The organism is Kribbella capetownensis, from assembly GCF_004331485.1.
GTDB lineage: Bacteria > Actinomycetota > Actinomycetes > Propionibacteriales > Kribbellaceae > Kribbella > Kribbella capetownensis.
In genome coordinates, this window is record NZ_SJKD01000013.1 from 54,639 (window position 1) to 111,319 (window position 56,681).

Genomic DNA, 56,681 nt, shown 5'->3' on the forward strand with positions numbered 1-56,681 from the left:
CATAGGCGAGCTGGACGCCTTGTGCCTGCAGACGCATGGCGGTTCCTACTTTCCGGTCTTCACGAGCAGGTAGAGGAAGTACGGGCCACCGACGACCGCTGTCACCAGGCCGGCCGGGATCTCGAGGGGAGGTGCGAGGCCGCGGCCGATCATGTCCGCGAACAGCATCAGCAGTACGCCGAACAACGCGGCAGACGGGATCGACGCCAGGTGCCGGCCACCGAACACGCGGCGAGCCATGTGCGGGGCGATCAGTCCGACGAAGCCGATCGTGCCGGACACCGCCACCGCGGCCGAGGCCAGCGCGACCGCGAACAGCAGCAGAACCCGCCGCGTCTTCTCGACCGGTTCGCCGAGTCCGGCGGCCAGGTCGTCGCCGAGACCGAGGACATCGAGCTTGCGGGCCCAGATCACGATCAGCGGCACCAGTACCAGCACCCACGGCAGGATCTGCAGCACCGAGCTCATCGACCGTCCGAACAAGCTGCCGGTCAACCAGATCAACGCGGCACTCACGTCCAGCGGGTTGCGCACCAGCAGGAACCGGATACCGGCCTCGAAGGCGGCGCTGACCGCGATACCGACCAGCGCGATCCGGACCGGCGTCGCTCCGCGGCGGTAAGCCAGCAGATACACCAAGGCGGCCGCGACCAGGCCGCCCACGAACGCGGCCGGGACGACTGCGAACACCGGGATGCCGGGAATCGCCAGCAGCAACAGCATGCCCGCGAATCCGGCTCCCTTGGTGACACCGACGACATCGGGTGCGGCGAGCGGGTTGCGAATGACACCTTGCATGACGCCGCCGGACACCGCCAGCGCGATGCCGACCAGCCACGCGAGCAGCACCCGCGGCAACTGGAACTGCACCACGATCTGCGCCGCCTGGTCGCTGGTGTTACCGATGACCGCGTTGAAGACATCACCCATCGAGACGTCGGTGGCACCGACGCTGAGGCTGTAGAAGCTCAGCACAATCGCGAGCACACCGAGCGATCCCATCAGGATGGCCGGATGCCGCTTGGCCAGCGAGGTACGGCGTACGTGCTGCGCCAGAATCGCCGTACTCGTCATGAGGTCACCTTCTGCCGACGGGCCAGGTACACGAAGATCGGTGCGCCGATCAGGGCGGTCACCACGCCGGCCGGTACTTCGAACGGCGGCTTGACGTAGCGGGACAGGATGTCGGCGTACAGGACCAGCACGCCGCCACCGACCGCACACAGCGGCAGCAGAACGGTGTAGCTGGAACCGACGATCCGGCGCATGATGTGCGGCACGATCAGACCGATGAACGCGACTGGACCGGCCACGGACACCGCCGCGCCACACAGCACGATCACGAGCGCCGACCCGATCATCCGGGTCCGCTCGACGTTCTGGCCGAGACCACGCGCCATGTCATCGCCCAGCGCCAGCAGGTTCAGCGGCCGTGCCATCGCGAACGCACCGATCAAGCCCAGCACCAACCACGGCAGCAGGTTGCGAACGTCCTGCCAGGTGCCGAAGTTGACTCCACCGACCAGCCAGAACAACACACTGTCGGTCGAGTTCTCGTCGAAGATGATCAGCACCTGTGTCAGCGAGATCAACAGGCTGCTGGCCGTGACACCTGCCAGCGCGAGCCGGACCGGACTGACCCGGCCGCTGCCTGAACCGGCCAGCAGCATCACCGACACACCGGCCACGGCCGCGCCGCCGAACGCCAGCAGGATCGTCGGCGCACCGCTCAGCGACGGCACCACAGTGATCGCCAGTACGACGACGAAGACCGCGCCGGCGTTGACGCCCATGATCTCCGGCGCCGCCAGCGGGTTCGCCGCGACGGCCTGCATCAGCGCGCCCGCCACCGCCAGGGCGGCGCCGACGCACAGCGCCAGCACCACCCGCGGCAGCCGGATCGACTGGAGGATCAGCTCATCGGGCTGGTCGGCCTTGATGAGCGCTCCCGGCAGCCGCGCCAGCGAGATGTGCTGACTGCCGATCGACAGTCCCCACGCGACGCCGGCCACGACCACCACCAGCAGCACCAGAGTCACCCAGGTGACCCGCTGCTTGTTGGTGACGATCTTCGGACGCTTGTGCGCGGCGTCCTCGGAAGATTTGGGCGCAGTGCCCACCGACAAGGACATGTCACTTCCCGTAGAGGAGTTTGACGGCTTCCTGAGCGACCACTTCAGAGGCGATCAGACCGCGCGACCGGGACCACTCGTTCGGGTCGACGTCGAAGGTCGCGTTGTTCTTCACCGCGGGGATCTCCTTCCACAGCGGGCTCTTGGTCCACTGGTCCCGCAGCGTCGGTCCGTCGTTGGGGGCGATGAACATCACGTCCGGCTTGTTGGCGACCAGCGTCTCGAGGGTCAGCGAGACCGACGCGTCGCCGGATTCGTCCGGCAGCGACGAGTTGATCCCGATCACCGACAAGACGCCCGGTGTGTAGCCCTTCGGCGGGAAGCCGGTGAAGCCCTTCTCCGACGCGCGGACGAACAGCGCCTTGCGGTTCTCACCCTCGGGCGCCTTGGCCTTCAGGTCGGTCATCAACTTGGCGTGCTCGGCGAGCCGGGTCTTCATCTCGTCACACTTGTTCACCGCGATGGCGGTCGACATCTCGCTGTCCAGCACCTGCTGGTAGTTGCCGTTGAGGCTGGCGTAGGCGATGGTCGGCGCGATCTTGGACAGCTGGGCGTAGATCGCCTTGTGCCGGCCGCTGTCGGCCACGATCAGGTCCGGCTTCAGCGCGGTGATCACCTGGATGTTCGGCGTCGCCCGCAGGCCGACCGACTTGTACTCGCCGACCTTGTCGCGCAGAGCGGGGATGATCCGCTTCGGCTGGTCGTCGTCGGCGACACCGACCGGCGACATCCCGACCGCGACCAGGGCGTCGACGAAGGAGTACTCCAGCGCCACCACCCTGACCGGGTTGCCCGTGATCGTGGTGGTGCCCAGGTCGTGCTTGACGGTACGGGTCGCCTTCCCGCACTGCTCCAGGTTGACATCCGGGCTGACGCCTTCGGCAGCCGCGGCGCGGTCGGCGTTCGGCGCCGCACCGGTGGAAGATGAGGCCGCGGCGCCGCAGCCGGTCAGGGCGACCGCGGCAGCTGCGGCGGTCAGAGTGACGGCGGCGAGAACGCGCCGCAAGCTCGAGGATCGGTGGACCATGGCATTCGCTCCTGATGTCGACAATGCCTTGCAGGGGTGGGTTTCATCCGGCCACGGCGAGGGACAGCGCCGGGTCGTCGACGTCCGGCCGGTCGGAGAGACCGGGTCCGTCGTAGAGGTTCCAGGGAGCCTGCTGGTAGCTGTTGCTGCAGGGCAGGCCGGGGGTCAGCCGGTAGGTGCCAGTGGTCAGATCGACCAGGCTGGACACGATCGTGGCGTAACGGTCGAGCTCGTGCCGGCGCGGATCGACGTGCTGGCAGACGGCGTTGGGGTGACTGAAATGGTCGCTCATCGTCGTTTGCACGATGGTCTCGACAGCCTTCTCGGTGGTGCCGTCGCGGCGGACCTGACGCAGGCCCTCCTCGACGCGCGGCACCCGGTAGAGCGAATCCACCGAGAACGGTTTGTAGGTCTCGTTGAGCTGGGGTGGGACGAAGGCCTGGAAGTGGTTGCCGTGCACCAGCAACCCGTCGGTCGGATACATCCAGCCGTGCCGGCCGGGCGTCGTCTCCACGTCGATGGCGAAGCCTTCGCGATGGGTGAGGAGCAGGTTGCTGGACAGACTCTGCCGGGCGTTGAAGACCACCTGCAGGGCGTCGTACATGTCCCAGCTCTCCAGCACCATCCGGCGCACGAACGTGCCGGGGACGCTGAGGCCTGAGCCGAACCCGGCGCCGAGGCCGTTGGCGTTCAGCGCGAGGCCGGCCGAGTTGGCACCGTGCCGAGCCAGCTGGCCGGCCTCGACGTGACCGATCACGGTCGGCTTGCCGGGCTGCGAGACCCGCAGGAGTACGACGGTGTCCGCCACTCCGGCCCACAGGTCCCAGTTCTGTCCGGCCCAGACATGTCCGAGCGGGTTGGCCTGCTGGAGGATCGCGAACGACGTACAGCCGTCGTCACGCTCTTCCTTCGCGGCGGTGTCCTCGAACGGGTTGCCCCGGGTCAGTTCGCCCCGGCTGTTCAGCGCGAGGATCTCCGCGAAGGTGCGTCCGGACCCCTCGGCGATGCCACGGACCTCGTCCAGCAGGCCGGGCGCGATCGGCTCGATCACCGGGACCCAGCGCGGCGCCCGCTCCAGCACCTCGGCCCAGGGCAGCCCGGTGGCACGGGGGACGGACTCGGCATAGAACGCCAGCGAGCGCTCGATCAGCGAACGCGCGCCCTCGCCGTACTGCCGGCCGCGGTCGCGGGCGTCGGCGCCGGAGATGTCGATCGTCGGAAGCTGTGACACGGAAGTCGCTCCAGGGAGTGGACGGGACTTGACTCGAACCGTTTGTTCGTTGTGTTCACTACGAATATTCGTCTGACGGTAGTGATTGCTACAATCGCTGTCAACGGGTCGCGTCATCGTTTACCTGGCGGTGACAAACCGATCCGGGTGACATGATCTGCGTACTGACAGGCACAACTGGGAGCCGGAGGACCACCGTGGCCAAGACCAAGGCACCCACCCTGCCGGAGCGGGTGGCGAGCCGAATCGACGCACTGACCGCGACCGAGCGCAGGATCGCCGAGTACCTGTCGGCCCACCCGCAGGAGGCCGCGTTCTCCTCGGCCGAGGAACTCGGGCGCGCCACCGGCACCAGCGACGCCAGCGTCGTCCGGACCGCCAAGGCGCTGGGTTTCGACGGCCTGCCGGGCCTGAAGCGATCGCTACAGGGCGAACTGCAGGCCCTGCTGACGCCCGCCAACCGGCTCAGCAACAGCCTCGAGTCGTTCGAAGACGGCGCCGAAGGGATCCTCACCGCGACCCTGCGCGACCACGTCGAGCGGCTCCAGCAAGCCGAACGCTCGATCGACCCGCAGGCGTTCGAGCACGCCGTCGAACTGATCGACCAGGCCCGCGAGACCGTGATCTGCGGCTTCGCCGGCCTGGACGGGATCTCGGCGTACACCGCGACCCACCTGACCCGCATCGGCCGCCGCGCGCGGACCGCGACCGACACCGGCTACCGGCTGGCCGACCGGCTGCTGATGCTCGGTCCCGAGGACGTGGTGATCGTGATCGCCCACAACCGGATCATCGTGGAGACCCGCGTCATCCTCGACCTGTGCGCCGAGGTCGGTGCCCGCGCAATCCTCATCACCGACACCCTCGGTGAGGCGTTGCGCGACCAGGTCGACTCGGTGCTGTCGGCGCCGATGAGCCGTCCGGGGACGTTCACCAGCCAGGCCACCGTGCTGATCCTGCTCGAGGCACTGGTGATCGCCGTGGCGGCACGGGACCAGAACCGTTCGCTGGAGACGACCGACCGGATGAACCAGTTGCGTGAGGAGCTGATGGGCTTCTCCCGCGCCGACGAGGTGGCCCTGAACCTGCCGGCCCAACGGCGCGCTCGCAAGCGCACCAACCGGACCGAGAGCGCCTGAGTGGGCTCTGGTCAGACCGTGCCCTCGGTGCGTTCGTAGACGTCCGCCTCGAACTCCTCCAGCAGACGCTCACAGTCGGCCACCTTGGCCCGGGCCAGGTCCTTGCCCTCGGCATCCATCCAGTCCCGGCCCTCCACCTTGGTCAGCCACCGGCGGAGCTTCTCCAGGTCCTGGCGGATCTCCTCGGCCTCCTCGAAGGTGTAGTTCTCCCGGAACCGCTCGAACTCGATCTCCTTGACGAACTTGGTCTCGCACTCCTCGACGATCTCGGCGTACTCCTTCGCGGACTGGCCGCGGAAGCCGTCCACGAACTGCTCGCGGGCGTCGTCGTCGACATCGGTCAGGGTGAGGAAGACACTCGAGCCACCCAGCTCGGTCACCTTCTCCCGCACCTTCTCCATGCCGGCACGCAGCTCGTCGCGGTCCGGCAGCACGCACACGGCCTGCTGCACATAGAACCCGCCGAGCCGCTTCAGCTCCCGCCACACCGCCACCCGCGCCCGCGAGGATTCGCTCGGCACCTTGTAGATGAGCAGCAGCCAGCTCTCCGCTGCGGGACTCTTGGGCTTGGTACGACGGGTTGCCATGCCGGACAGGTTATCCGCTGACACGACTCCGGATCCCCTCGACGAGAAACGGCATCACCTCCCGCCAGTCCGCGACCAGACCGACGTCGCAGTGCGCGAAGACCTCCGCCGCCGGATCGGTGTTGATGGCCACTACCGTCCCGGCCCGGCTTGCGCCGGCCAGGTGGTTCAGGTTCCCGGACAGTCCGACCGCGACGTACATCCGCGGTGCGACGCTGCGTCCGGTGATGCCGATCTGCCGGCCGTGCGCCATCCAGCCTTGGTCGGTGACCTTCCGGGTGGCGGCGAGCTCGGCGCCCAGGAGGACGCGCATCGGCTCGAGTTCGGCGTACGTGTCGGGTGAGACGCCTCGGCCGACGCTGATGACGACCTCGGCCCGGTCCAGCGCGTCACCTTCGTTGCCGGTACGGCGTTCTGCGCGTCGCAGCGCGGGGTCCTCGGCCACGGGGAGCGTGTGCTCCTTGAGCGTGCGGTCGGCTCTTGGCGTGCGCAGCGGGAGCAGGCCGGTCCGGAGGGTGGCGATCTGTGGTGAGCCGTGGCTGATGATCTCGGCGAGGGTGCCACCGCCTGACGGCTTCAGTCCGGCCAGGCGTGGCGTCGTACCATTGGTCACGCTCAGGCTGATGAGGTCTGACATCAACCCGGCACCGGAGGCGACTGCGACTCGGGCGAGCACTTCACGGTCCCAGGGGAGCGCGGCGCCGAGTACGGCCCACGGCTCACGGTCCGCGATCCATTCGGCGAGTGCTGCGGCGACGGGACGGGGCTCGTCAGCGGTGAGCATGACCACCGAGTCGGCTCCCCAGCGAGCGAGGTCGTCGGTGCTGTCGGCTGTTCTCACTGCGGTCACGGTTCCACCGACCTCGGCAGCGAGAGCCGCCGCCGCACCCAGCAACGCCCGAGTCCCTGCCTCCGGCCCCGGCCCGACCAACACCACCACCTCAGCTCCCGCCTGGTGGAGTGCGTCTGGGACGGGGGCGGAGGGGGCGGCGGGTTTGGGGGTGAAGGAGCCTCGGGAGAGGAGTTCTGTGATGGCTCGGGTGGCTTGGGTTTGGGGGTTGCCTCGGAAGATGACGGGGTCGCGGGTGAGGGGGGCCGGGTGGACCTGGGCGACCTTGGTCGGGCTGCCGGTGAGGCCCCAGTCGGCTGGGGCGAGGTCGGCGGTGGTGACTTCGCGGATGACGGCCGTCGGCGACCAGGTCTCGGGCGGCGCCTTGCACGGGTCGCACGAGCGTTCAGCGACCGCGACAACGGCAGGCAGATCTACTACGACGGACTCAGTGCCTGTGTCGTATTGGACGGTGGTCCGCAGCTGCTTCCCGCTGGAGTCCGGCTCTAGAGTCAGAACCGGACCAGTGAAGGGCAGACCAAGGATCTCCGCGAGCATCGCACCGACCGCGCCGGTGCTGCCGTCGACCGAGCTGGCTCCGACAAGGATGAGGTCCGGCGGCTCGTCCAGCAGCGCAACAGTCGACGCCAGAGCCCGAGCCGTGACAAGACAGTCCGATCCGGCCAACGCAGGATCCGTCAGGTGCACGGCGTCGTCGATTCCCCAGGCCAGAGCCTCACGCAGTACGTCGGCCGCCACGGGCGGACCCATGGTGACCGCCGTACTGCGACCGCCGGACTCCCGGGCCAGCCGGACCGCCTGCGCGACGGCCCGGCGGCACCAGGGGTTCATCTCGGTGACCGCGCCGGCCCGTTCGAGCCGGCCGTCGGCGTCGAGGCGCCCACTGTGATCACCCTTCGGCACCTGCTTCACCAGGGCCGTGACGAACAGGTTCATGACAATCCGGTCCCGACTGCCAGTCCGATCGCGAACGTGACCGCGGCCGACAAGCCACCCAGGAGCAGTTGCCGCCCACCGCCGTACCAGAACGGGCGGGCGGTGATCTTGCCGACGATCCCGCCGGTGACGACCAGACCGATCGCACTCAGCAGCAGCGCAGGCAGCACGGATCCGGCACCGAAGATGAACGGGATCAGCGGGACCAGCGCCCCCAGGGCGAACGCGGCGAACGAGGACCCGGCCGCCACCCACGGCGACGGCAGGTCGTTGGGGTCGACACCGAGTTCTTCGCGCACGTGGACTTCGAGCGCCACATCCGCGTTGACGGTCAGCTCACGAGCCACCTGGGCGGCGAGCTCCGGGCGCAGGCCCTTCGCCTCGTACATCATCGCGAGCTCGCGCTCTTCTTCCTCCGGGTGGATCCGCAACTCGCGCCGCTCCACCTCGATCTCGGCCTTCATCAGCTCGGTCTGCGACGAGACCGAGGTGAACTCGCCCGACGCCATCGAACAGGCCCCGGCGACCAGGCCGGCCAGCCCGGTCATGATCACGATCTTGCCGGTCGCCCCGCCGCCGACCACACCGGCGACCAGGGCGAAGTTCGACACCAGGCCGTCCATCACGCCGAATGTCGCCGGCCGCAGCCAGCCACCGGTCACGTCGCGGTGCGAGTGGTGGATCTCCGACTGTGTCTCCGCAACTTCCGCGGTCATCTCCATACGTCCTTCCGAGTGAGGTGAGCGCAACCTTAGTTAATCTGCATCACCTGTTACATAAGTCTATTCGTTACTTTCCTGAAGCGGCAACGGCTCCGCGGTCCGCTGCTGAGAGGTGCGCCACGGTCACGCCGGTCGCGGTCATCGTCCGGGTCACCGCGCGGCCGCCGTACACCCAGTAGATGGTCAGTTCGCCGTCGCCGCGGTTGATGAACTGGTGCGGTACGCCGGCCGGCACCCAGGTCGCGTCGCCGGCCTCGAGGTCGATCCGCTCGTCCCCGATCACCGCGGTCGCCTGACCCGCGAACACCAGCACCGACTCCTCGACGTTGTGCGAGTGCAGCGGGATCCGGGTGCCGACCGCGAAGACCGTCGTACCGGTGGTGATCTTGTTCGACTCGCTGTTCCAGGCGCCGACGTACGGCACAGTCCGTACGCCGCTGCCACGGTCGAAGACCTCGACGTCGTCCGGCTTGATCACCAGCCGCGGCGCCGGATCGGCCGACCAGACGGTCTTGAGGTTCATGAACTCGCGCATCCCGTGCGCACCGAGCTCCCTGCCGTACCCGGACCGCTTGATCCCGCCGAACGGCAGCCGCGGATCCGACGCGACCATCGCGTTCACGAACACAGCGCCGGCATCCAGCCGACGGACCAGCTCGGACGCCCGCTCCTGCGCGGTCCACAGCGACGCGCCCAGCCCGAACTCGGTCTGGTTCGCCAGCCGGATCGCTGCGTCGGCGTCGCGCACTCGCGTGATCGCCGCAACCGGCCCAAACGTCTCCTCGTCGAACGCCGCCATCCCCGGCAGCACGTGGTCGAGCACCGTCGGCTGGTAGTAGAAGCCGGCTCGATCGGCTACTTCCCCACCACGCACGAGGGTCGCTCCGGCGTCGACGGTACGGCGTACTTGATCGTGCAAGGTGTCGCGGAGACCGGCCCGGGCCAGCGGACCGATCGTCGTCCCGTCGTCGACCGGATCACCGACGACCAGCCGGCCGACGGCAGCAGAGAAGCGGGTGACGAACTCGTCGGCGACAGACTCCTCGACGATGAACCGCTTCGCGTTGACGCAGCTCTGCCCGGTGTTGAGGAAGCGTGCGGTGACCGCCGTGGTCGCGGCAACCTCCAGGTCGGCGTCGGCCAGGACAATGAACGGGTCCGAGCCGCCGAGTTCGAGCACCTGCTTCTTCAGCGCCCGACCGGCCTGCTCGGCAATAATGCTGCCGACCTCGGTCGAACCGGTGAAGGTCACCGCGGCGATCCGGTCGTCCGCGATCAGACCGGCCACCTGGTCGGTCTCGACCAGGAGCACTCCGACGAGACCGTCAGGTACTCCGGCATCCCGCAGTACCGACTCGATCGCCAGCGCACAGCGCGGCACCGAGTTGGCGTGCTTGAGGATCGCGCCGTTGCCCGCGGCCAGCGCCGGAGCGATGAACCGGAAGAACTGCCAGAACGGGTAGTTCCACGGCATCACCGCGAGCACGACGCCCAGCGGGTCGACCTCGACCCGGCCTTCCGCGGTGATCGTCTCCGCGGCCAGGAACCCGGGCGCGTTGGTCGCGTAGTACTCGCAGTTGATCGCACACTTCTCGATCTCGGCGGCCGCCTCGGCCAACGGCTTGCCCATCTCGCTGGTGATCAGCGCGGCCAGCTCGGCCTTGCGGTCCCGGAGCGTGGCGGCCAGGGACTCCAGCAGTTCGGTACGCCGCTGGACCTCCGACCACCGCCAGTTGCTCTGGGCAACCACCGCGGCGGTGACCATCCGGTCGACACGGTCCGCGTCGTACGAGTCGAAGGTGGCGAGTTGCTCGCCGCTGGCAGGGTTGATCGAGACGATCACTGGGCATGTCCTTCGCTCAGGCGGTGCAGCACGTACGGCAGCACACCGCCGTGGAGGTAGTAGTCGTGTTCGCGTGGCGTGTCGAGACGGATGCGCAGGCGATAGGTCTTGCCCGCGGAAGATGCGGTGGCGAAGCCGTCCTCGCCGAGGCGGATGTCGATCGGGTCATCGCCCGTGAGGTCGTCGCCCTCGCCCGGCAGGAACTCGAGCGGCAGGATGCCGAGGCCGACCAGATTCGACCGGTGGATGCGTTCGAACGACTGAGCCAGCACCGCCCGCACGCCCAGCAGAGCCGGACCCTTCGCCGCCCAGTCACGGGACGATCCGGTGCCGTACTCCTTGCCGGCGACAACGACGACCGGTACGCCGGCCGCACGGTAGGCCTCGGCGGCGTCGTGGATCGAGGTCAGCTCGCCGTCAGGTCCACGGGTGATCGGGCCTTCGGTGCCCTGGGCGAGCTGGTTGCGCAGCCGGACGTTGCCGAAGGCACCACGCATCATCACCAGGTGATTGCCGCGCCGCGACGCGTAGGTGTTCAGCTGACCGCGCGGCACGCCATCGTTGATCAAATATCGACCCGCAACGCTGTCGGGCGGGATCGCCCCGGCGGGTGAGATGTGGTCCGTCGTGACCGAATCGCCCAGCCGCACGAGTGCACGGGCACCGATCAGATCACCAGGGCTCGCCTCGATGCCGAAGTACGGCGGCTGCTGCAGGTAAGTCGAAGAGCCCCACGCGAAGGTCTCACCAGCCGGCGCATTCAGTCCCTGCCATCGCTCGTCGCCCGCGAACAGATCGTCGTACGCGTGGTCGAAGAGGTCGGGAGTGACGGTCGCGCCGATCACTTCGTCGATACCGGTCGGCCAGATGTCCTTCAGGAAGACAGGCTGTCCCGACGGGTCGGTGCCGAGCGGTTCGGTGAGCAGGTCGATGTCCATCCGGCCCGCGAGTGCGTAGGCGATCACGAGCGGCGGCGAGGCGAGGTAGTTCAACCGCACGTCGGACTGGATCCGGCCCTCGAAGTTGCGGTTCCCGGACAGCACGGCCGCAACGGTGAGGTCCTGCGAGCGAACCGCCTCGCCGGCCTCGTCGATCAGCGCACCCGACGCCCCGATGCAGGTCATGCACCCGAACCCGGCCAGGTGGAACCCCAGCTTCTCCAGGTACGGCGTGAGTCCGGCGGCGCCGAGGTAGTCCATCACGACCCGCGAGCCGGGCGACAAAGTCGTCTTCACCCAAGGCTTGCTGGTCAGACCACGCTCCACGGCGTTGCGGGCCAGCAGCCCGGCTGCCACCATCACCGAAGGGTTGGACGTGTTCGTGCAGGAGGTGATCGCCGCGACGACGACCGCGCCGTGTCCCGGGACGTCCGTCGTACGCGGACCGGCGGGGAGTTCCAAGGCCGCCGCCTGCTTGGCGGCGGTCAGGGCAACACGCTGCTGCGGGCGGCGCGGACCAGCGATCGACGGAACCACAGAGCCGAGGTCGATGTCGACGTACTCGTCGTAGCGAAGCTCAACCGACGGATCGTGCCAGAGGTGTTGCTCCTTGGCGTAGGACTCGACCAGTGCAACCTTCTCGGACGAGCGGCCGGTGAAGCGTAGGTACTCCAGCGTGCGATCGTCGATCGGGAAGTACGCCGCGGTCGAGCCGAACTCCGGGCTCATGTTCGCGATCGTCGCCCGATCCGGCACCGGCAGCCCAGCCAGCGCGGGACCGCCGAACTCGACCAGCTTGCCGACGACACCGTGCGCGCGCAGCGTCTCGGTGATCGTCAGCACCAGGTCGGTCGCGGTCGTCCCGACCGGCAGCGCACCGGACAACCGGACGCCGACAACCGGTGGCAGCATCATCGACACCGACTGCCCGAGCATCGCGGCCTCGGCCTCGATGCCGCCGATCCCCCAGCCGAGTACGCCGAGCCCGTTGACCATCGTCGTGTGCGAATCCGTGCCCAGGCAGAGATCCGGGAACACCCAGCCGTCGCGCTCCTCGACCACGCGGGCCAGGTGCTCGAGATTGATCTGGTGCATGATCCCCGCACCCGGCGGGACCACCTTCAACTGCTGGAACGTGCGCTGACCCCAGCGCAGGAAGCGATACCGCTCGGCGTTCCGCTCGTACTCCAGCGCGACGTTCAGCGACATGGCGTCCGCCCGGCCGAACGCATCCGCGATCACCGAATGGTCGACTACCAACTCGGCCGGGATCAACGGATCGACGAGCGCCGGATCATTGCCACGAGCCACCATCGCGTCGCGCATCGCAGCCAGGTCGGCCAGCACCGGCACGCCGTTCGTGTCGTGCAGGAACACCCGAGACGGGAACACCTCGAGCTCGCCGACCGCGCCCGGCTCCCAGTTCCGCAGTACGTCGCTCGCCGTGCCGTGCCGCAGTGCGTTCTCCAGCAGGATGCGCAGAGTCCGCGGCAGGTGATCCGGAGCGACGCCCCGCAGGGACTGGGTGCGAGTCATGCCGACTCGTTGATCGCAGCAACGACAGCGTCGGTGAACTCCGCCGTACCGGCCGTGCCGCCGAGATCCGCCGTACGAACCCCACTCGCGACCGCTGTCCGGAGTCCGCGATCGACCAGCGTCGCGGCCTGCTTGGCGTGCTCGCTGCCGAGCCAGTCCAGCAACATCGCGCCGGAGGCGATCATCGCGGTCGGGTTGGCCAGGCCGCGCCCGGCGATGTCGGGCGCCGAGCCGTGCGCGGCCTGCGCCATCGCGCGGTCGTACGAGGCGTTGATCGACGGCGCGATGCCGAGCGAGCCGGCCAGTTCACCGGTCAGGTCGGACAGGATGTCGCCGAACATGTTCTCGGTCACGAGTACGTCGAAGTCGGCGCCGTGCCGGACCAGGTGCACGGTCATCGCGTCGATGTGGAAGTCGTCCACCTCGACCTCGGGGTACCCGGCCGCGAGCTCGCGGCAGATCTCCAGGAAGAAGCCGGTGCTGGTGCGCAGCACGTTGGCCTTGTGCACGATCGTCAGGTGCCGGCGCCGGCGGCTGGCCAGTTCGAGGGCCTGCCGCGCGATCCGCTCGATCGCCGGCCGGGTGAAGATGCCCATCGCGATCGCCACGTCCGCGGTCGGCATGAACTCGCCGGTGCCGCGATAGGTACTGCGATCCGCGTAGAAACCCTCGGTGTTCTCCCGGACCACGACCAGGTCGAGGCCGGGCACCAGCGCGGGCGTCCCCTCGAAGGCCTTGGCCGGGCGGATGTTCGCGAACAGGTCGAAGTGCTTGCGCAGGAACCCGCTCGGGTTCAGCTTGGCCCGGTGCTCCGCCGGGTACGCCGCGCTGTCGTGCGGGCCGAGCAGCCAGCCGTCGAGCTTGTCGAGGGTCTCGACCGTGACGTCGGGCAGCGCGCTGCCGTGCGTCTCGATCGCCGCGGCACCGACCGGGAGCGGGACCCATTCGACGGGTTCGGCACCGGTGGCGGCCAGCGCCGCGTCGAGCACCTGGACGGCGGCGGGAACGATCTCGGGTCCGATGCCGTCGCCGGGCAGCACGCCCAGCCGGTAGTGATCAGCCATGAGAAGGAGTGTGAGTCGTTATAACCTTCTACGTCAAGATCTCCCCAGGAATCGTCTCAAGGCTTGATCTCAAGGTATTCTCTGCCTCAGCCTTGTTATAACCACGGAGGTTCGCCTGTGCCCGAGGTCAAGACGGCCACCAAGGCCGAGGTCGCCTACGAGCTCGTCCGCGACCAGCTCCTGCGCGGCGACCTGGTGCCCGGATCGGTCATCCAGCAGGCCGCCCTGGCCCGCGACCTGGGCATCAGTACGACGCCGCTGCGCGAGGCACTGCGCCGGTTGATGACCGAAGGTCTGGTCGAGCTGGACGCGCACCGGGACGCCCGGGTCACCCGGCTGACCGCCGAGGAGGCGCGCGACCTGGTCGAGATCCGGCGGTCGCTGGATCCGTTGGCGGCCGGCCTCGCGGCGGAGCGTCGTACCAGGCAGGACCTCGACCGGATCCGGGAGACGGCCGACAAGCTGTTGCCGCTGCGGGCCGACCCTGAGTCGTCCGAGCTGGCGACCCACCGGCAGTTCCACATCGCGATCTACACGGCCTCGCACAACCAGTTACTGGTCCAGAGCCTGGACGGGCTGTGGGACAAAGCGGACCGGTACCGCAGGCTTGCCCTCGAGGACGGCCGGACCGAGGAGGACCTCGACCGCACCCACGCCGAGCATCTTGCGATGGTCGACGCGATCGCGGCCGGAGACTCCGGCACGGCCGCCGCGGTCATGCTCGCCCACGTCGATGCCAGCCTCGGTGCGCGCGCGGTCGCCCGCCTCACGTCCGCCGCAGCACAGCCTGTCGCCCGGTCACTCCGGGGCATCCGAGGAGCGCGTACATGACCGAGGCCCTTTGGACCGGTTACCAGCATCGTGAGGTCGACTCCGACGGCTGGACGACGTTCTGGCGCCTCGACCCGCGCGGCCACGACTTCCATCTGACCGACTGGACCGGGTATCCGGACCGCGAGGGCCACCGCCTCTGGGACCGTGCCGCGACGCCCGCCGGCGTCCGGGCAGCCTGGAGTACGACGGCCTCCTCGGTGCGACTGGAGATCCGGGCGGCGCTGGGCATCTACGCGAATCTGGCACCGGTCGACGTCCTGGTCGACGGTGAGCTGCATCGGCGCTGCGACGTCCGGGAAGGCGAGCAGACTCTGACCGCCGACCTGCCTGGGCGGCCTGCCGAGGTGGAGATCTGGCTGCCGCAGGCCGGGATGATCGGCTTCCGCGGGCTCGGGTTCGACGGCGACGCCGAGCCGGTGGCGCCGAGCGGTCCGCGCTGGATCACCTACGGCAGCTCGATCACCCAGTGCAGCGGTGCCTACGGCCCGTCAGAGACCTGGCCGGCGTTGGTTGCCCGCCGGCACAGCTGGGACCTGGTGGCCCTCGGCTTCGCCGGCGAGTGTCACCTCGATCCGATCGCGGCCCGCACGATCCGGGACACTCCGGCGCGACTGATCTCGATGTGCCTCGGCGTCAACATCTACGGCGGCGGGACCTTCAGCGGACGCACGCTGCCCGGCCAGGTCGAGTCCTTCGTCTCGACCGTCCGCGCAGGTCACCCGAAGACGCCGATTGCCGTCATCACTCCCCTGCTCGCCCCCAACCTCGAGGGCAAACCCAACGCGGTCGGCCTCACCCTCGACGACATCCGCGACTGCGTGGAGCGCGGCGCCCGCGTCGATCCCGGTCTACAGCTGATCGACGGCCGCACTGTCCTCAGCGAGGACGAGGCTCGGGCCCTGTACGCAGATGATCTGCATCCAGGGCCCGACGGTTACCGCCTGATCGCGGAGCGGTTGGCTCCGCAGCTCACTCTCCCGGCCTAAGGCTCGTCCCCAGCGCCTGCCAGTCGAGGACGGGCGCCGCGAGCTGGCTGATGGTAGCCAGGAGGCCGAGACGAGCGGCCCGGATCTCCGGGTCATCGGCCATCACCAGGATCTCGTCGAAGAACGCGGTGACCGGCTCGACCAGGACCGAGGCCGCGGTGGCGAAGTCGGCCAAGCCGGTCGGCGCCTGGCCGACCTTCTGGACGGCCTCGTGCAGGACGACCTCGGCCGGCTCGGTCAGCTTGGCCGGGTCGTACGACGCCTCGGTGCCCTCCGGGACGATCCGCCGTACCCGCTGCAGGACCGCGACCAGGTCGGCGAAGTCGCCGCTGCCGACCAGTTGCTGCAGGCTCGCCAGAGTCTCGTCGGCCACCGCCGGAGCAGTTGCCAACGGCAACACCGCGGCCACCTGGTGGTGGTCGTCACCGCGGTCGATCAGCTGCTGCTCGTACCGCCGTACGGTGAACTCGGCGACCTCGTCCAGCGACTCCGCCGGTACGTCGATGCCCTGGGCACCGATCTCCGCGGCGGCAGCCTTCAGACCGGTGTCGAGGGTGATCGCCTTGAGCGACGGGTGTTCACGCAGGATCGCCACCACACCGGCGGCTGCACGCCGCAGTGCGAACGGGTCGGAGCTACCGGTCGGCTTCGCGCCGATGCCGAACAGACCGGCCAGCAGGTCGAAGCGGTCCGCCAGTGCGAGCAGCGCACCCGGAGTCGTTGCCGGGACCGGATCCCCGGCCGACCGCGGCAACTCCATGTCGTACAGCGCCTGCGCGACCGCTTCGGTCTCGCCGGCCCGGCGCGCGTACTCGCGGGCCATCGTCCCGGCCAGGCTCGTCAGCTCGACCACCATCTGCGACCCGAGATCGAACTTCGCCAGCTCCGCAGCGCGCTGCAGCGTGGTCAGATCGTCGCCGTCCAGCCCGACCGTCGACCCGAGGCTGAGCGCGATCCGCCCGATCCGCGCGGCCCGGTCGGCCATCGAGCCGAGCCGCTGCTCGAAGGCGAGCTTCTCCAGCTCGCCCTTCATCGACTCCAGCGAGGTGTCCAGGTCGGCCCGCCAGAAGAACGCGGCGTCCTCGTAGCGCGCCCGCAGGACGGCCTCGTTGCCCTCGCGGACCACGTCGTCCTTGACCGAACCGTTGGCCACGGCAACGAAATGCGGGAGCAGCTTGCCGTCGCCGTCGCGGACCGGCAGGTACCGCTGGTGCTTGCGCATCACGGTGGTGAGGATCTCGCCCGGCAGCGTCAGGTAGTCCGCCGAGAAGCCACCGAGGATCGCGGTCGGCTCCTCGACCAGGTTGACGATCTGGTCGATCAGCGCGGTCTCGCCCTCGAGGTCGATCATGCCGCCGGCCTCGGCGGCCAGCCGCTGCGCCGCCTCGACGATCTGCGCGCGCCGCTTCGCCGGATCGGCCTCGATGCCGTGGATCCGGAGCAGGTCCAGGTATCCCTCGGCCGCCGCGATCTCCACCTGCGGCGGGGCCGCGTTCCGGTGCACCCGCGTCGTCCGGCCGGAAGCCAGCGTCGACACCGACACCGGCACCACCTGGTCGCCGAGCAGCGCAACCAGCCAGCGCACCGGCCGGGTGAACGACAGCTTCGCGTCGTTCCACCGCATGTTCTTGTCCGACCGCAGCCCGCTGACGATCTCGCTCAGTACGCCGCTCAGCACCTCGGCCGCCCCGCGACCCGGGTCCGGCTTGGTCACCGCGACGTACTCGACGCCGTCCACGTCCAGGTCGTGCAACTCACTCACGTCGACGCCTTGGCCGCGAGCAAACCCGGTCGCGGCCTTGGTCACGTTGCCGTCGGCGTCGTACGCGGCCGACTTCCGCGGACCGCGGACGACTCGCTCGGCATCCGGCTCGCCGGCCTGCACGCTCGCGACGAACGCCACCACCCGGCGCGGCGTCGCGTACGTCGTGATGTCGCCGTGGCCAAGGCGCGTCGCGGCCAGCTTCTCGGTGAGGGCCGTCTTCACCGCCTCGGCGGTCTTGGTGACCTCCGACGGCGGCATCTCCTCGGTGCCGATCTCGAAGGTCAGCTGCCGGGTCCCGCTGACCACCGGGAACTCGGTCGGCTCGGGCGCCGGTGCGGGCAGCTCGGCGATGCCCAGCGGGTGGTCGAGCTCGGTCCGGCGCTCGGCCCACAACTGGGCCACCTCCCGGGCCAGCGTGCGCATCCGGCCGAAGGCCTTGGCGCGTTCCGTCGTACTCACGGCGCCGCGGGAGTCGAGGATGTTGAAGGTGTGCGAGCAGCGCAGTACGTAGATGTGCGCGGGGACCGGGAGGCGGGCGTCGAGCATCCGGCGGGCCTCGTGCGCGTACTCCTCGAACAGCCGCTTCTGGGTGTCGACGTCGGCGTCGTCCAGGTAGTACCGGCTCATCTCGTACTCGGCCTGGCCGAACGCCTCGCCGTACGAGATGCCCGGCGCGTAGGCGATGTCCTTGAAGTGCGAGACGCCCTGCAGCGCCATCATGATCCGCTCGATGCCGTAGGTGATCTCCACCGACACCGGGTCCAGCGTCATCCCGCCGGCCTGCTGGAAGTAGGTGAACTGGGTGATCTCCAGGCCGTCCAGCCAGACCTCCCAGCCGAGGCCCCAGGAACCGGTCGCCGGGTTCGCCCAGTTGTCCTCGACGAACCGGATGTCGTGGGCGTGGATGTCGATGCCGAGCGCGGTCAGGCTGTCCAGGAACAGCTCCTGCGGGTTGCCCGGGTCCGGCTTCAGGACCACCTGGAACTGGGTGTGGGTCTGCAGCCGGTTCGGGTTCTCGCCGTAGCGGCTGTCGTCCGGCCGGACACTCGGCTCGACGTACGCGACCCGCCACGGCTCGGGACCGAGCACCCGCAGGATGGTGGCCGGGTTCAGCGTTCCGGCTCCGACCTCGGTGTTGAACGGCTGCACGATCATGCAGCCCCGATCGGTCCAGTACTTCGTCAGCGCGAGCAGCGCGTCCTGCATGGTGAGCACAGCAAACCTCGAGCCATTGTTCGGAGGGGGTCAGGAGACGAAGTCTATTAGCCGTGCCCGGGTGCTATGCCCCGGATGACCAGGTCGAGCAGACGGTCCGCCTGATCGGTGTCCGGGTCGCTCGCCAGGCAGATGCCGTTGACCAGTTTCAGCAGGTCCTCGATCGTCACCTCGCCGGGCACCGCGCCGTCCTTCTGAGCCCGGACGAGCAGGCTGTCGCCGGCGTCAAGGATGCGTGCGTGGCACTCGGAACCTCGCTCCGCGCTCATCACCAGCGCGGGCCCCAGACCGCGGGTGCCGGTGATGTGGCCGACCATGCTGTGCAGCCAGATCGTCAACGCCTGCAGGGGTTCCAGGTGATCGCGGAGTTCCTCGCCCTGCGCGCAGACTGTGTCGATGCTGCTCTGGAACACCGCTTCCAGCAGAGCACCTCGGCTGCGGAAGTGCCGGTGCAGTGTGGCGGACCCGATGCCGGCGCGGCGCGAGATCTCCTCGAGCGAGGCATCGGCGCCCTGCTCGGCGACCACCTCGGCGGCGACCGCGACCAGCCGGTCGTAGTTCCGCCGCGCATCGGCTCGCATCTCGAAGTCCCTTGCTAACTGGGGTGGTCCCCCATATCGTAGCAATTCTTGACCGGGGGGCCACCCCACTTACCTGAGGAGCTGCGGGATGCGGATCGGACTGGCATTCGGGGACGTCCGGGGACAACGCGATCTCGCCGAGATCACCCGGCAGATCCGGGCGACGAGCGGCACCGCCTGGATCTCGCAGGGACCGAACCTCGACGCCCTCACCACCCTCGCGGTCGCCGGCGATGGCCCTGCGGAGATCGGCACCGCGGTAGTGCCGGTGGCGCAGCGGCATCCGCTGGTGCTGGCGAGTCAGGCGCTGACCGCGCAAGCCGCGACTGGCAATCGTTTGATTCTGGGGATCGGCGCGGGCATCTCGCGGATGGTCGACTCGGTGTTCGGGCTGCCCACCGACCGGCCGGCTCGACGGCTGCGTGAGTACCTCGAAGTACTACGGCCACTCCTCCGCGGCGAGCCTGTCGACCATCACGGCGAGACGCTCACCGCAGTCGGCGCGGTCAGCGTGGACGGTGCCGTCGCACCACCTGTCCTGGTCGCGGCGCTCGGCCCGGCGATGCTGCGGGTCGCGGGCGAGCTCGCCGACGGGACGATCACCTGGATGACCGGCCCTCGTACTCTCGCCAGTCACGTCGTCCCCTCGATCACCAGGGCGGCCAACGGGCGCACACCCCGGATCGTGGCCGGTCTCGCGATCTGCGTGACCGCCGAGGAGGACGCCGTACGCGGCCGGTTCGCGACCGACTACGCGCTGGCCGGACAGGTCCCGGAGTACCGCGCCATGCTCGACCGCGAAGGCGTCAACGGACCAGCCGACGTACTGCTCGCGGGAGACGAGGACGCAATCGCCAAGCAGCTCGACCAGCTACGCGACACCGGCATCACCGACCTGATGCTCGCCCCGATCGGTCCACGGCCCGAGCAAGCCCACACCGTGGAGTTGCTTAGACTGATGCGGTGACCTCGCCGAAACATGCGGCGGTTGTCCGCTAGCTGAGTCGTCTGCTCCCCGGGCGCCGTACCGGCCCTCGGGTGAGCCGTGCTGCCCAACTCGAACTCCTGGCAGGGACGCCTCATGGCCGTCATCACGGTGAACGACACACTCTCCGCGGATCGGGCGCTGCGCCTCATCGACCGCGGTTCCACTCTTGTCTGGGACGGTGATTTCCAGAACGCGAAACAGCTGCTGGCCGCGCTCGGCCGCCGACTCCCGGCAGCCGATGCCGGCAGCTTCCACGTGCGGCGCCGTCGTCAGGCCCGGCGCGCGCAGGTGCTCAACTCCTTGCTGATAGCGACTCACGACCACACCATCCATCTACGCCGGGCACCCGACGTTCGGCAGGCCTGCCTGGAGGCGTACGGGCCGCCCGACGGCGAGCGGCTCGTGCCGTTGCGGGAGTTGCTCGGCGTCATCGGTGCGCACCAGTTGCGCATCGAGGGAGTCCAGGTGCCGGCCCTCGGCGCCCGGATCCATCCGCACTACGGCGTCTTCGCCCCGACGCGATCGGAGTACGTCGACCTGGTCGGCGACCGCCCGTTGCCGCGACCGGCGGTCGCCTTCGACATCGGGACCGGAACCGGGGTGCTGGCCGCGGTACTGGCTCGGCGAGGTGTTCCCAAGGTCGTTGCCACGGACAACAGTGTGCAGGCGGTCGAGTGCGCGCGGGACAACCTCCGGCGGCTCGGGCTGCAGGGTCGCGTCCAGGTGGTCGAGACCGACCTGTTCCCACCCGGACGGGCCGATCTCGTGGTGTGCAATCCGCCGTGGATCCCGGCCCGGCCGATCACGCTGCTGGACCACGCGGTGTACGACGAGGACGGGCGGATGCTGCGCGGCTTCCTCGGACAGGTGCACGACCATCTGAACCCGGGTGGCGAGGTCTGGCTGGTGTTGTCCGACCTGGCCGAGCACCTCGGGCTCAGGTCGCGCGCCGAGCTGCTGGACGGGTTCCGGTCCGCCGGTCTGCGGGTCACCGGCCGGGCGGACGCCGTACCGCGGCATCGGCGGGCACGGGACAACGAGGTGACTTCGCTGTGGCAGCTCTGTCCATCCGGCGGATCGCCGTTCGTGGAGGGGGCATGAACAACACATTGGTAGTTGAGGATGCTGAGTTGTACTACGAGGTGCGTGGAGACGGGCCGTTGGTGGTGCTGGTGGGGGCGCCGATGGGGGCGGACTCGTTCGCGCCGTTGGCTGACCTGCTGGCCACGGACCACACGGTTCTGACGCTGGATCCGCGTGGGGTGGGTCGCAGCACGCTCCGGCCTGGTGGGACGTCGACACCCGAGCAGCGGGCCGACGACCTGGCGCGGCTGATCCGGTACGTCGGCGACGGGCCGGCGGCGGTGTTCGGGTCGAGCGGTGGGGCGGTGAGCGTACTGGCGCTGGCCCAGGCGTACCCGGAACTGGTGAGCACGGTGATCGCCCACGAACCGCCGCTCGACCGCCTGGTCGAGGACGGTGACGAGCTGCTGGCCAAGTCCGAGCGGATGATGGCCGGCTACCTGGCCGGGGATGTGGTCGGCGCCTGGAAGCAGTTCTTCGCGCTGGCGAACATCCCGGTGCCGGACGGCATGGTCGAGGCGATGTTCGGCGGCGAGCGGGATCCGCAGCAGGTCGCCGACGAGCGGTTCTGGTTCGCCCACGAGCTGCGCGAGACGGTGACCTGGGTGCCGGACCTGGACCGGTTGCGCGAGAGCGGCGTACGGATCGTGGTCGGCATCGGCGAGGAGTCGACCGGTCAGCTCTGCGACCGGACCTCGACCGCGCTGGCCGGCCGGCTCGGCATCGCCCCGAGCCGGTTCCCCGGCGACCACACCGGCTTCGCCGACCGGCCGGAGCCGTTCGCCACCGCCCTGCGCGCGGAACTGGCCGTCGAGGTGAGGTGAGACTCCCCGTAGGCCGTCAGGAGGAGTATGTGAAGCTGGAGGTGTCCGGTGCGTGCGGTGGTGTGAACGCGGTCGCATCGGGCACCGGTCGGAGGTGCCTGGCGGGTTCCGTTCACCGCGTGGCGCCTTGACCTCAACCGTGGTTGAAGTTTCAAGCTGGTGCCGCTGAAACAGGACATCGGAGATATCGGCCCTCGCGGGCCCCGACGAAGGAGCAGAGTTGACCACGTACACGCTTCCCGACCTCCCCTACGACTACGGCGCACTGGCGCCGAGCATCGCCGGCGAGATCATGGAGCTGCACCACTCCAAGCACCACCAGACCTATGTGAACGGCCTGAACGACACCCTGGAGAAGCTGGCCGCGGCCCGCGAGAAGGGCGACTTCGGCGCGATCGTCGGGCTGGAGAAGTCGCTCGCCTTCAACCTCGGCGGGCACGTGAACCACTCGATCTTCTGGAAGAACCTGTCGCCGGACGGTGGCGACAAGCCGGACGGCGAGCTGGGCGCGGCGATCGACGAGTACTTCGGCTCGTTCGACGGCTTCCAGTCCCACTTCACCGCCAGCGCCACCACCATCCAGGGCTCCGGCTGGGCGATTCTCGGCTGGGACGCGCTGGCCGGGCGGCTGCTCGTCCACCAGCTGTACGACCAGCAGGGCAACCTGCCGGCCGGGCAGATCCCGATCGTGATGCTGGACATGTGGGAGCACGCGTTCTACCTGCAGTACAAGAACGTGAAGCCGGACTACGTCAAGGCCTGGTGGAACGTGGTGAACTGGGGCGACGCGCAGGCCCGCTTCGACGCGGCCCGCGCCGGAGCCGGCAACCTCATCGCCGGCGCCTGATCGCCGTCCGGGGTCCGGCGTGGTGTCGCCGGACCCCGGAGCTCAGTTCGTGAAGAACCCGGTCAGTACCGGGGCGATCGCGGTCGCCTTGATCAGGTGGTTCTGACCGGGGACCTCGCGGTGCTCGGCACCGGGTACGGCGTCCGCCAGCGCACGCACCGAGGTCTTCATCCAGGCCGGGCTCTTGCCGCCGTTGACCACCAGGGCCGGTACGCCGATCGCCGCCCACTGGGACGCGTCCAGCGGCTTGCCGGCCACATTGCCGCCGACGACGCGGGCGTCGTACGGAAGCGTGGGGGCCATCGCCTTCAGGTGCTTCCAGGCCGGCACCAGCTTCATCATCGTGACCATCGGGCCGGGCAGGCCGATCACCGTGGTCATGAAGTACCGGACCGCGTCGGCCGGCTCGCGATCCTCGAGGTCCTGCACCCAGGTCACCGGGATCTGCTTGCGGCTGTCGTCGACCACGAACGGCGGCTCGAACGCGACCACCTTCTCGATCGCCAACCCTGCCGCCGCGGCCCGCAGTGCCAGCGCCGCCCCGGACGACGAGCCATACACGTACGCCGAACCACCGGCCGCCTCGATCACCGCGGCCAGGTCCTCGATCTCGCGCTCCACCTCGTAGGTCTCCGCGTTGCCGGAGTCGCCGCGGCCGCGCCGGTCGTAGTTGTAGACCGTGAAGCTCGACGCCAGCGCCTCGGCCAGTCCGGGCATCGGGCCTTGCGACCGACCGCACAGCGCGCCGTCGACCAGGACCAGCGCCGGCCCTTCTCCACGCTTGTCGTAGGCGATCGTCGTACCGTCCTTGGAGACCACTGTGCTGCTCATGCGAAGAACTCCTTCAGCGCGGGGGCCAGAGCGGCCGCGTCCACATTGTGCTGCTGATCCGGGACCACACCGGCCGTGGCGCCCGGGATCGCGTCCACTACAGCTTGGTTGCCTTGCTTCATCCATTCCTCTGACGCTCCGCCGGTGAACACCCGGGTCGGAACGGTCACCGAGCTCGCGGCGGCCGGGATCGAGTAGTCGCCCATCACGGTCGCGTCGTACGCGAGGGTGTGTGCGATCGCCTCCTGAGCCGGCCACCACGGCGACTCCTTCGCCATCGCGACGAACTCGGCCGGCAGCCCGACCACCTCGGCCATGAAGTACTCGGCCGCCTTGTCCCGGCGGCCCTCGGCCACGAACGCGCGATAGATCGACGCCGTGTCGGCGGGCGGCCGCTTCCGCGGGCCTTCGAGGATGTACGGCGGCTCCCAGAGCGCGAGCTTGGTCACCGGGCGGCCGGCCGCGGTCGCGAGGAGGGCGAGCGCCGCACCGGACGACGTTCCGTACAGGTGGGCCGAGCCGCCCGCGACCGCGAAGATCGCGTCCAGGTCCTCGAACTCACGCTCGATCGCGTACTGCGGTGCGTCGCCGGAATCGCCGCGGCCGCGCCGGTCGTAGTTGTAGACGGTGTGGTTCTCCGCCAGCAGGGCTGCCAGCGGGGCGTTCGACATCCGGTCGACCGAACCGCCGCAGACGAGAACCACCGCGGGTCCCTCGCCGAGCCGGTCGTACGCGATGGCGGTGCCGTCCGCCGATGCGACCTTCTCCATGACGTTCCTCCTGAATCGGTGCGGCCACTCAGCTGGCCTCACCCACTGCGTCGAACATCGGCAGCCCGGATCGACCGCCTGTGATCCAGATCACACTGGTCGCGGATCCGTCTGCTGGGCCTTCCTCGGACGGGCGCATATTTCTCGCTCGTGAAATGGATTTCCCAGCGGGGCTGAACGGCCTAAGGTGGCCATCCAAGAGATCCCGGCCGCCCCCTTGGAGATCCCATGGACCACACGCCCGACCTCAGCGAATGCTCCAATCCGGCCTGCGGTGGATCCTGCCCACGCGCCGGAGTGGGACGACGAACCTTCCTGTCCATCAGTGCGGCCGGTGTCGGCATGCTCGCCGCGCCCGGGATGCTGCAAACGGCCCAGGCCATCACACGGATGCCAGCGCTGACCCCGGAGCGGATCGCGGAACTGACGGACCGCGGTACGCCCACGGAGTACACCTGTGCTGCGCTGGCGAAGATCGGGATGCCGGTCGGCGGCGGGTGCGCCGGCCAGGTCTACCTCTCCGGTGACGGTCGACTGTGGGCGTGGGACGTGTCCAACGCGCTGACCTTCCCGTTGGGCGGCGCGGACTTCGCCGGGACCCACTACGCCGTACCGCTGTCCGCGGACGCCGACGGCGCGACCCGCTTCCGGCAGGGCTTCGTCCTGCGGGTCGGCGGCCAGACTCGGACCGTCGACGCGAAGGGCTTCGACGACGTCCGATTCACCGGGCAGTATCCGCTCGGCCGGGTGTCGTACAAGGGGTCCGACAGCCCGGTCGACGTGACGCTCGAGGCGTTCTCGCCGTTCGTCCCGCTGGCGACGGCGGACTCGACGCTGCCGGCCACGATCATGGCGTTCACGCTCCACAACACCTCTGCGCAGCCGGTCGAGGCGACGCTGCTCGGGTACTCCGAGAACCCGGTCTGCCTGGACAGCAGGCGCAGCCAGCCGACCACGCAGCGCGCGACGGCGTATGCGTCCGGGATCGAGTGGTCGGCGGCGGACCCGGCGGCTTCGAGCAACGACGACATCCTCTTCGAGGAGTGGGACAGCGACACGTACGACGGCTGGACCGCGACCGGGGACGCGTTCGGGACCGGGCCGGTGCGACCGGCCGACACTCCCCCGCTGATGCAGCGCTTCGGTGACCTGAACATCTCCGGCAGCCGCTTCGTCACGTCGTACAACTTCCGGCTGAGCGGCGGGCCGGACGACCGCACCGGCACGTTGACCAGCACGCCGTTCGAGATCACCCGCCGGTACGTCGCGGTCGCGCTCGGCGGCGGCAATCACCCTGGCAAGGTCTGTGTGAACGTCGTGGTCGATGGCGCGGTCGTGGCCACCGCGACCGGCAGCGACAGCGAGCCGCTGGTCGGGCGGATGCTCGACATCGGCGAGTACGAAGGACGCACCGCGCAGATCCAGCTGGTCGACTCGGCGACCGGCGCGTGGGCGCACCTCAACTGCGGCAGCATCACGTTCACCGACCGCGCCGACATCGTCTTCGAGGACTGGGAGCGGACGGACTACACCGGTTGGACGGTGACCGGTACGGCGTTCGGCGCGGGTCCGGTCACGGTGGCCGAGACGCCGGAGAACTTCCGCCGGCCGTTCGGCAACCGCACTGAGTTGAACGTCTCCGGCAGCCGGTTCGTCACGTCGTACGACTTCCGGAGCGGCTCGTACGACAGCCCGCAGGGATCGCTGACCAGCCGCGTCTTCACCATCGACCGCGCGTACATCACCGTGTGGACGGGCGGCGGCAGCAACCCTGACACCACCGTGGTCAATCTGCTCGTCGACGGCGAAGTAGTTGCCTCAGCCAACGGTAGTGACATCGAACCGCTGGACGCGATCTGCTGGGCGGTCGGCCCGTGGGCCGGACGGTCGGCGCAGCTCCAGATCGTCGATCGATCCAGCGGTGGCTGGGGTCACGTGAACGTCGACCGGATCATCTTCAGCGACCGCCCGATCCGCCGGCAGCCGGTGGCCGACCGCACCGACGCCGGCTCCTTCACGATGGCCACGCTGGACAAACACCCCGTCGTCCGTCGATCGGTCGCGGCCTGGTCGACCCCGGACGAGTTGTTCGACGCCGCGGACGGACCGGCCGAGGTCGATGGTGCCGCCACCCAGGTCGGCACGGTCGCCGTGAAGGTCGCACTGCGGCCCGGTGAATCGCGCACGGTGCGGTTCGTCCAGGGCTGGTTCTTCCCGACGCCCGAGCGCCGGCTGTTCAGCAGCCTGGTCGGCGGATCCACGCTGATGCGGCACTACAGCACCCGCTTCGGCTCCGCGCGCCAAGTGGCGCAGTACGTCGGCACGCACATCGAGCGGCTCGAGTCCGGCACACGCGAGTGGGTCCGGACCTGGTACGACGACTCGACGCTGCCGCACTGGTTCCTGGAACGCACCCTGGCGACCGTATCGACACTGGCGACGGGCACCTGCCACCGCTGGCAGGACGGGCGGTTCTACGCCTGGGAGGGAACGTACTGCTGCTCGGGCACCTGCGAGCACGTCTGGAACTACGCCCAGGCGATCGCTCGGCTGTTCCCCGACCTCGAACGCGACACCCGCGAGCGGGTCGACCTCGGCATCGCCTACAAGCCGACCGGCGAGATCGGGAATCGCGGCGAGTCGCCGGACGCCTCCTCGTCGTTCGCCGACGGTCACTGCGGCACGATCCTGCGCATCTACCGCGAACACCAGATGAGCCGGGACTCCGCCTTCCTGACGCGAGTCTGGCCGAAGGTCAAGGTCTCGGTCGACTACCTCGTCTCGGCCCGCGACGGATCTGACCAGGACGGCATCTTCCGCGGCGGACAGTGGAACACCCTCGACACCGAGTGGTTCGGCGAGATCCCCTGGCTGAGCGGGCTGTACGTCGCCGCCCTGCGCGCCGCGGCCGCGATGGCGACCGAGATGGGTGACGGCGCCGCGGCCTCGAAGTACACCACGATCGCCAACCGCGGATCGGCGTACCTGAATGGGCCGTTGTGGGACCAGACCTACGGGTACTACGTGCACAAGGTCGACCCGGCACATCCGGTGCCGAGCACGAACAGAGGTGTGTTCGTCGATCAGCTGTACGGGCAGACGTACGCCGCTCAGCTCGGACTGCCGCGAGTGTTCGAGGCAGGCAAGGCGCGGACCGCGCTGACGAGTGTCTACCGCAACAACTTCCAGCCGAACCCGTCGGCGTACCGGCCGCCGGGGATCGGGACGGGTCGCGTGTACAGCACCGACGGTGAGGCCGGCACGGTGATGGTGGCCTGGCCCAACGGCGGGTCCACGGAGAGCGGCGGGCACCCGTACTTCAACGAGGTCTGGACCGGGCAGGAGCACCAGTTCGCGGCCCACCTGTTCGCCGAGGGGATGGCGGCCGAAGGGCTTGCGGTGACGCGGGCCGTGTACGACCGGTACCACGGCGAGAAGCGGAACCCGTACAACGAGATCGAGGCCAGCGACCACTACGCGCGGGCGATGATGAGCTTCGGCACCTATCTGGCCGCGTGCGGGTACGAGTACCACGGTCCGCGCGGTCATCTCGGGTTCGCGCCGCGGCTGACGCCGGAGGACTTCGCCTGTGCCTTCACCGGCGCCGAGGGCTGGGGGCGCTACAGCCAGACGCGCGGCACCGGAACGCAGACCGCCGTCCTCGACATCCGCCACGGCCGCGTCCGGCTGAACAGCCTCTCCTTCGAAACCGCTCGCCCCGCCACAGCCGTGACCGTCAAGCTCAACGGGAAGCCCCACCCAGCCACCCTCACCACCACCGGCACCCGCACCGTCATCACGCTCACCCGGACGGCGCTGGTCACCCCCGGCAAGCCACTCACCATCACTCTCACGACGGAGTGAGTGAAGGGTTTCCAGCATCAGCAGGCTGCGGCTCGTTCCAGGAGGAGGGTGCGCTCGCGTTCGTTGCGGGTCAGGGCGGCGGCCTTCTCGAACTCGGCGCGCGCCTCGTCGAACCGGCCGAGCTTGAACAGCAGGTCGCCGCGGACACTCGGCAGCAGGTGGTAGTCCTTCAGCGACGGCTCCTCGGCGAGCGCGTCGACAGCCGCCAGACCGCGCTCCGGGCCGAACGCCATCGAGATCGCGACCGCCTGGTTGAGCTCGACCACCGGCGACGGGGTGACCTGCGCGAGTACGGCGTACAGCCCCGCGATCCGAGCCCAGTCGGTGTCCTCCGGGTCGGCGGCGCGGGCGTGACAGGCGGCGATGGCGGCCTGGAGAAGGTACGCACCGGGCGGTTTCTCCAGGGACCAGGCGCGGTCGAGGCCTTCGAGACCGCGGCGGATCAGCAGTCGGTCCCACCGACGGCGGTCCTGGTCGAGCAGTAGAACCGGCTCACCCTGGGGACCGATCCGTGCGTTCGCGCGGGAGGCCTGCAACTCCATCAGGGCCAGGAGACCGAGTACTTCGGGCTCGTCAGGCATCAGCCCCACCAGCAGCCGGCCGAGCCGCATCGCCTCGTTGCAGAGCGCCGGCCGCATCCAGTCGTCGCCGGCGGTCGCGGAGTACCCCTCGTTGTAGATCAGGTAGACGACCTCGAGCACGCTCGACAGCCGCTCGAACAGGTCCTCGCCGGCCGGCACCTCGAATTCGACGCCGGCCTTGGCGAGATTGCGCTTGGCCCGGACGATCCGCTGGGCGATCGTCGCCTCCGGGGCCAGGAACGCGCGCGCGATCTCGTCGGTCTTCAGGCCGCCGAGCAGCTTCAGCGTCAACGTCACCCGGGCGTCCGTGGTCAGCACCGGGTGGCAGGCGGTGAACACCAGCCGGAGCAGGTCGTCCTCGATGTGGTCCTCGAGAATCGCTTCCACGTCGTCCTCGACACTGTCGCCGTCGATTTCCAGCTCATGGCCCATCTCGGCCAACTTGCGCTGGTACGTCTCCTTGCGCCGGATCAGGTCGATCGCGCGGCGCTTGGCGATCGCCATCAGCCAGGCACCCGGGTTGTTCGGTACGCCGGACTGCGGCCACTGCTCCAGCGCCGCCACCAGCGCGTCCTGGGCCAGCTCCTCGGCCAGCCCGACGTCCCGCACGATCCGGGCAACACCCGCGATGATCCGCGCCGACTCGATCCGCCATACGGCGTCAACCGCCCCGCGCGCCTCCGTAACCGTCACCCGCCGATAGAACAACACCGGCAGGCCAACAGCAACCCACCCCCAGCTCAGGCCTGGGAGATGTCGGAGTCGGGACCGAAGTCGGATTCCTCGACCACGCGGCGGACCTCGACCTCGCTGCCGAGGGCTTCGGCCAGGCGAGCGGCCCATTCGACCGCCTCGTCGCGGTTGCGGACCTCGACGACGACGACGCCGCCGATCAGCTCCTTCGTCTCGGCGAACGGGCCGTCGGTGACCGTGCGCTTGCCGGCGTCCACTTTCACCCGCGCGCCGAGCGAACTGCGGTGCACACCCTCCGCGAACAGCAACACACCCGCCTTGGACAGGTCCTCGACGACCTTGCCGACCGCCCCGGCCACCTCCGGCGGCGGGAACTTCCCGGCCTCGGTCTCGGCGTCCGCCTTGTTGATGATCATGTAGCGCATAGCTGCTGCTCCTCGTCGTCTCGATCGATCACTTACTCTCACGTCGAGCGGGCCACCACCAGATCGACACACGCCGAGAGCAGATTTCCTTGACCTCAAGATTGGTTGAGGTAACAGACTCAACCCATGACTTCGACGACGGAACTGACGAGCACGGACGAGCGGGAGATCCGTGATCTGGTGGCGCGGGCCGATCAGGCCCAGTCGGACGCGGTGGTGCTGCCCGGGTTGCACACCGACGAGATGGTGATCGTCAACATCGCGGGACGCCGGCTGTTCGGGCGGGAGGCGTTCACTCAGGCCATGAGCGCGGCGCTTGGTTCAGCACTCAAGGACGTCCGGACGAGTGTGGACATCCTCGACGTCCGGCCCCTGACCGCGGACGCCGTACTGGTGAGTTGCCTCAAGACTGTGCACGACAACCGGCCCGACGCTGAGCCCGGCGCCCTCCCGGCGACCGGCGCACTGACGTACGTCGCGCTGCGGACAGCCGCCGGCTGGCGGCTCGCCTTGGCCCAGACCACGCCGATCCAGTAGGCGGGTCAGTTCGGCTGGTCGCCGTTCGGCTGGTAGGCGCAGGCGTCGGCGAGGTTCTGCGTCGGGCCCGGCGGGGTCGTGGTCCTGCCCGAGGGCTTGCGGGTGGCCGGCGGGGCGCTCGGCGGGTCGGCCGGCTCCTCGAGGGCCTTCTGGATCGTCTCGCGCATCCCGTCGTAGTCCGGGTGCAGGTACTTCATCCGCAGCTTCGACACGTCGAGGTTCACGTTCGAGACCGTGCCCGACTTCACCCTGAGCGCCAGTTCGACCAGCGCGGGCAGGAGCTCCTGCGGGATGTCGGTGCGGAGCAGGTGCTGCCCGGCCGTCGCGATCGCCTTGTACTTCGTGGCCAGCGTGGTCGGGTCGGCCGCTTCGACCATGGCGTTGATCGTGCAGCGCTGCCGGATCTGCCGCTGGTCGTCGTCGGCGCCGTACCGCCCGCGGGCAAACCACAGCGCACGCCGGCCGTCGAGGTGCTGGCGCGGTCCCGGCTCGATCCATTTCTTCGGCGGGATGCCCGCACTGCTGATCCCGCCCATCGCGACGCGCTCGTTGACGTTCACCGTGATCCCACCGAGTGCGTCGACCATCTCCGGGAAGCCGGTCAGGTTGACCTGCAGGTAGTAGTCGAGCTTGAGCCCGGTCGCCTCTCCGACGGACTGCTTGAGTACGTCGGCGCCCTCGTTGTCCGACGGGCCGAGGATGCCTGGGTGTGCGTCCGGGATGTTCTGGTACATCGCGGTCAGCATCCACTCCAGCCGGCCCTCCAGGCTGAGGCCCTCCTTGCCGAAGCCGTCCGGGTAGAACTTGTGCAGCGGCGAGTCCTTCGGGAACGGCATGAAGGTCAGCTGCCGCGGCATCGAGATCAACGCGGTGTTGCCGGTCTTGGTGTCGATGCTCGCGACAATCACCGTGTCGGTCCGGACCCCTGGCCGGCCCGGCTCGTCGTCACCACCGAGCAGCAGCAGGTTGAGCCGCGGCTTGTCCTCCCACGGGTCCTTGACGTTGGCGATCGACGGCCGGGTCGCGCTCTTGCTCTCCTCCTGCGCGACGAACACGGCCTGCACCAGGGCCCGCTGCGCCAGCACACTCTGGACGCCGAGTGCCGCCGGAGCCGCGATCGCCAAGCACAGCACGCCGACGAACAGCGCGCCGACCACCCGGCCGCCGGCGCCACCGGTTGCCGGACGCAACGACCGGTGCGAGGCCACGATCACCACGATCCAGAGGAACCCGAGCACCGCGATCGCCACTGCGGCCGCCAGCAGCCGGCTCGGTACGACGGCCGCCGCCAGCACCTCGTCGCGCCGGGTCAGGCCGACGTACACGCCGAGTCCGACCAGGACGAGGGTGAGGGTGAGAACGAATGCGCCGATGATGCGGCGGCCGCCCGCGATCAGTCCGGTGCCGGGCAACAGGGCGCCCAGTAGCGTCAGGCCCAGCAGGTTCGGCACTGATCGTGGCCGAGTCCCTACCGGGCGCGAACTCGTCCCCATAGCTCCCCTGTTCGCCGTCCCCAGGTCCAGTGTGCGTCAACTTCCGCACCTGCACCTCTTCAGACGTGTTACAGGGTCAAACGGTTGTCATACGGGGAGCTGACCGCCCGCGAATCCTTCGGTCTCGACGAGCGTCCGGACGACCACGGCGACCCGAGCCGGCGGGCTCCACTTGCCCGGGTCGGCCTTCGGCATCGCGGCGCGGTTGGCGGGGGTGTCGATGGTCGCGGGGATGATGGTGTTCACCCGGATGCCGTCCTGCGCGTACTCCGCGTGCAGGGCGTCGGCGAAGGCGAGTACGCCGGCCTTCGCGGTGACGTACCCGGCGGCCCCGGAGAACGGTCGGAGCGCCGCACCGCTCGCCGTACACACGATCGCTCCTCCGCGGGCGGCGAGCAGGTGCGGCAGCACCGCCTGAGTGATCAGGTACATCGGTCGCAGGTTGAGCCGGAGTTGCTCCTCGAAGTCGTCGATCGGGGTCTCGTGCACCCGCGCTCCGGACGCGAAGCCGCCGACCAGGTTCACGAGCGCGGTCAGTGGCGCGGCCTCGTCCGAGGTGGCCAGCGCGACGACGTCCGCCGTACCGGCCGGGTCGAACGGGTCGGCGATCACCGGGTTGAGCGCCGGATGCGTACCGAGCCGGGCCAGTGACTCCTCGGTCCGGCCCGGTACGACGACCCGCCAGCCGGACTGCAGGAACTCCGCCGTCACCGCGGCCCCGAGCGCACCGGTGCCCCCGGCAACCACCACAGTCTTCGTCATGCGCCGAGCTTAATCGGGTGCACAGGGGAGACAGCAGGGGCTACGGTCGTCGGTTGTGCGGATTCTGATGCTGGGTGGGAACGGGTTTGTCGGGCGCGCGATCCTCATGGACGCGCTTGAGCAAGGCGCCGAGGTGGCGTCCTTCAGTCGAGGCAAGAGCGGGACCACCGAGCTGCCGCCGGAGGTGACGCAGCTGGTCGGGGATCGGGACTCGGGCGACTACGAGGCGCTGCGCACCGGCGAGTGGGATGCGGTCGTCGATCTCAGCGCCTTCCAGAGCAAGCAGGTCGACGAGGCGATGGACGTGCTGGGCGACCGGGTCGGGCGCTACGTGTTCGTCTCGAGCCACGCGGTCTATGTACGCGATCTGCCCGCGGGTACCGATGAGACGGCACCACGGCGGGCGCCGATGCGGGCGGCCGACGTACTCACGAACGACACGTACGGCCCGTGCAAGGTGGCCTGTGAGGACGACGTACTGGAGCGGTACGGCGAGCGCGCGACGATCGTCCGGCCGGGGAAGGTCACGGGTCCCGGCGATTATTCGGACACAGCCCTCTACTGGGTACGACGGGGTGCGCGGGGCGGCCGGGTCGCGTTGCCCACGCGACCGGAGCAGCCGCTCCAGCTGATCGACAGCCGGGATCTCGGCCGGCTCGTGGTGCAACTGATCGTCGACGAACGATCCGGTGCGTTCAACGGGATCGGTCCGGACAGCACGATCGGCGAACTGATCGAGACCGCAGCCGCCGTCGCCAACACCTCGGTCGAGCTCGTGCAGATCCCGGCGGACGCCGTGCCCGAGCGCTTCCCGCTGATGGAGCCCGAGGCCGAATGGCCGTCCCGCCAGCGCGACCAGTCCAAGTCCCGCGCCGCCGGCCTGCCCGTCACCCCGCTACGCCAGACGATCGAAGACCTCCTCACCTGGGACCACGACCGCGGCGAACCACCCCTCAACTTCGAACTCTCCCCAGAAGCTGAAGCCCACATCCTCACCCAGAGCTGACAACGGCGAGGTGGGTCTCGAGCTGCTGCGGTTTCAGGCCTTACTCGGGGAGGGCTAGCGTCCTGCCGGCGTCGCGGGCCGCGTCGATTGAGCGGGTGAGGGTGTCTTTGAGGGCTGCGGCCTCGTCGGCGAAGCCTTGCACTACTGAGGTGTCGCCAACGGGTTCTGTGCGGGCCAGGAGTTCGATGTAGCGGTCGCCGTCCTCCAGGGCGGCCTCGGCGCGGAGGGCGGCGTCGGCCGAGCGGACGCGGTCGGCGTACCGGTCGAGGAGGTCGACCTTGCGCCTGATCGCCTCCACCGACAACGCGAGCGCCCGGCGCTGCGGCCCGAGGACTGCCTCCAGCTCAGCCGTCGCCATCCCGCGCGCAACCTCGCGCTGCCGAGCACGCAGCACAGTCTGCTCGCGCAGCACCTGAGCGATGTCCCACAGCTGCTCCGGCAACACCAGCTCGTTCTTCACGTCATCGAGCAACCCACGCCGGGTAACCGTTGCCTCGAGCACCGTTTTGACCGCACGTTGCGCCCGGCCCAGCAACCGGCTCGCGTCCTCGTCGAAGTCCGCCGGCAGCAGGTACTTCCCATGCTGCAACCGCACCGCCTTGTGCCCGCGGTCCTCCACCGCCGACTTCACGAAGACACCACCGGTCGCGAGTACGGCGACCCCGGCCAGCGCCACGGCACCCCACGCCGCAACAGCCGTCGGGAGGAAGCCGGCCATGAAGATCAGCGCGAGGATCCAGCCGCCGACACACACCGCGATCCAGACCAGCAGGGTGCCAAAGGTGTTGCCGGGCGCAACCGACCACGACGTCTGCCGCTTCGGGCGCGGTGCGTCGGCCGGGACGAACAGCTCGGGCCGGTGCTCGGACAGACGCCGTACGCCCTCGGGCACGTCAGGCGCGAACACAGGCTCCACCGGCCACCTCCCGCAGACCTCGACACTGTCAGCACTCAGCGTAGCCGGGTGAGAGTCTTCTCCAGACCGTCCAGGACGAGGTCGAGACCGAACTCGAACAGCCGGTCCAGGTCGTAGTCGAACTCGAAATCGTCCGCGAGCAACTCCCGGAACGCGGTCAGGTTCCCCGCGCTGATCAGTGCGGCCAGCTGATCGCCCAGCCGGTCGGCCCACTCGTCCGCGGTCAGCCCGGTGTCCTGTTCGGCGTACGCCTCGGTCTCCATCGCCAGCGCGACACCACGGACGAACGCGAACACACTGATCGCGGCGTACAGCGCGTTGCTCTTGTCCACGCCGAAGCCGCTCACGGCCCGCAAGACGGCATCGGTGTGCGGGAGCAGGTTCGGCACCAACTGCGGCCGGCCGAGACTGACCGCACTCGCCAGCCAGAGATGACGCCGGTACGCCGCCCACTGCAGCCGCGCCGCGACAGCGATCCCGTCCCGCCAGTTCGCCGGCGGCTCGGCCGGAAGCGGGAACTCCGCCATCGCGGTGTCGACCATCTGCAACACCAGCGCATCCTTGCCGCCGACGTACCGGTAGAGCGCCATCGTCGACACCCCGAGCTCGGCCGCGATCCGCCGCATCGACAGCGCCGCCAACCCTTCGGCGTCCGCGATCGCGATCCCCATCCGCACGACTTCGTCGCGATTCAGATCCAGTACCGGCCGCTCGGGTACAGCCGCGTGCGCAGCCCGGTCCTGGCGACGGACAGCCCGAGGAGGACCCACGACCGTACCGACGCCAGGTCGCACATGGACCACACGCTCCTGCTGGAGCACCTGCAACGCCTTCGTCGCGGTCGCCATCGCGACACCGAACTCCCGGACCACAGCCCGGGTCGACGGCGCCCGCTCCCCCGGCGCCAGCTCGCCCGCCTCGATCCGCCGCCGGATCTCGGCCGCGATCCGCAGGTACGGCGCCTCGTCCATCAACCCTCCTGAGCTAGAGCGTGTACATCGTACGCGCACTACCCAGCCGCGGACCTGATGCTGACAGGTCGGCGCGAACTCGACCTGCTCGCGCTGGACGACGACGTACCGCGGATTCTCGGCGTACGGCTCGAGCGGACCCGGCTGCTGGCGCTGCTGTGCGCGGCGTTGCTGACGGCGGCCGCGGTCTCGGCGATCGGAGTCGTCGGTTTCGTCGGCCTGGTCGCGCCGCACGCGGCCCGGGCGCTGGTCGGTGGACGGCACACCCGGATCCTGCCGGTGGCCGCGCTGCTGGGCGCGATCCTGGTCAGCCTCGCGGACAGCCTCGGCCGGACCCTGCTGGCCCCGGCCCAGATCCCGGCCGGCCTGCTCACCGCGCTGATCGGAGCGCCGTACTTCGTCTATCTGCTCTGGCGGACCCGCACTCCGGCCCGGTGATCGGGGCTCGATGGACCTCGCGGTTCGTGTCAAGATGGGCGTCATGCTGCGCGAACTGCACCTCACCGGCAACCCGGCCGCGGACAAACTGCTGAACGACGACCCGTTCGCCCTGCTGACCGGGATGCTCCTGGACCAGCAGTACCCGATGGAGCACGCGTTCTCCGGCCCGCAGAAGATCGCCGACCGGATGGACGGTTTCGATCTGCACAAGATCGCCGCCACCGACCTCGACACCTTCGTCGAACTCTGTGTGACCCCGCCGGCCATCCACCGGTACGGCGGTTCGATGGCCCGGCGCGTGCACGCGCTCGCCCAGCACATCATCGACAACTACGGCGGTGAGACGGCGGGAATCTGGACTGCCGGCCGGCCCAAGCCGGACGGCCCCGAGGTACTCAAGCGGTTGAAGGCCCTGCCCGGCTTCGGCGAGCAGAAGGCCAAGATCTTCCTCGCCCTCCTCGGCAAGCAGCGCGGCGTCGAGCCCAAGGGCTGGCGCGAGGCCGCCGGCGCGTACGGCGACCGCGGCGCCCGCCGCTCGATCGCCGACGTGACCGACGCCGAGTCCCTGCTCGAGGTCCGCTCGTTCAAGAAGGCCGCCAAGGCCGCCAAGGCGGGCTGACCGCCCCGCCGGGAGCGCCCGCCGGCCGCGCGGGTTGTCCCTTGCGCCCCACCGATGTCCCTGCCGAAACAGGTTCGTCCGGCCTATGCTCGCCTGGGCAGGCAACGGGAGGAGCACGGATGGACATCCGGGATCTGGATCGGCGGGCCGGCGCAGTTCTGGGCGAGGTGGTGATGCAGATCCGCCCGGAGCACATGTGGTTCCCGACGCCCTGCCCGGACTGGACCGTCCGCGGCCTGCTCCGCCACATCGTCAGCGAGAACGAGGGCTTCGCGGCCGCGGCCCTGAACGGCTCGGCTCCGGTCCAGGCGTGGAACGGCGGCCGCCTCGGTGACAACCCGGCCGGTGCGTACCGGCGGTCCAACGTCGGGGTGGCGGACGCCTTCGCCGACGGCGGGGCGCTGGACCGGCTGATGGAGGTCCGCGAGTTCGGCTCGTTCCCGCGCCGGATCGCACTGACCTTCCACCAGCTCGACTGCGTCGTCCACGCCTGGGACCTGGCCAAGGCCATCGACGTGCCGTACGACCCGCCGCCGGACATGGTCGAGATGGCCCTCGGCCTGGCCCGCCGGATCCCCGACACCGACGTCGCCCGCGGCCCGGGCCTCGCCTTCGAGCGCAGCGTCAAGGTCCCCGGCGACGCTTCCGACCTCGACCAGCTACTCGGCCTCCTCGGCCGCAACCCCGACTGGATCTCCCCCTTCGACTGAGTACTCGGGTAGCTGGATCGCGTCAGGCTTCGCGACGGCCAGCTTCGCCAGCAGGCCGGCGAACAGCCGGGACATCGTCAGCCGGATCGAGGCGTCCCGCAGGCGGATCCCGAGAGCCGTCATCGGCATCGCCATCGTGATCCCGCCGGGCGGCAGTTCCATCCGCTGGTCGACGTACGCCTGCATCCGGGCCTGGTACGCCGGGAACGCGCGAGCGTGATCGCCGTCCGTGATGGCCAGCTCCCCGGCGAGAACGTACCCGCCGACGAGTGACAGCGCGGTCCCGTGCCCGGCGAGCGGCGAACCGCAGTACCCGGCGTCCCCGACGAGAACCACCCGTCCGCGCGACCACTTCGGTACGACGACCCGGCTGGTGCTGTCGAAGTAGAAGTCGTCCGCATCCCGCAGTCCGGCCAGGATGCGCTCGGTGTGCCACCCGAGACCCGCGAACCGCTCCATCAGCAGAGCCTTCTGCGCGTCGATGTCGCGCCGGTCATAGCTGATCACGGGCGAGCGGAAGCTCAACAGCGCCCTTGCGACGCCCGGGTCGTGGTCGGGCCGCAGCCCGACCCAGCGCCCGCCGGGTGCGGAGTAGATCTTCATCCAATGGTTCAGCGGCTCCGGCGCCTCGACGGTGAAGTACGACGTGTAGCCGCCGAGGTGCTGCACGAACTGCTCCTCGGGCCCGAACGCGAGCCGGCGGACTCGCGAGTGCACCCCATCCGCCCCGACGACCAGATCGAACCGTCGCCGCGTCCCGCTCGTGAAGGTAGCGAGCACGCCCGTCGCGTCCTCGTCGAGCGCCGCGATCGAATCGCCGTACAGGTATTCGACGTCGTCGGTGGTCGCGTCATGCAGGATCTGGGCGAGGTCGCCGCGGAGGATCTCGATGTCGGCGACAGGTCCGGCGCCGTCGAGCAGGTCGGCCGGCATCGCCGCCGCCGTGCGCCCGGTGGCCCGGACGTACTCGAGACCGCGTTCGTGCAGCTGCCGCGCCTCGACCGCCGGCATCAGCCCCATCCGCTCGGCGACCACCTTGGAGATCCCGCGGAGATCCACGGTCTGCCCGCCGGCCGGCGGACCCGGCGCGATCTCGACGATCGCCGGCGTGAAACCGTGCCTGCGCAGCCAGTAGGCCAGCGCCGGTCCCGCGATCCCAGCACCGCAGATCAGCACAGTCTTCGTCATCTCGTCCACCCTCTCGTTGGCTAGTGCGCGTACGCCGTACACAGTGCACTGGGTCGGACGGCCTGGGCCAGCGCGCACTAGGGCACTCGGGGGTGGCGCCCTAGTACGCCGCGAGACTGGCCGACGCAGTGAGATAAGGGCCTCGGGCAACCAATCGGCGGCGCGGGTGGGCAAGATTTTTCGGCTGGTGTTGAACCGATCCCGCAGAGCGCACGTGTTCCGCCGTGACACAGACAGACAACAAACGCCTTACGGTTCGGAGGATCTGATGAAGAAGTACCTCGCCGCGACGTTGACCGCCCTTGCTGCCGTCGTGTCGCTGTCGGCCTGCGAGTCGCCGATCTACGGCGCGTTCACGGAAGACAAGCCCGCGGCCGGCAGTACGTCACCTACTCAAGAACCCCAGCAGAACCAGCAGAAACCGGCGAATGGTGCCCAAGGCATCAGTCAGGACGGCGACCAGGAACAGAAGGTGCTGAAGGTCTCGCGGGTACCGGGGCTGACGCCGATCGTGACCAGTGCGACCGGTCGGACCGTGTACAGGTTCGACAACGACTCGGCGAATCCGTCGCAGTCCAACTGCGGCGGCGACTGCCTGAAGTCGTGGGAGCCGGTGCTGGCAGGATCCGGTGTGGTGGTCGAAGGCGGCGGCATCGACGAGCGCCTGTTCGGCACCCTCGACCGGCCGGAAGGCCAGCAGGTCACGCTGAAAGGCTGGCCGCTCTACTACTTCAAGAACGACCTGAGGCTGGGCGAACTCGCCGGTCAGGGTCTGCGCGGACTCTGGTTCGCGGCCAACCCTGAAGGTGGCAAGGCGAAATCGACCAAGCCGGCCGAGACGACCAAGCCGGTGCAGAAGGATGTGCAGACGTTGACGGTCAACGTGGTGGACGGGTTCATGCCGTTCGTCACCAACGAGGCCGGGCGCACGATCTACCGCTTCGACAACGACTCCAACAGCCCGTCGCGGACGACCTGCACGGGTGAGTGCACGAAGAAGTGGGAGCCGGTGCTGGCGGGCAAGAAGGGCGTCAAGGTCCTGAGCTCGAAGATCAACCGGGCGTCGGTCGGCACGATCGACCGGCCGGAAGGCAAGCAGGTCACGCTGAACGGCTGGCCGCTGTACTACTTCCACAAGGACAAGAAGCTCGGCCAGACCGCCGGCTACGGCGTCGGCAACCTCTGGTTCGCCATCGCCCCCGACGGCAAGAAGGCCGCGCGCTGTCTCTGATGGCGCACCCCACAGGTGGCCGGACACCACTCGGTGTCCGGCCACCACCTTGGGTCGCTACAGGGTGAGGGCGAGGCGGGTGGCCTGGTCGATGGCTCGCTTGGCGTCGAGTTCGACTGCGAGGTCGGCGCCGCCGATCACGTGGACGGGGCGACCGGTGGCCACGAGTGCCTCGGCCAGGTCGCGGACCGGCTCCTGACCGGCGCAGACGACGATCGTGTCGACGGCCAGCACGCGGGCCTTCTCGCGCTGCGGGCCGAACGTCACGTGAAGGCCTTCGTCGTCGATGCGTTCGTAGTTCACTCCGCGGAGTTGCTCGACCTGCTTGTTCTTCAGCGCGGCGCGATGGACCCAGCCGGTGGTCTTGCCCAGCCCCGCACCGATCTTCCCGGCCTTGCGCTGCAGTAGATACACCTGCCGCGGTGACGCCTCTGGCTCTGGCGTCGTGAGTCCGCCGCGCGCGATCGTCGGATCGGCGACGCCCCACTCCGACTTCCACACGTCCAAGTCGAGTGTGGGTGACGACTCGGTGGTCAGGAACTCGCTGACATCCACACCGATCCCGCCCGCACCGATGACCGCGACCGTCGCCCCGACGGGCTTTCCGTCGCGGACGACGTCGACGTACGAGAGCACCTTGGGATGGTCGATGCCGGAGATCGCCGGGACGCGCGGTACGACGCCGGTCGCGAGGATGACCTCGTCGAACCCGGCCAGGTCCTCGACGGTCGCGCGCCGGCCGAGATGAAGCTTCACGCCGGTGAGCTCGATTCGCCGCCGGTAGTAGCGGATCGTCTCGGCGAACTCCTCCTTGCCAGGGATCCGCCGCGCGATCCCGAACTGCCCACCGATCTCGTCGTCAGCCTCGAACAACTCGACCTGGTGTCCACGCTCGGCAGCCGTCACCGCCGCGGCCAGCCCGGCCGGCCCAGCACCGACGACAGCGATGCTCTTGGTACGACGGGTCGGCAGCAACTGGAGCTCGGTCTCGCGGGCGGCCCTGGGGTTGACCATGCAGCTCGCCTTCTGCTTGGCGAACACATGATCCAGGCACGCCTGGTTGCAGGCGATGCAGACGTTGATCTCGTCGGCCCGGTCGGTCGTTGCCTTGAGCACCCACTCCGGGTCGGCCAGGAACGGGCGGGCCATGCTGACCAGGTCGGCGTCGCCGCGCGCCAGCACCTCCTCGGCGACCTGCGGAAGGTTGATCCGGTTCGAGGTGACCACCGGGATGGTGACGTGCGGCTTGAACGCCGCCGTCACACTCGTGAAGGCTGCGCGCGGCACGGATGTGACGATGGTCGGGACCCGCGCCTCGTGCCAGCCGATGCCGGTGTTGATGATCGACGCACCGGCCGCCTCGATCTCCTTGCCCAGCGCAACGACCTCGTCCCAGCTCTGGCCGCCTTCGACCAGGTCCGCCATCGACAGCCGGTAGATGATCAGGAAGTCGCGACCGACGCGTTCGCGGGTGCGGCGGACGATCTCGACCGCGAGCCGGCGCCGGTTCTCCGGGCTGCCGCCCCACCCATCCGTCCGCTTGTTGGTGCGCTCGGACAGGAACTGGTTGATGAAGTACCCCTCGGACCCCATGATCTCGACACCGTCGTACCCCGCCTCACGAGCCAGGGCGGCACAGTCGACGTACGCCTTGATCTGTTGGCGGACGCCGCGGTCGGACAGGGCACGCGGCTTGAACGGGTTGATCGGGGCCTTGAGTGCGGAGGCGGAGACGCTGAACGGGTGGTACGCGTAGCGGCCCGCGTGCAGGATCTGCAGGGCGATCCGGCCGCCCTCGGCATGCACGGCGTCGGTGAGGAGGCGATGCTTCCGCGCTTGGCGGCGGCTCGTGAGCATGGAGCCGAACGGGGTGAGCCAGCCGGTGCGGTTCGGGGCGTAGCCGCCGGTCACCATCAGCCCGGCGCCGCCGCGCGCCCGCTCGGCGAAGTACGCCGCCAGCTTCGGCAGGTCCTTCAAGCGGTCCTCGAGGCCGGTGTGCATCGAGCCCATGATCACCCGGTTCGGCAGTACGACGTGACCGAGGTCGAGGGGCTCCAGCAGATGCGGGTATGCGGTCACGACTTGTCCTTCCGCAATGCGTCGATCACTTCGTCACACCAGGCCACGAACGACTCCTCAGCCCGGATCCCGCCCCGGAGTACCAGGTACTGATGCAGGTCGCGCCCGTGCAGCTTGGCCGGCTTCGGGAAGTCGCGGTGCGCGATCCCCCGGTACAGCTCGAGCCGGGTCGCATGCTCGGCCCGATGCCGCTCGACCTCCTGCCGCACCAGGCCAGGCGCGGTGAGTGACGCACCGCGCAGTTTCACGCCCAGACTGTCCCGCAGCACGGCGGGGTCGTCCGGCGTCGCCAGCCAGCGGGAGAGTTCGGCACGACCGGCCGCGGACACGCGGTAGATCTTCTTGTCCGGGCGGCCGTCCTGGGCGATCTCTGTGTGCTTCACCCAGCCGGCCTCCTCCATCCGGCGCAGCACCCGGTAGATCTGCTGGTGGGTGGCCGGCCAGAAGTACCCGATCGAGCGGTCGAACCGCCGGGCCAGCTCGTACCCGGACCCGGCCCGCTCGGTCAGTGAGACCAGAATCGCGTGCTCCAACGCCATGTCCGGCACCCTACCTATGCAACTGGTTGCAGTGCACCTGAGTGCACCAAAGATCACATCCCCGGTTGCACCGGGCTAAGGAAGGAAGGAAGAACGGAAGGGGAGGGGGAAGGTCACCATCAGACACCGGACAGAGGGTTTCGGGGTTTGGGACAATGGTTGCAGACGCCAGCTATTGCGGATCGGAGCATCATGGACCAGCAGGCCCGCCCGACCAAGACGACGTTGCCCGGGATCGGTACCCGGTACGACCTGATCACCGAAGGCGGCAAGCACGTCTCCGTGGTGGTGCACAACGACGGGCGGAGGTTCCTCGGCTTCCACGATCCCGAGGACGACGACAACTGCAAGGACTCGGTCCCCCTCGACCCCGGTGAGGCGGCCGCGCTCGCCCAGCTCCTGATCCCCGCCCCGCTCGACCCGGTCCGCGGTGAGATCGAGATCGACCTCGTCACCGAGCACATCCCGATCACGGCCAAGTCGCCGTACGGCGGCCGCACGCTGGGTGACACCCAGGCGCGCAGCCGGACCGGCGCGTCGATCGTCGCCGTCCTGCGGCGGACCGGCGCGACCCCGTCGCCGACCCCGGACTTCCGCTTCGCGATCGGCGACACCCTCGTCGTGGTCGGCACCCGCGAAGGCGTGGACGCCGTCGCAGACCTGATCGCGGGAGGGTGAGATGCACGAGAACCTCACCGCCCTGCTGATCGAGCTGGGCGCGGTCATCCTGGCCCTCGGCATCCTCGGCCGGATCGCCGGCCGGCTCGGGTTCTCACCGATCCCGCTGTACCTGCTGGCCGGCCTCGCCTTCGGGCATGGTGGTCTCTTGCCGCTGGCGGCCAGCGAGGAGTTCGTTGCCACCGGCGCCGAGATCGGCGTCATCCTGCTGCTGTTGCTGCTCGGCCTGGAGTACACCGCATCTGACCTGGTCGGCACGCTCAAGACGCAGTACGTCTCCGGCGTGGTCGACTTCCTGCTGAACGCGATTCCGGGCGCGGCGGTGGCGCTGCTGCTCGGTTGGGGACCGACCGCCGCAGTCGCGCTGGCCGGTGTCACCTGGATCTCGTCGTCCGGCGTGATCGCGAAGGTGGTCGGCGACCTCGGCCGTCTCGGCAACCGCGAAACGCCTGTGGTGCTGGGGATTCTGGTCCTCGAGGATCTGTCAATGGCCGTCTACCTGCCGATCCTGACCGCGCTGCTCGCGGGTGTCGGGCTGGCAGGCGGCAGCATGACCCTATTGATCTCACTCGGCACCGTCAGCATCGTCCTGTTCCTCGCACTGCGCTACGGCCGGGTGATCAGCCGGGCGGTGTCGTCGGACAACCCGGAGATGCTGCTGCTCGTCGTACTCGGACTGACGCTGCTGGTCGCAGGCATCGCCCAGAAGCTCCAGGTGTCGGCGGCGGTCGGCGCGTTCCTGGTCGGGATCGCGCTGTCGGGCGAGGTGGCGCACGGCGCGCGGAACCTGCTCAGCCCGCTGCGGGACCTGTTCGCCGCGGTGTTCTTCGTCTTCTTCGGCCTGAGCACCGATCCGGCGAAGATCCCACCGGTGCTCGCGATCGCCCTCGCCCTCGCGCTGTTCACCGCGCTCACGAAGATCTTCACCGGCTGGTACGCCGCGCGCCGGGCCGGGGTGGGATCGGCCGGCCGCTGGCGCGCGGGCGGCACGCTGGTCGCCCGGGGCGAGTTCTCCATCGTGATCGCGGGTCTCGCGGTCGGCGTCCAGCCCAAGCTCGGCCCGCTGGCCACGGCGTACGTCCTGATCCTGGTCATTCTCGGCCCGATCGCAGCCCGCTACACCGAACCCATCGCCCGCCGCCTCACCACCCGCAAGCCCACGGCCACCGAAGCCCCCGCCGCCGAACGCCTCGACGACCCCGCCAACACCCCCACCTGACCCCACCCCACCCCGCTCCACCCGACAGCCACTCCCACCGAAACCCGCCGCCTGCTGGGCTGACCCATCAGACGGTGGGTTAACCCACCCGAATCCGATACGCCAACCCACCGTCTACTGGGCCAACCCAGCAGACGCGGCGGCGGGTGCTGAGCGAACTGCGGGGGATGCGGCGGGGTTAGCGGGCGCGGTGGTTGTGGGTTGCTTGGGTGACTGTCTGCGCGATGCGGCCGGCGCGCGTCTCGGGGCGCTTGGCGAGGGTGATCCACTCGAGGATCGCTCGGCGGGACGACGGTGGGAACGCCTGGAAATGCTGGTCCGCCACCGGGTCACCGTCGAGCGCGGCGCGGAGGTCCGCGGGGACGATCAGCTTCTGCGCGTCGGCGAGCAGATCCCACGTGCCGGTCCGCCGAGCGCGGTCGACGAGTTCCTGACCCGCCGGCGTCATCAGCCCCGCTTCCGTCAACCGCTCGACCCGCCCGCGGTTGACCTTGCTCCACGTACTGCGTGGGTTCCGCGGCGTGAAGCACTGGTACGTCGTCCGGTCGTCGCGCCTGATCGTCTTGCTGTCGATCCACCCGAAACACAACGCATGCTCGACCGCCTCCGCCAGGTTCACGCCCGCCGCATCCCGGTGGACGATCAGCCAGACGGACCGCTCGCCCCGGCCGTTCGTCGCCAACCAGGTGCGCCATTCCTTCATATCCGAACAGTTCAGGGCCGCGTCATCGTTCATACCACCGAGCATGCGCCCGATAAGTGCTCACCGATTGAGTACTTATCTCAGAAGAGCGCGTCGCCCCGCTCGTGGTCGAGCAGCGCCTGCTTGCGTTCGAGGCCGCCGCCGTACCCGGTCAGGCTGCCGGTCGAGCCGACCACGCGGTGACACGGGACGATGATGCTGATCGGGTTCTTGCCGTTCGCGAGCCCGACCGCCCGGGACGCCCCCGGCACGAGGCCGAGGATCGCCGCGAGCTCGCCGTACGTCGTCGTCTCGCCGTACGGGATGTCCTGCAGCGCCGTCCAGACCCGCTGCTGGAACGGCGTCCCGGCCGGCTGCAGTGGTACGTCGAACGTCGTCCGCCCGTGCTCGAAGTACTCCGTGAGTTGCTCGGCAACCGCGGGCAGCACCGAGTCGTCGCGCTTGCCGAAGGTCTCCAGCGGCGGGCGATGCCGGTGCTCGACCATGTAGAGGCCGGCCAGCTCGCCGGCGTCGCCCTCCACCAGGGTGAGCGGGCCGACCGGGCTGTCCACCACGGCGTACGTCACTGCGACGCCTCCCACTGGGCGCGGTTGATCCGGTAGAGCACATGCCGCTGCAGCCGGTGCCCGGCAGGCAGACGGACGTGGTCGAAGTCGCCCGCCTCATCGTGCGTCATGCCGATCCGCTCCATCACCCGCTGCGACTTCACGTTCGGGGTCGCGGTGAACGAGACTATCTCGTCCAGACCGGCCGGGCCGAAGCCGTGGGCCAGCGCCGCCCGGGCCGCCTCGCTGGCGTAACCGTTGCCCCAAGCGCCCTTCGCGAGCCGCCACCCGATCTCGACGGCCGGCATGAAGTGCGCCTCGAAACTCGGCACCGACAGCCCGGTGAAGCCGATGAACTCGCCTGTGTCGCGCACCTCCAACGCCCACAGACCCCACCCGCGTTCGTCGATCTCGGGCCGGATCCGGTCGATGAGCGCGTCGCTCTGCTCGCGCGTCTGCGGTGCCGGGAAGTGCTCCATCACCGCCGGGTCCGCGTTCAGCACTGCGAACGGCTCGCGGTCGCTGTCACGCCACTGGCGCAGCAGCAGGCGGTCGGTGGTCAGCTCGGTCATGCTCTCTCCGTCGAGGTCGGTTCCGGGATCTTGTTGATCGCGTGGTCGCCGGTCGCCCAGAGGTACTGCACCGCGTAGGCACGCCACGGCCGCCACGCACGCGCGTGGTCGATCAGGAGTTTGGGGGCCTCGGGCAACCCGAGGTCGCGGGCGGCGTACCGGATGCCCAGATCGCTGGCCACAAAGGCATCCGGGTCACCGAGCGCCCGCATCGCGATCGACTCGACTGTCCACGGACCGATGCCCGGCAGGGCGGTCAGTTGCTCGCGCGCCTTGTCCCAGTCGGCACCGGCGCCGAGGTCGATCTCACCGGCCGCGAGGGTGCCGATCAGCGCGGTGAGGGTCGTACGGCGGGACTTCGGGAAGGCGAGGGAATCGGGATCGAGCCCGGCCAGCGCCTGCATCGTCGGGAACAGATGCGTCAGCCCGCCGCCGGCATCCTCGATCGGATCGCCGTGCTGCACCACGAGCCGATGCGCGTGGGTCCGCGCGGCCGCCGTCGACACCTGCTGTCCGAGCACCGCCCGTACGGCGAACTCCTCGCCGTCAACGGTGTGCGGAACCCGGCGCCCCGGGGCTTTCGCGATCAGCGGCGCGAGGACGGGATCGGTCTCGAGCAGATCGTCGACCGCGATCGGGTCGGCGTCGAGGTCGAGCATCCGGCGGCAGCGACTGATCGCGATCGCGAGGTCGCGCTGGTCGGTCAGCGAGAGTTGGCAGGCGATGTGATCAGGCATCGGCTTCAGCGCGACGACGCCATGCCCATGTGGAAGCCTCAGCGTGCGGCGGTAGTGACCGTCGCGCCACTCCTCGACGCCGGGCACGCCGGTCGCGATCAGATGACCGAAGAGGTTGTCCGGAGTCAGCGGTGCACGGAACGGGAGGCGCAACGAGATGGTGCCTGGGGCAACGGTCGTCGTACCGCGCCGGGCTCGGCGGCGCAGCTCGGTCGGCGAGAGCGCGAACACCTCCTGCACGGTCTCGTTGAAGGTCCGCACGCTGGAGAATCCGGCCGCGAAGGCGACATCGGCCATCTGCAGCTCGCTGGTCTCGACCAGCAGCCGCGCGGTCTGCGCACGCTGGGCACGAGCCAGCGCGAGCGGACCGGCGCCGAGCTCGGCGTGCAACTGACGCTGGACCTGACGGACGCTGTAGCCGAGGTGAGTGGCCAGGCCCGGCACGCCGTCGCGGTCAACGACACCATCGGCGATCAGCCGCATCGCGCGGGCGACCAGGTCGGCCCGGTCGTTCCACTCCGGTGAACCCGGGCTCGCGTCCGGTCGGCAGCGCTTGCAGGCCCGGAACCCAGCCTGCTGGGCGGCCGCCGCACTCGGGTAGAACCGCATGTTCTCGACCTTGGGCGGCACCACCGGGCAACTCGGCCGGCAGTAGATCTTGGTGGTCAGCACCGCGGTGAAGAACCAGCCGTCGAACCGGGCGTCCTTGGACTGGACCGCGCGGATGCATCGCTCCCTGCATTCGTACACGTGCTCCAGCATCCCTGGCCGCACCGACAGTCGCTAGCGAATTTGCGACATCGAGGTGTGGCGGAAAAACGACGCCAGGATCCCGGGTCGGATTTCCGCCAGCTCCGCTCCAGCTGCCCGGCTGGACTGGAGGGCATGAACGAACTGGTTGGCATGAAGGCATTGGTGACAGGCGGAAGCCGCGGGATCGGCGCGGCGACCGCGATCGCGTTGGCAGCGAGTGGAGCGGATGTTGCGGTGACCTACCACCGCTCCGCGGATGCTGCCGCCGAGGTGGTGAAGAAGATCGAGGACCTCGGGCGGCGGGGGTTCGCGTTCGAGGTCGACGCCGCGGACGCAGTGGCCGTGGCCGACGGTGTGCAGCGAGCCGCGGATCAGCTCGGTGGCTTGGACATCCTGGTCAACAACGCGGGCGTCGGGGCGGTCGGTCCGATCACCGACCTCACCCTGGCCGACGTCGACCACGTACTCGCGGTCAACGTCCGTGGGGTGTACGCCGCCACGCAGGCGGCCGTACCGCGACTGTCCGATGGCGGACGGGTGATCCACCTGGGCAGCTGTGTCGCGGCCCGGACCGCCCTACCCGGGATGACGCTCTACGGGATGAGCAAGGCCGCGTTGGTCGGTCTGAGCAAGGGCCTCGCCCGCGAGCTCGGACCGCGGGGCATCACGTCGAACGTCGTCCAGCCCGGACCGATCGACACCGACATGAACCCGGCGGACGGCCCGTTCGCCGAGCCTCAGGCCGCCTTCGTCGCGCTCGAGAGGTTCGGCACCACGGCGGAGGTCGCCGCGGCCATTACCTACCTGGCCGGCCCGCAGGCGGCGTACGTGAGCGGCGCGGAGCTGACCATCGACGGCGGCTACGCGGCCTGATTTGTCGGTGGCCCCGGTTACTGTCACCGGCATGCGATTCTCGGTGACGGTCGGGGCAGTCGGGCACGGACGGGATCCACGCGGTCTCGCCGACCTCGCGCGAGCCGTGGAGGACTCCGGCTGGGACGCGTTGTTCCTGGAGGACTACCTCGTCTACCAGGGCGACGCGACCGAGCCGACGTACGACCCGTGGATCTGTCTGGCCGCGATGGCGGCGGCCACATCACGGATCACGATCGGTACGACGGTCACACCACTGCCTCGGCGGCGGCCCTGGAAGGTCGCGGCCGAGGCAGTGGCGCTGGATCACCTGTCCGGCGGGCGGTTCGTGCTGGGTGTGGGGATCGGAGATCCCGGCGACCCGTTCCTGGGCCGCGTCGGCGAACCCACCGAGCCGAACCAGCTCGCAGAGATGCTGGACGAAGGCCTCACAGTGATTGCCCAACTGTGGAGCGGCGAGCCGGTCAGCTTTGCCGGCAAGCACTACCGGCTCGATGACGTGCAGCTCACCGCACGGCCGGTGCAAGCACCGCGCATCCCGATCTGGGTCGGAGGGAACCTGCTCGTGCCCGCCGTCCGCCGGCGGATCAGACGGTGGGACGGGAGCTGTGCGTACAAGGGCAGCACGGACGCGCCACAGCAGATCACGCCCGACGACGTCCGCAGATTGCTCGCGGAGGTCAAGGCCGAGCGCGGCACGAGCGACGGGTTCGAGATGAAGGTCAGTGGCGGCGACCCCGCGGCTTTCGCGGCCGCGGGGGCGACCTGGTGGGGGCGCTGGATCCCGCCGCTCCCGGCGGACGAGACGTTGGCGATTGTCACGCAGCGTCCACCAGTGCTGTGAGCCGTTGACACGGCCGAGGGTGCGCGGGAGACTGCCGATGTTTTTAACGTTCAAAACATCGGTGGGAGGTCTTCGTGGCTACGTTGAAGCAGGTCGCTGCGCACGCGGAGGTCTCCGTGCAGACCGTGTCGAACGCGTTGAACGCCCCGCACCGACTGCGGCCGGACACCCTCGAACGGGTGAACCGGTCGATCGAACTGCTCAACTACCGGCCCAACCGTAATGCCCGCAGTCTACGCACGAGCGCGGTCGAGCTGATCGGCTACTGCGTTCCCAACTGGCCGAACCAGACCCATCTGGTGATGGACCAGTTCCTGCACGCACTCTGCGCCGCGGCCGAGCGCACCGGCCGCCACATCCTGCTGTTCACCGCCCCACCCGGTGTCGACGGCATGCCGGTGTACGACGACCTGCACGCGCGCCGGCTCGTGGACGGGTTCGTGCTGTCGCAGACCGAGACCCACGACCCACGGCATGGCTGGCTGAAGGAGCAGAAGATCCCGTTCATCTCCTTCGGCCGAGTCTGGAAGGAGACCACGCAACCCGGGCCATGGGTCGACGTCGACGGCGCGGCCGGCTCCGCGATGGCGGTCCGGCACCTGCACGAGGCCGGTCGCCGCCGGATCGCCTTCCTCAGCTGGTCGAAGTCGTCCGGGCTGGCCGAAGACCGCCTCGGCGGCTGGCGCAAGGCCTGCAAAGAGCTCGGGCTGCCCACCTCCGGCCTGGCCGTCCGCTGCCGCGAGGACAGCATCACCGAAGGCGCCCGGGCCACCGCCGAGCTCCTCGACGCGGACCCGTTCCTCGACGGAATCGTTGCCCTGAGCGACATTCTCGCCCTCGGCGCGCTGCGCGAACTCGGTCGCCGCGGCCTCACCCCGGGCGTCGACGTCGGCGTCACCGGCTTCGACGACTCCCCGCTGGCCGACGTGGTCTCCCCCGGCCTGACCAGCCTGCGGCAACCGATGGACGACATCGCCGCCGAACTGATCTCCATCCTCACCGACCCGGACGGCCCGCCGGACGCGTCAACCGAACGCCTACTGCACCCCGAACTGGTGATCAGGGGCAGCTCAGCCCCTGGCTGATGCGGCAACCGCGCCGCGAGAAGGAGGAACCGCCATGACTCCCCGCCCGACCGTCCGACGCAGCACCGCCCCGCCACGCCAGGTCAGACGCCGTACCGTTGGCGTCGCCCTGCTGGCCGCTGCAACAGTCCTCGCCGGCACCGCATCCGCGACCGCCGGCTCAGCACCCCGCAGCACCGGCGGCTCACCGCAGAGCGTCGTACCGTCGGAGCTGTCCGAATCGACCCGGCTGGCGGACCGCCGGTCGCTCGTCGTCGGTGATCGCGCCTACGCGATGGGCGACGAGACCGGTCTCTACCCCGCCACCGGCTGGCACATCCGCGGTGAGATGGGTGGCTTCTGGACCCAGCCGATCAAGATGCTCGACGGGCTGTGGTTCGGCCTCGACGGCGCCTGGCTCGGCAAGGACGTGGCCGCCGCGAAGTACACCAGCGGCCACGGCTACAGCCGGATCGACTACTCCGGTGACGTGAACGTCCGCCGGACCGACTTCGTCCCCGACGGCATCCGCGCCACGCTGGTCGGACTGACCTTCAAGTCCGGTACCGCGAAGACCGTCAAGCTCGATGTGGACGCGCACTCCGAACTCATGGCGTCGTACCCGTGGGGCGGAACGACACCGAACACGGCCGCCGCCAACCTGGCCGACACCGGTGCGTACACCGACGGCTCGCTGCGGTTCCGCGAGCAGGGCACGCCGTCGTACCCGAACGCGACCGCGCACGACTACGCCGCGTTCGTCGGATCGTCCCTGCGTCCGACGGACCACGCACTGGGTCCGGACCATCGCGGCCCGCAGGACCCGGCGGTAATCTGCCCGGCCGACGGTTTGACGCCCGCACGGTGTGACGACTCGCTGGTCGGGAAGGGCACCGGCGGCCGGCTGACGTACGACGTACAACTCGCACCGGGCAAGGAGAAGACCGTCTGGTTCGCGGTAGCCGGATCCGACACGGGCGTGTCCTCGGCACAGCGTGAGTACGGCCGGGCGTTGAGCAACCCGGACAAGTTGCTGAAGGCAAAGGCTGACGAGCGGCGGCAGATCGACAGCATGTCAGTGGTGGAGCTGCCTGGTGATCCACTGCTGCAGCAGAGCGTCGAGTGGAGCAAGCAGAACCTCGCCGACTCCGTGCAGGAGGCGCGCAACCTGCGCGTCCGCGACGTCAACGAGGGCAAGGACTACCCGGCACCGGCCGGCACGGTCAACACCGCACGCTGGTTCGGCGCCGGCTTCCCGGACTACCCGTGGCTGTTCGCAACCGACGGTGAGTACACCGCGTTCGCCGCGGTCGCGGCCGGTCAGTTCAGCACGGTGAAGGACCACATCAAGGCGTTGCGGGATGTCAGCGACATCCTCAACGACCGCAGCGGCAAGGTCGCGCACGAGGTCGTCCCGACCGGTGATGTGTACTTCGGCTCGAACCAGAGCGCGGGGAACACCGACGAGACGGTGAAGTTCCCGAGCATCGTCGCGCTGCTGTGGAGGTGGACCGGCGACGACCGGTTCCGCGACGACATGTACGACTTCAGCGTCCGCAACTTGCAATACGTCTACCGCGTACTGGACAAGGACAGCGACGGCTGGCCCGAGGGTCTCGCCAACGTCGAGCGCGCCGGGATGGGCGTGGAGAAACTCGACAGCACCGTCTACCTCGCCCGTGGGCTGCGCGACCTCGCCGACCTGGCCGTGTCGAAGCACGACACCAAGGTCCAGCAGTGGGCGACCACCCGCGCGAACGACCTCGAGTCCCGCTTCGAGGCGCAGTGGTGGGTCTCGCAGGCGATGGGGTACGCCGACTCCGTCGACGACCCGGCGAACCCCGCGAACGACAACACGCCGATCTTCCAGCGGCACTGGATCGGCGTCACTCCGATGGAGGCCGAGCTGGTCCGGCCCGGCAAGCCGGTGTCCCCGCTGGCTTCTCCGGAGCACGCGGCCACCGCACTCGACCAGCGCGAGAAGCCTTGTTACACAGGCGAATTCGGACTCTTCCACACCGGCACCGGACCGACGTCGGATCCGGCCGGCAACCCGGGTGCCTCGTGTGACCCGATCGTCTCGCAGGTGAAGAGCGAGCGCAGCATCTTCTCGCTGAACACGTCGATCATGGCCGTTGCGGAAGGCAACTACGGCCGTCTCGGCACCGGCCAGCAGCAGGTCTACACCACCGGCAACGCCCGCATCCAGCTCGACCCGAACGTGTGGGAGACGCCGGGGGCGATGCCGGAGATCGCGCCGTCACCCGACTCGGCGGCGAACATCGGCCGGCCGTTCTACGACCGCTCGATGGCACTGCAGGCGTGGGGTACGTACGGCGTACTGTGGCCGGTCGTGCACCAGCAGCTCGGCGTGGACCCGGACCTCGGCCACGGCCGGGTCTCGATCGTTCCGCAGCTTCCGGAGGGCCAGCAGAAGGTGGCCGGAAGCAACATCCAGCTCGGCCGTGGATCGGTCGATGTGTCCGCACGCCTTACAGGCAAGGAATTGCGGACCGATGTCAAGGTGAAGGGTGTCGGGGCAAAGGTCACCATCGGCGCCGTACTTCCGGCCGGTGCGAGCGTGAAGAGTGTGTCGCTCGACGGCCACAAGGCGCAGTACAAGCTCGTCACCACGACACGTGGAGTGGAGGTGCAGGTAGCGACCCGGGGATCGTCCTCGGCGCTGAAGATCACCCTCTCCTGACCCACTGACTCCGGGGTCGTGGCCGAGGCGGGCACGACCCCGGATCGCCGGCCGGCGCACAACCGTTCTGTGCGCCGGCCGGCTTTCGTGTGTCTGTTTTTCGGCACCTGCGAGTGCCGTTAGACGGGGTCCCGAACGTGAAGCGGGGCCCCTCCGAGTATGAGTCGGAGGGGCCCCGCATTAGCTGAAGGAAGGTGACGTCTCCAGCCTCCCGAACGAGTCCGTAGGACCGGCAGACCCCGTCACCGGTCTACCTCAGTGGGGATCCCCACTGCGAGGGGCCCCGGTTTTCGCTCGACCCGCCGCTCCTGTGCAGAAACAGCGTGTCGACATTTCTACCGCCGTCGGCCAGGGTCGCACAACCCCTTCCTGCCAACAGTTTGCGCCACTTTGCCACCTGCCGCCTGTTCTCCACAGCGACCCGGCAACCGTCCACAGATATCGTCCAACTTATGCACACCCCCTGTGCATAACATCGGTCGTTCGATCAACCCTTCGCCGGCTTGAGCGCCAGCGGTCGCACTACGAGATAGCCGGCGTACAGCCCGAGAGCGGCGACCGCGAGGATGGAAGGAACAGCGACGGCCAGTGGCGGGCGCTGGTACCCGATGGAACTCAGCGGGTCGGCGAGCCATTGGGCGATGAGGAAGAACTCGGCCGCCGCGGCCGGGATCACAGCCAGCGGTAGGAGCAACACACCGCGCCAGAAACCGAACCGGACGAAGGTGATGCCGAGCAACCACCCGGCCACCTCGTGCGAGAGGATCAGCAGGAAGAACTCGGCGAACACCAGCCCGACCTGCGACGTAGTGGTGAACAGATGCGGGTTGGTGAACGTCTCAGGCCAGTCCTGCCAGCTGTAGAGCAAGTGCTCGATCTGGTAGGCGGCCACCCACAGCACCGCGGTGGCGACCGCGGCGAGCGTGAGGTAGATGCCAGCAGCAACGGAGAACATCCGCCGGGTGACACCCTGGGCGACGAGCAGCGGGAAGTACGCCGGTGTGAGGGTGATGCCGAGTGCCATCGAGAAGTACTTCGGCGACTGGGTGCCGTAATCCCACACACTGTGGTCGACCGTCCCGGTCGCCAGCTGGATGATGAGGCTCACGGCGAGGAACGCCACCACCATCACGATCCAGTAGCCGACCAGCATTTGCCGCATCCCGATCACCATCGACAGCAGCACCTGGCGCAGCCGATGCAGGCTGGTGACACCTCTCGGCAACACGGCCGTTGCCGGCGCGGTCGTCGTACTGCGGTTGTCCAGTGCCGTGCTCATGCGCGAACTCCGGTCGGGGCGGTGAGGTGGACGAACAATTCCTGGAGTCCGACCGGGCCGATCTCGAGACCGGCCGCGGTGGCCCGCGTCACCAGGGCTGGATCGAGGTCGCCGAGGACGGTGGTGGACTTGGTGCCGCCGAGCCGTTCCTGCGCGAGGACAGTGAAACCGGAGGTGAACTCGTCGACGGCCGCGGCCGGACCGACGATCGACGCACCGCGACCGCGCAGGGTGTCCACCGGTGCCTGGGTCACCAGGCGGCCGTTGTCGAGGATGACGACCTCCTCGAGCATCGCGCTGACCTCGCTGACCAGGTGTGTCGACAGCACGATCGTGCGCGGCACCTCGGCGTAGTCGGCGAGCAGCGCGTCGTAGAAGAGGGTGCGGGACGGAACGTCCATCCCGAGGTAGCTCTCGTCGAAGATCGTCAGTGGTGCACGGCTGGCCAGGCCGAGGACGACACCCAGCGCGGACTTCTTGCCGCGCGACAGCTTCTGCACCTTCTTGTTCAACGGGATCTCGAAACGGTCCATCAGATTGCCGGCGAGCTCGGAGTCCCAGTACGGACGCAGACTCGCGGCGAGATCGATCGCGCGCCGGACCGGCGCCGCGCCGACCAGGTCACCGGACTCACGGATCAAGCAGACCCGGCTGGTGGCGACGGCGTTCTCGTACGGCTCGTGCGCCGCACCGATGTCGCCGGATCCGAGCAGCACCCGGCCTTCGTCCGGGCGCCGGAAGCCGGCCAGGGTCGCGGCGAGCGTGCTCTTCCCGGAACCGTTGCGGCCAAGCAGACCGTGGATCTTGCCCGGCGCCAGGCGCAGGTCGAGCCGATCGAGTGCCGGCACGCCGCCGAACCGGACCGACAGGTTCTCGGTCCGCACAGACAGGGCGGTGTCTTCGAGCGTGCTGGTGGTCATCAGGCTTCTCCGTAGGTGCGGATGTGCTGGACGACATCCTTGAGCGGTACGCCGATCGCCTTGGCCTCCCGGATCATCGGGTCGACCACGTCGGCGAAGAACGAGTCCTGCCGGCCGGTGCGGAGCAGGAGGCGGGCGTTCGGGCTGACGAACATCCCGATCCCGCGCTTCTTGTAGAGCACGCCCTCGTCGACCAGTTGGGCGAACCCCTTGGCCGCGGTCGCCGGGTTGATCCGGTAGAACGCGGCGTACTGGTTGGTCGACATGACCTGTTCGTCCTCGGCGAGGGCGCCGGTCACGATGTCGTTCTTGATCTGCTCCGCGATCTGCAGATAGATCGGACTCCGATCGTCGAACACCACGGCCCCCCTCTCTCTCTACGATCGCTCGGTCCACCGGTTCATTACTTGAGTAACGAACCATAGCACCTCATGAGGGTCAGCCGGCTGCGGCGTACGACGACTGCTGCAAAGACTTCTTCAGCGCCGGTACGACGGGCCCGACCCGGACGCCGAGTTGCGCCAGCCGGTCCTTGTGACGATTGCGCTGGTCCTTGGTGACGACCGTGCGCAGATCCGCGGTCGCGGCCAGGACGACGACCGCCGCGTCACGGAGGTCGACACGTGTGACCAGCCGGGACGGGCGGAGGGTGTCCGTCGCACTCTGAAGCACCTGGCGCCGGATCAGCGGATGCCGGAGCGTGATGCGATGGGCCGGGAACAGACCGAGGACGCGGTACGACTCGACCCTGATCAGGTAGGCACGCTCCAGGTCGCTGCGGACTTCGCGGACGATCGCGCGCTGCCGACGGTCGACCCAGGTCTTCCACTTGCGGGGACCTCGGCTGCCGATGTCGGCCAGGATCCCTGCCAGGACCTGATCGTCCGGTACGGCGAGCTTCGTCAGCCGGGCACGACCGTTGTCGTCGGCAAGGTTCCCGGCGAGCTGGAGGTCGACCAGCGCGGCCGCGCGGAGCAGCTTGCCAAGCTTCGAGGTGTTCGTCAGG

Annotated in this window: 52 protein-coding genes (2 of these 52 cut by a window edge); 20 read left to right on the plus strand and 32 right to left on the minus strand. The window is 69.1% G+C overall.

The annotated features are described in order from the left end of the window. The 5 genes in view from E0H75_RS38825 to E0H75_RS38845 are tightly spaced (at most 43 nt apart) and all read right to left on the minus strand, a layout consistent with a single transcriptional unit that may run on beyond the window. Positions 1-37: the 5' end (the start) of an ABC transporter ATP-binding protein gene (locus tag E0H75_RS38825; RefSeq protein ID WP_131518730.1), read on the minus strand. The gene continues 770 nt to the left of window position 1, outside the view; the window shows 37 of its 807 coding nt (coding positions 1-37); the start codon lies at positions 35-37; the stop codon falls past the left edge of the window. 8 nt (positions 38-45) lie between these two features. After that, positions 46-1,074, minus strand: a complete 1,029-nt coding sequence (locus tag E0H75_RS38830) for a FecCD family ABC transporter permease (protein ID WP_131518731.1) — start codon at positions 1,072-1,074, stop codon at positions 46-48. Next, a complete protein-coding gene (locus tag E0H75_RS38835) occupies positions 1,071-2,132 on the minus strand; it encodes a FecCD family ABC transporter permease (RefSeq protein ID WP_131518732.1) in 1,062 nt (353 codons plus the stop codon). Before E0H75_RS38835 ends, E0H75_RS38830 begins: the two co-directional genes overlap by 4 nt. 1 nt (position 2,133) lies before the next feature. Further along, a complete protein-coding gene (locus tag E0H75_RS38840) occupies positions 2,134-3,159 on the minus strand; it encodes an ABC transporter substrate-binding protein (protein ID WP_131518733.1) in 1,026 nt (341 codons plus the stop codon). A 43-nt stretch (positions 3,160-3,202) separates the two neighbouring features. Next, positions 3,203-4,390, minus strand: coding sequence for a C45 family autoproteolytic acyltransferase/hydrolase (locus tag E0H75_RS38845; RefSeq protein WP_202873393.1), 1,188 nt, complete (start codon positions 4,388-4,390; stop codon positions 3,203-3,205). A 197-nt stretch (positions 4,391-4,587) separates the two neighbouring features. Between E0H75_RS38845 and E0H75_RS38850 the strand changes: the two genes are divergently transcribed. Next, positions 4,588-5,529: a MurR/RpiR family transcriptional regulator gene (locus E0H75_RS38850; protein WP_165554369.1), complete on the plus strand. Its 942-nt coding sequence runs from the start codon at positions 4,588-4,590 to the stop codon at positions 5,527-5,529. A gap of 11 nt (positions 5,530-5,540) precedes the next feature. Here E0H75_RS38850 and E0H75_RS38855 read toward each other — a convergent pair whose 3' ends face one another. From E0H75_RS38855 to E0H75_RS38880, 6 genes are all read right to left on the minus strand, one after another. Continuing rightward, on the minus strand, positions 5,541-6,116 hold the full coding sequence (locus E0H75_RS38855) for a Chromate resistance protein ChrB (RefSeq protein ID WP_131362706.1): 576 nt from the start codon (positions 6,114-6,116) through the stop codon (positions 5,541-5,543). A 10-nt stretch (positions 6,117-6,126) separates the two neighbouring features. Continuing rightward, on the minus strand, positions 6,127-7,902 hold the full coding sequence (locus tag E0H75_RS38860; RefSeq protein ID WP_131518736.1) for an FAD-binding protein: 1,776 nt from the start codon (positions 7,900-7,902) through the stop codon (positions 6,127-6,129). Beyond that, complete coding sequence (locus E0H75_RS38865) at positions 7,899-8,618, minus strand: VIT1/CCC1 transporter family protein (protein ID WP_131518737.1); 720 nt, start codon at positions 8,616-8,618, stop codon at positions 7,899-7,901. Before E0H75_RS38865 ends, E0H75_RS38860 begins: the two co-directional genes overlap by 4 nt. Positions 8,619-8,691: 73 nt before the next feature. Beyond that, on the minus strand, positions 8,692-10,467 hold the full coding sequence (locus E0H75_RS38870; protein ID WP_131518738.1) for an aldehyde dehydrogenase family protein: 1,776 nt from the start codon (positions 10,465-10,467) through the stop codon (positions 8,692-8,694). Further along, positions 10,464-12,941 carry an aconitate hydratase AcnA gene (acnA, locus tag E0H75_RS38875; RefSeq protein WP_131518739.1) on the minus strand — a complete coding sequence of 826 codons (2,478 nt, stop codon included), beginning with the start codon at positions 12,939-12,941 and terminating at the stop codon, positions 10,464-10,466. The genes E0H75_RS38870 and acnA overlap by 4 nt, the downstream gene beginning before the upstream one ends. Next, a complete protein-coding gene (locus tag E0H75_RS38880) occupies positions 12,938-14,005 on the minus strand; it encodes an isocitrate/isopropylmalate dehydrogenase family protein (protein WP_131518740.1) in 1,068 nt (355 codons plus the stop codon). Before E0H75_RS38880 ends, acnA begins: the two co-directional genes overlap by 4 nt. Positions 14,006-14,122: 117 nt before the next feature. Between E0H75_RS38880 and E0H75_RS38885 the strand changes: the two genes are divergently transcribed. After that, the gene (locus tag E0H75_RS38885) at positions 14,123-14,836 is read left to right on the plus strand and encodes a GntR family transcriptional regulator (RefSeq protein ID WP_131518741.1); all 714 of its coding nucleotides are present in this window, start codon (positions 14,123-14,125) and stop codon (positions 14,834-14,836) included. Further along, on the plus strand, positions 14,833-15,825 hold the full coding sequence (locus E0H75_RS38890; RefSeq protein WP_131518742.1) for a GDSL-type esterase/lipase family protein: 993 nt from the start codon (positions 14,833-14,835) through the stop codon (positions 15,823-15,825). The genes E0H75_RS38885 and E0H75_RS38890 overlap by 4 nt, the downstream gene beginning before the upstream one ends. Here E0H75_RS38890 and E0H75_RS38895 read toward each other — a convergent pair. Both E0H75_RS38895 and E0H75_RS38900 read right to left on the minus strand, forming a co-directional pair. Then, on the minus strand, positions 15,809-18,796 hold the full coding sequence (locus E0H75_RS38895) for a glycine--tRNA ligase (RefSeq protein WP_165554377.1): 2,988 nt from the start codon (positions 18,794-18,796) through the stop codon (positions 15,809-15,811). The genes E0H75_RS38890 and E0H75_RS38895 overlap by 17 nt on opposite strands. A gap of 56 nt (positions 18,797-18,852) precedes the next feature. After that, positions 18,853-19,386: a TetR/AcrR family transcriptional regulator gene (locus E0H75_RS38900; RefSeq protein WP_131518744.1), complete on the minus strand. Its 534-nt coding sequence runs from the start codon at positions 19,384-19,386 to the stop codon at positions 18,853-18,855. Positions 19,387-19,474: 88 nt separating this feature from the next. Here E0H75_RS38900 and E0H75_RS38905 point away from each other — a divergent pair, with 88 nt between their 5' ends. The 4 genes from E0H75_RS38905 (at position 19,475) to E0H75_RS38920 (ending at position 23,128) form a co-directional block, all read left to right on the plus strand. Then, positions 19,475-20,353, plus strand: a complete 879-nt coding sequence (locus tag E0H75_RS38905) for a TIGR03564 family F420-dependent LLM class oxidoreductase (protein ID WP_131518745.1) — start codon at positions 19,475-19,477, stop codon at positions 20,351-20,353. Positions 20,354-20,467: 114 nt separating this feature from the next. Then, a complete protein-coding gene (locus tag E0H75_RS38910; protein ID WP_131518746.1) occupies positions 20,468-21,475 on the plus strand; it encodes a methyltransferase in 1,008 nt (335 codons plus the stop codon). After that, positions 21,472-22,281 carry an alpha/beta fold hydrolase gene (locus E0H75_RS38915; RefSeq protein ID WP_131518747.1) on the plus strand — a complete coding sequence of 270 codons (810 nt, stop codon included), beginning with the start codon at positions 21,472-21,474 and terminating at the stop codon, positions 22,279-22,281. Before E0H75_RS38910 ends, E0H75_RS38915 begins: the two co-directional genes overlap by 4 nt. 220 nt (positions 22,282-22,501) lie before the next feature. After that, positions 22,502-23,128 (plus strand): superoxide dismutase, encoded by a 627-nt coding sequence (locus tag E0H75_RS38920; protein WP_131518748.1) that lies wholly within the window; start codon positions 22,502-22,504, stop codon positions 23,126-23,128. Positions 23,129-23,170: 42 nt separating this feature from the next. Here the strand turns inward: E0H75_RS38920 and E0H75_RS38925 are convergent, their stop codons facing one another. After that, positions 23,171-23,959, minus strand: coding sequence for an alpha/beta fold hydrolase (locus E0H75_RS38925; protein ID WP_131518749.1), 789 nt, complete (start codon positions 23,957-23,959; stop codon positions 23,171-23,173). Next, entirely contained in the window at positions 23,956-24,729 is a 774-nt protein-coding gene (locus E0H75_RS38930) for an alpha/beta fold hydrolase (protein WP_131518750.1), read from the minus strand. The genes E0H75_RS38925 and E0H75_RS38930 overlap by 4 nt, the downstream gene beginning before the upstream one ends. A gap of 228 nt (positions 24,730-24,957) precedes the next feature. On the opposite strand from E0H75_RS38930, the gene E0H75_RS38935 reads away from it, so the two are divergent. Continuing rightward, a complete protein-coding gene (locus E0H75_RS38935) occupies positions 24,958-28,593 on the plus strand; it encodes a GH116 family glycosyl hydrolase (RefSeq protein WP_131518751.1) in 3,636 nt (1,211 codons plus the stop codon). A gap of 17 nt (positions 28,594-28,610) precedes the next feature. Here E0H75_RS38935 and E0H75_RS38940 read toward each other — a convergent pair whose 3' ends face one another. Continuing rightward, positions 28,611-29,867, minus strand: coding sequence for an RNA polymerase sigma factor (locus tag E0H75_RS38940; protein WP_131518752.1), 1,257 nt, complete (start codon positions 29,865-29,867; stop codon positions 28,611-28,613). Between the two features lie 47 nt (positions 29,868-29,914). Continuing rightward, complete coding sequence (locus E0H75_RS38945; RefSeq protein WP_131518753.1) at positions 29,915-30,292, minus strand: YciI family protein; 378 nt, start codon at positions 30,290-30,292, stop codon at positions 29,915-29,917. A 126-nt stretch (positions 30,293-30,418) separates the two neighbouring features. Between E0H75_RS38945 and E0H75_RS38950 the strand changes: the two genes are divergently transcribed. Next, on the plus strand, positions 30,419-30,829 hold the full coding sequence (locus tag E0H75_RS38950) for an SgcJ/EcaC family oxidoreductase (protein ID WP_131518754.1): 411 nt from the start codon (positions 30,419-30,421) through the stop codon (positions 30,827-30,829). Positions 30,830-30,834: 5 nt separating this feature from the next. Here E0H75_RS38950 and E0H75_RS38955 read toward each other — a convergent pair whose 3' ends face one another. Both E0H75_RS38955 and E0H75_RS38960 read right to left on the minus strand, forming a co-directional pair. Beyond that, positions 30,835-32,280 (minus strand): LCP family protein, encoded by a 1,446-nt coding sequence (locus tag E0H75_RS38955; RefSeq protein WP_238163531.1) that lies wholly within the window; start codon positions 32,278-32,280, stop codon positions 30,835-30,837. A 129-nt stretch (positions 32,281-32,409) separates the two neighbouring features. Next, entirely contained in the window at positions 32,410-33,084 is a 675-nt protein-coding gene (locus E0H75_RS38960; RefSeq protein WP_131518755.1) for an SDR family oxidoreductase, read from the minus strand. Between the two features lie 55 nt (positions 33,085-33,139). Between E0H75_RS38960 and E0H75_RS38965 the strand changes: the two genes are divergently transcribed. Next, positions 33,140-34,090: an NAD-dependent epimerase/dehydratase family protein gene (locus E0H75_RS38965; RefSeq protein ID WP_131518756.1), complete on the plus strand. Its 951-nt coding sequence runs from the start codon at positions 33,140-33,142 to the stop codon at positions 34,088-34,090. Positions 34,091-34,130: 40 nt separating this feature from the next. Here E0H75_RS38965 and E0H75_RS38970 read toward each other — a convergent pair whose 3' ends face one another. Next, positions 34,131-35,006, minus strand: coding sequence for a hypothetical protein (locus tag E0H75_RS38970; RefSeq protein WP_131518757.1), 876 nt, complete (start codon positions 35,004-35,006; stop codon positions 34,131-34,133). Between the two features lie 35 nt (positions 35,007-35,041). Then, on the minus strand, positions 35,042-35,977 hold the full coding sequence (locus E0H75_RS38975; RefSeq protein ID WP_131518758.1) for a TetR/AcrR family transcriptional regulator C-terminal domain-containing protein: 936 nt from the start codon (positions 35,975-35,977) through the stop codon (positions 35,042-35,044). A 57-nt stretch (positions 35,978-36,034) separates the two neighbouring features. On the opposite strand from E0H75_RS38975, the gene E0H75_RS38980 reads away from it, so the two are divergent. The 3 genes from E0H75_RS38980 to E0H75_RS38990 all read left to right on the plus strand — a co-directional run bounded on the left by E0H75_RS38980 (position 36,035) and on the right by E0H75_RS38990 (position 37,747). Further along, a complete protein-coding gene (locus E0H75_RS38980) occupies positions 36,035-36,415 on the plus strand; it encodes an iron chelate uptake ABC transporter family permease subunit (RefSeq protein WP_272948971.1) in 381 nt (126 codons plus the stop codon). A 43-nt stretch (positions 36,416-36,458) separates the two neighbouring features. Beyond that, a complete protein-coding gene (locus E0H75_RS38985; protein WP_131518759.1) occupies positions 36,459-37,037 on the plus strand; it encodes an HhH-GPD-type base excision DNA repair protein in 579 nt (192 codons plus the stop codon). Positions 37,038-37,156: 119 nt separating this feature from the next. Further along, positions 37,157-37,747 (plus strand): TIGR03086 family metal-binding protein, encoded by a 591-nt coding sequence (locus E0H75_RS38990; RefSeq protein ID WP_131360503.1) that lies wholly within the window; start codon positions 37,157-37,159, stop codon positions 37,745-37,747. Here E0H75_RS38990 and E0H75_RS38995 read toward each other — a convergent pair. Then, complete coding sequence (locus E0H75_RS38995; protein ID WP_131518760.1) at positions 37,697-38,935, minus strand: FAD-dependent monooxygenase; 1,239 nt, start codon at positions 38,933-38,935, stop codon at positions 37,697-37,699. The two genes, E0H75_RS38990 and E0H75_RS38995, sit on opposite strands and share 51 nt — an antisense overlap. 268 nt (positions 38,936-39,203) lie before the next feature. Between E0H75_RS38995 and E0H75_RS39000 the strand changes: the two genes are divergently transcribed. Further along, positions 39,204-40,166 (plus strand): hypothetical protein, encoded by a 963-nt coding sequence (locus E0H75_RS39000; RefSeq protein WP_131518761.1) that lies wholly within the window; start codon positions 39,204-39,206, stop codon positions 40,164-40,166. Between the two features lie 57 nt (positions 40,167-40,223). On the opposite strand, the gene E0H75_RS39005 is transcribed toward E0H75_RS39000, so the two are convergent. Both E0H75_RS39005 and E0H75_RS39010 read right to left on the minus strand, forming a co-directional pair. Continuing rightward, complete coding sequence (locus E0H75_RS39005; RefSeq protein WP_131518762.1) at positions 40,224-42,245, minus strand: NADPH-dependent 2,4-dienoyl-CoA reductase; 2,022 nt, start codon at positions 42,243-42,245, stop codon at positions 40,224-40,226. Then, positions 42,242-42,784, minus strand: coding sequence for a PadR family transcriptional regulator (locus E0H75_RS39010; protein WP_131518763.1), 543 nt, complete (start codon positions 42,782-42,784; stop codon positions 42,242-42,244). The genes E0H75_RS39005 and E0H75_RS39010 overlap by 4 nt, the downstream gene beginning before the upstream one ends. A 192-nt stretch (positions 42,785-42,976) precedes the next feature. Between E0H75_RS39010 and E0H75_RS39015 the strand changes: the two genes are divergently transcribed. Beyond that, positions 42,977-43,462 (plus strand): cation:proton antiporter regulatory subunit, encoded by a 486-nt coding sequence (locus E0H75_RS39015; protein ID WP_131518764.1) that lies wholly within the window; start codon positions 42,977-42,979, stop codon positions 43,460-43,462. Position 43,463: 1 nt separating this feature from the next. Next, entirely contained in the window at positions 43,464-44,681 is a 1,218-nt protein-coding gene (locus E0H75_RS39020) for a cation:proton antiporter (RefSeq protein ID WP_131518765.1), read from the plus strand. A gap of 178 nt (positions 44,682-44,859) precedes the next feature. Here the strand turns inward: E0H75_RS39020 and E0H75_RS39025 are convergent, their stop codons facing one another. The 4 genes from E0H75_RS39025 to E0H75_RS39040 are packed head-to-tail and all read right to left on the minus strand — an operon-like array spanning position 44,860 to position 48,000. Continuing rightward, the gene (locus E0H75_RS39025) at positions 44,860-45,417 is read right to left on the minus strand and encodes a YdeI/OmpD-associated family protein (protein ID WP_131518766.1); all 558 of its coding nucleotides are present in this window, start codon (positions 45,415-45,417) and stop codon (positions 44,860-44,862) included. Positions 45,418-45,464: 47 nt separating this feature from the next. Continuing rightward, entirely contained in the window at positions 45,465-45,950 is a 486-nt protein-coding gene (locus E0H75_RS39030) for a methylated-DNA--[protein]-cysteine S-methyltransferase (protein WP_238163532.1), read from the minus strand. Then, the gene (locus E0H75_RS39035) at positions 45,947-46,501 is read right to left on the minus strand and encodes a GNAT family N-acetyltransferase (RefSeq protein WP_131518767.1); all 555 of its coding nucleotides are present in this window, start codon (positions 46,499-46,501) and stop codon (positions 45,947-45,949) included. The genes E0H75_RS39030 and E0H75_RS39035 overlap by 4 nt, the downstream gene beginning before the upstream one ends. Next, positions 46,498-48,000: a DNA-3-methyladenine glycosylase 2 gene (locus E0H75_RS39040; protein ID WP_272948974.1), complete on the minus strand. Its 1,503-nt coding sequence runs from the start codon at positions 47,998-48,000 to the stop codon at positions 46,498-46,500. The genes E0H75_RS39035 and E0H75_RS39040 overlap by 4 nt, the downstream gene beginning before the upstream one ends. Before the next feature lie 123 nt (positions 48,001-48,123). Between E0H75_RS39040 and E0H75_RS39045 the strand changes: the two genes are divergently transcribed. From E0H75_RS39045 to E0H75_RS39060, 4 genes are all read left to right on the plus strand, one after another. Continuing rightward, positions 48,124-48,864, plus strand: coding sequence for an SDR family oxidoreductase (locus tag E0H75_RS39045; RefSeq protein ID WP_131518768.1), 741 nt, complete (start codon positions 48,124-48,126; stop codon positions 48,862-48,864). A 31-nt stretch (positions 48,865-48,895) separates the two neighbouring features. Continuing rightward, a complete protein-coding gene (locus E0H75_RS39050) occupies positions 48,896-49,708 on the plus strand; it encodes an LLM class flavin-dependent oxidoreductase (RefSeq protein WP_131518769.1) in 813 nt (270 codons plus the stop codon). Between the two features lie 74 nt (positions 49,709-49,782). Beyond that, positions 49,783-50,793 (plus strand): LacI family DNA-binding transcriptional regulator, encoded by a 1,011-nt coding sequence (locus E0H75_RS39055; protein WP_131518770.1) that lies wholly within the window; start codon positions 49,783-49,785, stop codon positions 50,791-50,793. Positions 50,794-50,827: 34 nt separating this feature from the next. Further along, on the plus strand, positions 50,828-53,476 hold the full coding sequence (locus E0H75_RS39060; RefSeq protein WP_238163533.1) for a glucosidase family protein: 2,649 nt from the start codon (positions 50,828-50,830) through the stop codon (positions 53,474-53,476). Positions 53,477-53,963: 487 nt separating this feature from the next. Here E0H75_RS39060 and E0H75_RS39065 read toward each other — a convergent pair whose 3' ends face one another. From E0H75_RS39065 to E0H75_RS39080, 4 genes are all read right to left on the minus strand, one after another. Beyond that, positions 53,964-54,755: a hypothetical protein gene (locus E0H75_RS39065; protein WP_131518771.1), complete on the minus strand. Its 792-nt coding sequence runs from the start codon at positions 54,753-54,755 to the stop codon at positions 53,964-53,966. Then, positions 54,752-55,675 (minus strand): ATP-binding cassette domain-containing protein, encoded by a 924-nt coding sequence (locus E0H75_RS39070; RefSeq protein ID WP_131518772.1) that lies wholly within the window; start codon positions 55,673-55,675, stop codon positions 54,752-54,754. Before E0H75_RS39070 ends, E0H75_RS39065 begins: the two co-directional genes overlap by 4 nt. Beyond that, a complete protein-coding gene (locus E0H75_RS39075) occupies positions 55,675-56,034 on the minus strand; it encodes a GntR family transcriptional regulator (RefSeq protein WP_131518773.1) in 360 nt (119 codons plus the stop codon). Before E0H75_RS39075 ends, E0H75_RS39070 begins: the two co-directional genes overlap by 1 nt. A 79-nt stretch (positions 56,035-56,113) precedes the next feature. Beyond that, positions 56,114-56,681, minus strand: the 3' portion of a protein-coding gene (locus tag E0H75_RS39080) for a GOLPH3/VPS74 family protein (RefSeq protein ID WP_131518774.1). The gene runs 161 nt beyond the window's last position; only the last 568 of its 729 coding nucleotides appear in the window; its start codon lies beyond the right edge, outside the window — the gene reads right to left on this strand; the stop codon is at positions 56,114-56,116.

Excerpts from the sequence above, each read along its gene's own strand:
- E0H75_RS39010 (WP_131518763.1), bottom strand. The coding sequence starts at position 42,784 with ATGGCGTTGGAGCACGCGATTCTGGTCTCACTGACCGAGCGGGCCGGG.
- E0H75_RS38980 (WP_272948971.1), top strand. The coding sequence starts at position 36,035 with ATGCTGACAGGTCGGCGCGAACTCGACCTGCTCGCGCTGGACGACGAC.
- E0H75_RS39040 (WP_272948974.1), bottom strand. The coding sequence starts at position 48,000 with ATGCTGGAGCACGTGTACGAATGCAGGGAGCGATGCATCCGCGCGGTC.
- E0H75_RS38990 (WP_131360503.1), top strand. The coding sequence starts at position 37,157 with ATGGACATCCGGGATCTGGATCGGCGGGCCGGCGCAGTTCTGGGCGAG.
- E0H75_RS38855 (WP_131362706.1), bottom strand. The coding sequence starts at position 6,116 with ATGGCAACCCGTCGTACCAAGCCCAAGAGTCCCGCAGCGGAGAGCTGG.
- E0H75_RS38945 (WP_131518753.1), bottom strand. The coding sequence starts at position 30,292 with ATGCGCTACATGATCATCAACAAGGCGGACGCCGAGACCGAGGCCGGG.
- E0H75_RS38865 (WP_131518737.1), bottom strand. The coding sequence starts at position 8,618 with ATGACCGCGGAAGTTGCGGAGACACAGTCGGAGATCCACCACTCGCAC.
- E0H75_RS38905 (WP_131518745.1), top strand. The coding sequence starts at position 19,475 with ATGCGGATCGGACTGGCATTCGGGGACGTCCGGGGACAACGCGATCTC.
- E0H75_RS38860 (WP_131518736.1), bottom strand. The coding sequence starts at position 7,902 with ATGAACCTGTTCGTCACGGCCCTGGTGAAGCAGGTGCCGAAGGGTGAT.
- E0H75_RS39015 (WP_131518764.1), top strand. The coding sequence starts at position 42,977 with ATGGACCAGCAGGCCCGCCCGACCAAGACGACGTTGCCCGGGATCGGT.
- E0H75_RS39000 (WP_131518761.1), top strand. The coding sequence starts at position 39,204 with ATGAAGAAGTACCTCGCCGCGACGTTGACCGCCCTTGCTGCCGTCGTG.
- E0H75_RS38925 (WP_131518749.1), bottom strand. The coding sequence starts at position 23,959 with ATGAGCAGCACAGTGGTCTCCAAGGACGGTACGACGATCGCCTACGAC.
- E0H75_RS38985 (WP_131518759.1), top strand. The coding sequence starts at position 36,459 with ATGCTGCGCGAACTGCACCTCACCGGCAACCCGGCCGCGGACAAACTG.
- E0H75_RS39050 (WP_131518769.1), top strand. The coding sequence starts at position 48,896 with ATGCGATTCTCGGTGACGGTCGGGGCAGTCGGGCACGGACGGGATCCA.
- E0H75_RS38975 (WP_131518758.1), bottom strand. The coding sequence starts at position 35,977 with ATGGACGAGGCGCCGTACCTGCGGATCGCGGCCGAGATCCGGCGGCGG.
- E0H75_RS38995 (WP_131518760.1), bottom strand. The coding sequence starts at position 38,935 with ATGACGAAGACTGTGCTGATCTGCGGTGCTGGGATCGCGGGACCGGCG.
- E0H75_RS39070 (WP_131518772.1), bottom strand. The coding sequence starts at position 55,675 with ATGACCACCAGCACGCTCGAAGACACCGCCCTGTCTGTGCGGACCGAG.
- E0H75_RS39035 (WP_131518767.1), bottom strand. The coding sequence starts at position 46,501 with ATGACCGAGCTGACCACCGACCGCCTGCTGCTGCGCCAGTGGCGTGAC.
- E0H75_RS38840 (WP_131518733.1), bottom strand. The coding sequence starts at position 3,159 with ATGGTCCACCGATCCTCGAGCTTGCGGCGCGTTCTCGCCGCCGTCACT.
- E0H75_RS38930 (WP_131518750.1), bottom strand. The coding sequence starts at position 24,729 with ATGGAGAAGGTCGCATCGGCGGACGGCACCGCCATCGCGTACGACCGG.
- E0H75_RS39020 (WP_131518765.1), top strand. The coding sequence starts at position 43,464 with ATGCACGAGAACCTCACCGCCCTGCTGATCGAGCTGGGCGCGGTCATC.
- E0H75_RS38835 (WP_131518732.1), bottom strand. The coding sequence starts at position 2,132 with ATGTCCTTGTCGGTGGGCACTGCGCCCAAATCTTCCGAGGACGCCGCG.
- E0H75_RS39060 (WP_238163533.1), top strand. The coding sequence starts at position 50,828 with ATGACTCCCCGCCCGACCGTCCGACGCAGCACCGCCCCGCCACGCCAG.
- E0H75_RS38830 (WP_131518731.1), bottom strand. The coding sequence starts at position 1,074 with ATGACGAGTACGGCGATTCTGGCGCAGCACGTACGCCGTACCTCGCTG.
- E0H75_RS38895 (WP_165554377.1), bottom strand. The coding sequence starts at position 18,796 with ATGCAGGACGCGCTGCTCGCGCTGACGAAGTACTGGACCGATCGGGGC.
- E0H75_RS38960 (WP_131518755.1), bottom strand. The coding sequence starts at position 33,084 with ATGACGAAGACTGTGGTGGTTGCCGGGGGCACCGGTGCGCTCGGGGCC.
- E0H75_RS38900 (WP_131518744.1), bottom strand. The coding sequence starts at position 19,386 with ATGCGAGCCGATGCGCGGCGGAACTACGACCGGCTGGTCGCGGTCGCC.
- E0H75_RS39065 (WP_131518771.1), bottom strand. The coding sequence starts at position 54,755 with ATGAGCACGGCACTGGACAACCGCAGTACGACGACCGCGCCGGCAACG.
- E0H75_RS38890 (WP_131518742.1), top strand. The coding sequence starts at position 14,833 with ATGACCGAGGCCCTTTGGACCGGTTACCAGCATCGTGAGGTCGACTCC.
- E0H75_RS39045 (WP_131518768.1), top strand. The coding sequence starts at position 48,124 with ATGAACGAACTGGTTGGCATGAAGGCATTGGTGACAGGCGGAAGCCGC.
- E0H75_RS38880 (WP_131518740.1), bottom strand. The coding sequence starts at position 14,005 with ATGGCTGATCACTACCGGCTGGGCGTGCTGCCCGGCGACGGCATCGGA.
- E0H75_RS38915 (WP_131518747.1), top strand. The coding sequence starts at position 21,472 with ATGAACAACACATTGGTAGTTGAGGATGCTGAGTTGTACTACGAGGTG.
- E0H75_RS38950 (WP_131518754.1), top strand. The coding sequence starts at position 30,419 with ATGACTTCGACGACGGAACTGACGAGCACGGACGAGCGGGAGATCCGT.
- E0H75_RS39025 (WP_131518766.1), bottom strand. The coding sequence starts at position 45,417 with ATGAACGATGACGCGGCCCTGAACTGTTCGGATATGAAGGAATGGCGC.
- acnA (WP_131518739.1), bottom strand. The coding sequence starts at position 12,941 with ATGACTCGCACCCAGTCCCTGCGGGGCGTCGCTCCGGATCACCTGCCG.
- E0H75_RS38935 (WP_131518751.1), top strand. The coding sequence starts at position 24,958 with ATGGACCACACGCCCGACCTCAGCGAATGCTCCAATCCGGCCTGCGGT.
- E0H75_RS38910 (WP_131518746.1), top strand. The coding sequence starts at position 20,468 with ATGGCCGTCATCACGGTGAACGACACACTCTCCGCGGATCGGGCGCTG.